Annotated in this window: 49 protein-coding genes and 3 pseudogenes (2 of these 52 cut by a window edge); 27 read left to right on the top strand and 25 right to left on the bottom strand. The window is 64.7% G+C overall.

Annotated features, from left to right (window positions below):
* The 5 genes from A5760_RS00700 to A5760_RS00680 form a co-directional block, all read left to right on the top strand.
* Window positions 1-773, top strand: the 3' portion of a protein-coding gene (locus A5760_RS00700) for a WS/DGAT/MGAT family O-acyltransferase (protein ID WP_064877154.1). 649 nt of this gene lie to the left of the window's left edge; 773 of the gene's 1,422 nt are visible here — the last part of the coding sequence; the start codon falls outside the window, past its left edge; its stop codon occupies window positions 771-773.
* A 41-nt stretch (window positions 774-814) separates the two neighbouring features.
* Entirely contained in the window at window positions 815-1,666 is an 852-nt protein-coding gene (ppk2, locus tag A5760_RS00695; RefSeq protein ID WP_064877153.1) for a polyphosphate kinase 2, read from the top strand.
* A 6-nt stretch (window positions 1,667-1,672) separates the two neighbouring features.
* Entirely contained in the window at window positions 1,673-2,200 is a 528-nt protein-coding gene (locus A5760_RS00690) for a DUF6912 family protein (protein WP_064877152.1), read from the top strand.
* A 137-nt stretch (window positions 2,201-2,337) separates the two neighbouring features.
* Window positions 2,338-3,498 (top strand): ferredoxin reductase, encoded by a 1,161-nt coding sequence (locus A5760_RS00685; RefSeq protein WP_064877182.1) that lies wholly within the window; start codon window positions 2,338-2,340, stop codon window positions 3,496-3,498.
* A gap of 96 nt (window positions 3,499-3,594) precedes the next feature.
* Window positions 3,595-4,878 (top strand): fatty acid desaturase family protein, encoded by a 1,284-nt coding sequence (locus tag A5760_RS00680; protein WP_064877151.1) that lies wholly within the window; start codon window positions 3,595-3,597, stop codon window positions 4,876-4,878.
* A gap of 27 nt (window positions 4,879-4,905) precedes the next feature.
* Here the strand turns inward: A5760_RS00680 and A5760_RS00675 are convergent, their stop codons facing one another.
* The 3 genes from A5760_RS00675 to A5760_RS00665 all read right to left on the bottom strand — a co-directional run bounded on the left by A5760_RS00675 (window position 4,906) and on the right by A5760_RS00665 (window position 7,367).
* The gene (locus A5760_RS00675) at window positions 4,906-5,565 is read right to left on the bottom strand and encodes an ANTAR domain-containing protein (protein ID WP_231122507.1); all 660 of its coding nucleotides are present in this window, start codon (window positions 5,563-5,565) and stop codon (window positions 4,906-4,908) included.
* Between the two features lie 141 nt (window positions 5,566-5,706).
* Complete coding sequence (locus A5760_RS00670; protein ID WP_064877149.1) at window positions 5,707-6,582, bottom strand: ABC transporter substrate-binding protein; 876 nt, start codon at window positions 6,580-6,582, stop codon at window positions 5,707-5,709.
* Window positions 6,583-6,623: 41 nt separating this feature from the next.
* A complete protein-coding gene (locus A5760_RS00665; protein ID WP_064877148.1) occupies window positions 6,624-7,367 on the bottom strand; it encodes an SDR family NAD(P)-dependent oxidoreductase in 744 nt (247 codons plus the stop codon).
* A gap of 142 nt (window positions 7,368-7,509) precedes the next feature.
* Between A5760_RS00665 and A5760_RS00660 the strand changes: the two genes are divergently transcribed.
* Window positions 7,510-7,890, top strand: a complete 381-nt coding sequence (locus A5760_RS00660) for a nuclear transport factor 2 family protein (protein ID WP_064877147.1) — start codon at window positions 7,510-7,512, stop codon at window positions 7,888-7,890.
* A 6-nt stretch (window positions 7,891-7,896) separates the two neighbouring features.
* Here A5760_RS00660 and A5760_RS00655 read toward each other — a convergent pair whose 3' ends face one another.
* Together A5760_RS00655 and A5760_RS00650 are read right to left on the bottom strand one after the other, a co-directional pair.
* Complete coding sequence (locus A5760_RS00655; protein WP_064877146.1) at window positions 7,897-8,403, bottom strand: DUF302 domain-containing protein; 507 nt, start codon at window positions 8,401-8,403, stop codon at window positions 7,897-7,899.
* Window positions 8,404-8,407: 4 nt separating this feature from the next.
* Window positions 8,408-9,589 (bottom strand): thiolase family protein, encoded by a 1,182-nt coding sequence (locus A5760_RS00650; protein WP_064877145.1) that lies wholly within the window; start codon window positions 9,587-9,589, stop codon window positions 8,408-8,410.
* Window positions 9,590-9,687: 98 nt separating this feature from the next.
* On the opposite strand from A5760_RS00650, the gene A5760_RS00645 reads away from it, so the two are divergent.
* Window positions 9,688-10,164 carry a winged helix-turn-helix transcriptional regulator gene (locus A5760_RS00645; protein ID WP_064877144.1) on the top strand — a complete coding sequence of 159 codons (477 nt, stop codon included), beginning with the start codon at window positions 9,688-9,690 and terminating at the stop codon, window positions 10,162-10,164.
* On the opposite strand, the gene rsgA is transcribed toward A5760_RS00645, so the two are convergent.
* Both rsgA and aroA read right to left on the bottom strand, forming a co-directional pair.
* Window positions 10,148-11,143: a ribosome small subunit-dependent GTPase A gene (gene rsgA, locus A5760_RS00640; protein WP_064877143.1), complete on the bottom strand. Its 996-nt coding sequence runs from the start codon at window positions 11,141-11,143 to the stop codon at window positions 10,148-10,150. The two genes, A5760_RS00645 and rsgA, sit on opposite strands and share 17 nt — an antisense overlap.
* On the bottom strand, window positions 11,140-12,435 hold the full coding sequence (gene aroA / locus A5760_RS00635; RefSeq protein ID WP_064877142.1) for a 3-phosphoshikimate 1-carboxyvinyltransferase: 1,296 nt from the start codon (window positions 12,433-12,435) through the stop codon (window positions 11,140-11,142). Before aroA ends, rsgA begins: the two co-directional genes overlap by 4 nt.
* Before the next feature lie 68 nt (window positions 12,436-12,503).
* Between aroA and A5760_RS00630 the strand changes: the two genes are divergently transcribed.
* Both A5760_RS00630 and A5760_RS00625 read left to right on the top strand, forming a co-directional pair.
* Window positions 12,504-13,268, top strand: a complete 765-nt coding sequence (locus A5760_RS00630) for an SOS response-associated peptidase (RefSeq protein WP_064877141.1) — start codon at window positions 12,504-12,506, stop codon at window positions 13,266-13,268.
* A 201-nt stretch (window positions 13,269-13,469) separates the two neighbouring features.
* Entirely contained in the window at window positions 13,470-13,901 is a 432-nt protein-coding gene (locus tag A5760_RS00625) for a TIGR03618 family F420-dependent PPOX class oxidoreductase (RefSeq protein ID WP_064877181.1), read from the top strand.
* A 134-nt stretch (window positions 13,902-14,035) separates the two neighbouring features.
* Here A5760_RS00625 and A5760_RS00620 read toward each other — a convergent pair whose 3' ends face one another.
* The 4 genes from A5760_RS00620 to A5760_RS00605 form a co-directional block, all read right to left on the bottom strand.
* Window positions 14,036-15,412: an HNH endonuclease signature motif containing protein gene (locus A5760_RS00620; RefSeq protein WP_064877140.1), complete on the bottom strand. Its 1,377-nt coding sequence runs from the start codon at window positions 15,410-15,412 to the stop codon at window positions 14,036-14,038.
* A gap of 187 nt (window positions 15,413-15,599) precedes the next feature.
* On the bottom strand, window positions 15,600-15,836 hold the full coding sequence (locus A5760_RS00615) for a hypothetical protein (RefSeq protein WP_064877139.1): 237 nt from the start codon (window positions 15,834-15,836) through the stop codon (window positions 15,600-15,602).
* 52 nt (window positions 15,837-15,888) lie between these two features.
* The gene (locus A5760_RS00610) at window positions 15,889-16,509 is read right to left on the bottom strand and encodes a TetR/AcrR family transcriptional regulator (protein WP_064877138.1); all 621 of its coding nucleotides are present in this window, start codon (window positions 16,507-16,509) and stop codon (window positions 15,889-15,891) included.
* 8 nt (window positions 16,510-16,517) lie between these two features.
* Window positions 16,518-17,288, bottom strand: coding sequence for an SDR family NAD(P)-dependent oxidoreductase (locus A5760_RS00605; RefSeq protein ID WP_064877180.1), 771 nt, complete (start codon window positions 17,286-17,288; stop codon window positions 16,518-16,520).
* 61 nt (window positions 17,289-17,349) lie between these two features.
* On the opposite strand from A5760_RS00605, the gene A5760_RS00600 reads away from it, so the two are divergent.
* Genes A5760_RS00600 through A5760_RS00585 form a run of 4 tightly spaced genes read left to right on the top strand, consistent with a single transcriptional unit; the run spans window position 17,350 to window position 21,566 of the window.
* A complete protein-coding gene (locus tag A5760_RS00600) occupies window positions 17,350-18,606 on the top strand; it encodes an alkyl sulfatase dimerization domain-containing protein (RefSeq protein ID WP_064877137.1) in 1,257 nt (418 codons plus the stop codon).
* A complete protein-coding gene (locus A5760_RS00595; RefSeq protein WP_064877136.1) occupies window positions 18,603-19,352 on the top strand; it encodes an SDR family NAD(P)-dependent oxidoreductase in 750 nt (249 codons plus the stop codon). Before A5760_RS00600 ends, A5760_RS00595 begins: the two co-directional genes overlap by 4 nt.
* A 13-nt stretch (window positions 19,353-19,365) precedes the next feature.
* Window positions 19,366-20,550 carry a sulfotransferase family protein gene (locus A5760_RS00590; RefSeq protein ID WP_064877179.1) on the top strand — a complete coding sequence of 395 codons (1,185 nt, stop codon included), beginning with the start codon at window positions 19,366-19,368 and terminating at the stop codon, window positions 20,548-20,550.
* On the top strand, window positions 20,547-21,566 hold the full coding sequence (locus A5760_RS00585; protein WP_064877135.1) for a zinc-dependent alcohol dehydrogenase: 1,020 nt from the start codon (window positions 20,547-20,549) through the stop codon (window positions 21,564-21,566). The genes A5760_RS00590 and A5760_RS00585 overlap by 4 nt, the downstream gene beginning before the upstream one ends.
* Here A5760_RS00585 and A5760_RS00580 read toward each other — a convergent pair.
* The 3 genes and pseudogenes from A5760_RS00580 to A5760_RS00570 all read right to left on the bottom strand — a co-directional run.
* Window positions 21,553-21,810: pseudogene (locus A5760_RS00580) on the bottom strand (YbaK/EbsC family protein); the annotation flags it as partial. The gene A5760_RS00585 and the pseudogene A5760_RS00580 sit on opposite strands and share 14 nt — an antisense overlap.
* 301 nt (window positions 21,811-22,111) lie before the next feature.
* Window positions 22,112-22,861 carry a hypothetical protein gene (locus tag A5760_RS00575; protein ID WP_064877134.1) on the bottom strand — a complete coding sequence of 250 codons (750 nt, stop codon included), beginning with the start codon at window positions 22,859-22,861 and terminating at the stop codon, window positions 22,112-22,114.
* Window positions 22,862-22,864: 3 nt separating this feature from the next.
* A complete protein-coding gene (locus A5760_RS00570) occupies window positions 22,865-23,179 on the bottom strand; it encodes a helix-turn-helix domain-containing protein (protein WP_064877133.1) in 315 nt (104 codons plus the stop codon).
* Between the two features lie 201 nt (window positions 23,180-23,380).
* Between A5760_RS00570 and A5760_RS00565 the strand changes: the two genes are divergently transcribed.
* From A5760_RS00565 to A5760_RS00550, 4 genes are all read left to right on the top strand, one after another.
* Entirely contained in the window at window positions 23,381-26,194 is a 2,814-nt protein-coding gene (locus A5760_RS00565) for a helix-turn-helix transcriptional regulator (protein WP_155764151.1), read from the top strand.
* Window positions 26,195-26,865: 671 nt separating this feature from the next.
* Window positions 26,866-27,645 carry an SDR family oxidoreductase gene (locus tag A5760_RS00560; RefSeq protein WP_064877132.1) on the top strand — a complete coding sequence of 260 codons (780 nt, stop codon included), beginning with the start codon at window positions 26,866-26,868 and terminating at the stop codon, window positions 27,643-27,645.
* Window positions 27,646-28,482: 837 nt separating this feature from the next.
* A complete protein-coding gene (locus A5760_RS00555) occupies window positions 28,483-31,230 on the top strand; it encodes a helix-turn-helix transcriptional regulator (RefSeq protein WP_155764150.1) in 2,748 nt (915 codons plus the stop codon).
* Window positions 31,231-31,763: 533 nt separating this feature from the next.
* Complete coding sequence (locus A5760_RS00550) at window positions 31,764-32,345, top strand: carboxymuconolactone decarboxylase family protein (RefSeq protein ID WP_064877131.1); 582 nt, start codon at window positions 31,764-31,766, stop codon at window positions 32,343-32,345.
* 200 nt (window positions 32,346-32,545) lie between these two features.
* Here A5760_RS00550 and A5760_RS00545 read toward each other — a convergent pair whose 3' ends face one another.
* From A5760_RS00545 to A5760_RS27505, 3 genes are all read right to left on the bottom strand, one after another.
* On the bottom strand, window positions 32,546-34,141 hold the full coding sequence (locus A5760_RS00545; RefSeq protein ID WP_064877130.1) for an AMP-binding protein: 1,596 nt from the start codon (window positions 34,139-34,141) through the stop codon (window positions 32,546-32,548).
* A 29-nt stretch (window positions 34,142-34,170) separates the two neighbouring features.
* Window positions 34,171-34,422: a hypothetical protein gene (locus tag A5760_RS00540; protein WP_064877129.1), complete on the bottom strand. Its 252-nt coding sequence runs from the start codon at window positions 34,420-34,422 to the stop codon at window positions 34,171-34,173.
* Between the two features lie 650 nt (window positions 34,423-35,072).
* On the bottom strand, window positions 35,073-35,201 hold the full coding sequence (locus tag A5760_RS27505) for a hypothetical protein (RefSeq protein WP_269198340.1): 129 nt from the start codon (window positions 35,199-35,201) through the stop codon (window positions 35,073-35,075).
* 45 nt (window positions 35,202-35,246) lie between these two features.
* On the opposite strand from A5760_RS27505, the gene A5760_RS00535 reads away from it, so the two are divergent.
* Window positions 35,247-38,333 carry a BTAD domain-containing putative transcriptional regulator gene (locus tag A5760_RS00535; RefSeq protein ID WP_064877128.1) on the top strand — a complete coding sequence of 1,029 codons (3,087 nt, stop codon included), beginning with the start codon at window positions 35,247-35,249 and terminating at the stop codon, window positions 38,331-38,333.
* Window positions 38,334-38,436: 103 nt separating this feature from the next.
* Here A5760_RS00535 and A5760_RS00530 read toward each other — a convergent pair whose 3' ends face one another.
* From A5760_RS00530 to A5760_RS00510, 5 genes are all read right to left on the bottom strand, one after another.
* A complete protein-coding gene (locus A5760_RS00530) occupies window positions 38,437-39,399 on the bottom strand; it encodes a quinone oxidoreductase family protein (protein WP_196771927.1) in 963 nt (320 codons plus the stop codon).
* Window positions 39,400-39,563: 164 nt separating this feature from the next.
* The gene (locus A5760_RS00525; protein WP_064877126.1) at window positions 39,564-40,232 is read right to left on the bottom strand and encodes a hydrolase; all 669 of its coding nucleotides are present in this window, start codon (window positions 40,230-40,232) and stop codon (window positions 39,564-39,566) included.
* Window positions 40,233-40,287: 55 nt separating this feature from the next.
* A complete protein-coding gene (locus A5760_RS00520; protein WP_082279263.1) occupies window positions 40,288-42,186 on the bottom strand; it encodes an amidohydrolase in 1,899 nt (632 codons plus the stop codon).
* A gap of 119 nt (window positions 42,187-42,305) precedes the next feature.
* Window positions 42,306-43,370: a maleylacetate reductase gene (locus tag A5760_RS00515; RefSeq protein WP_064877176.1), complete on the bottom strand. Its 1,065-nt coding sequence runs from the start codon at window positions 43,368-43,370 to the stop codon at window positions 42,306-42,308.
* Window positions 43,371-43,434: 64 nt separating this feature from the next.
* On the bottom strand, window positions 43,435-43,848 hold the full coding sequence (locus A5760_RS00510) for a nuclear transport factor 2 family protein (RefSeq protein WP_064877125.1): 414 nt from the start codon (window positions 43,846-43,848) through the stop codon (window positions 43,435-43,437).
* A gap of 297 nt (window positions 43,849-44,145) precedes the next feature.
* On the opposite strand from A5760_RS00510, the gene A5760_RS00505 reads away from it, so the two are divergent.
* The 6 genes from A5760_RS00505 to A5760_RS27720 all read left to right on the top strand — a co-directional run bounded on the left by A5760_RS00505 (window position 44,146) and on the right by A5760_RS27720 (window position 49,427).
* Window positions 44,146-45,027 carry a dioxygenase gene (locus A5760_RS00505; RefSeq protein ID WP_064877124.1) on the top strand — a complete coding sequence of 294 codons (882 nt, stop codon included), beginning with the start codon at window positions 44,146-44,148 and terminating at the stop codon, window positions 45,025-45,027.
* Between the two features lie 12 nt (window positions 45,028-45,039).
* Window positions 45,040-45,579, top strand: a complete 540-nt coding sequence (locus A5760_RS00500; RefSeq protein WP_064877123.1) for a carboxymuconolactone decarboxylase family protein — start codon at window positions 45,040-45,042, stop codon at window positions 45,577-45,579.
* A 19-nt stretch (window positions 45,580-45,598) separates the two neighbouring features.
* Entirely contained in the window at window positions 45,599-46,147 is a 549-nt protein-coding gene (locus A5760_RS00495; RefSeq protein WP_064877122.1) for a carboxymuconolactone decarboxylase family protein, read from the top strand.
* Between the two features lie 163 nt (window positions 46,148-46,310).
* Complete coding sequence (locus A5760_RS00490) at window positions 46,311-46,610, top strand: PE family protein (RefSeq protein ID WP_064877175.1); 300 nt, start codon at window positions 46,311-46,313, stop codon at window positions 46,608-46,610.
* 14 nt (window positions 46,611-46,624) lie between these two features.
* A complete protein-coding gene (locus A5760_RS00485) occupies window positions 46,625-47,812 on the top strand; it encodes a PPE family protein (RefSeq protein WP_064877121.1) in 1,188 nt (395 codons plus the stop codon).
* A 544-nt stretch (window positions 47,813-48,356) separates the two neighbouring features.
* Window positions 48,357-49,427, top strand: coding sequence for an alpha/beta fold hydrolase (locus A5760_RS27720; protein ID WP_082279262.1), 1,071 nt, complete (start codon window positions 48,357-48,359; stop codon window positions 49,425-49,427).
* Between the two features lie 27 nt (window positions 49,428-49,454).
* On the opposite strand, the gene A5760_RS00480 is transcribed toward A5760_RS27720, so the two are convergent.
* The gene (locus A5760_RS00480; protein ID WP_196771935.1) at window positions 49,455-52,247 is read right to left on the bottom strand and encodes a helix-turn-helix transcriptional regulator; all 2,793 of its coding nucleotides are present in this window, start codon (window positions 52,245-52,247) and stop codon (window positions 49,455-49,457) included.
* 378 nt (window positions 52,248-52,625) lie between these two features.
* Between A5760_RS00480 and A5760_RS00475 the strand changes: the two are divergent.
* The 3 genes and pseudogenes from A5760_RS00475 to A5760_RS00460 form a co-directional block, all read left to right on the top strand.
* Window positions 52,626-53,084 (top strand): annotated as a pseudogene (locus A5760_RS00475) (helix-turn-helix transcriptional regulator); the annotation flags it as partial.
* Between the two features lie 504 nt (window positions 53,085-53,588).
* Window positions 53,589-54,275: a sigma-70 family RNA polymerase sigma factor gene (locus A5760_RS00470; protein ID WP_064877119.1), complete on the top strand. Its 687-nt coding sequence runs from the start codon at window positions 53,589-53,591 to the stop codon at window positions 54,273-54,275.
* A gap of 765 nt (window positions 54,276-55,040) precedes the next feature.
* Window positions 55,041-55,375: pseudogene (locus tag A5760_RS00460) on the top strand (zinc-binding dehydrogenase); the annotation flags it as partial.
* Window positions 55,376-55,561: 186 nt separating this feature from the next.
* On the opposite strand, the gene A5760_RS00455 reads toward A5760_RS00460, so the two are convergent.
* Both A5760_RS00455 and A5760_RS27500 read right to left on the bottom strand, forming a co-directional pair.
* Entirely contained in the window at window positions 55,562-57,109 is a 1,548-nt protein-coding gene (locus A5760_RS00455; protein ID WP_231122505.1) for an APC family permease, read from the bottom strand.
* Between the two features lie 126 nt (window positions 57,110-57,235).
* Window positions 57,236-57,671, bottom strand: the end of a protein-coding gene (locus A5760_RS27500; RefSeq protein ID WP_064877117.1) for a PPE family protein. The gene runs 968 nt beyond the window's last position; 436 of the gene's 1,404 nt are visible here — the last part of the coding sequence; the start codon falls outside the window, past its right edge; its stop codon occupies window positions 57,236-57,238.

The following is a 57,671-nucleotide window of genomic DNA, read 5'->3' as shown; positions in this document are numbered from 1 at the left end:
GCCGGGCCGTCGATCTGGTGCGCACCGTGACCCGGGGCACCGCCCCCAGCAGCCCGCTCAACGCCACCGTGTCGCGGCACCGGCGCTTCACGGTCGCGCGGGGCAGCCTCGAGGATTACCGCACCGTGCGCGCGCGGTATGACTGCGACGTCAACGACGTGGTGCTCGCGGTCATCGCCGGCGCGCTGGGTAACTGGCTGATGTCGCGGGGGGTGGCGGTCTCGCCCACCGCGACGGTGCGGGCGATGGCGCCGCTGTCGGTGTACGACGACGGCGACCTCGACACGAGCGGGCCCGGTCAGGCGATCAGCCAGGTGATGCCGTTCCTCGTCGACCTGCCGGTGGGGGAGCCCAACGCTGTGGTGCGGCTGTCGCAGATCGCGCACGCCACCGAATCGAACCCGACGGCCGCCCAATTGGTGGATGCCAGGACCATCGTCACGCTCTCGGGTTTTGCCCCACCGACGCTGCACGCCATGGGCATCCGGGTGGCGACCAGTTTCCCGAGTTTCTCCAAGCGCACCTTCAACCTGCTCATCACCAACGCCCCCGGCGCCCAGTCGCAGATGTACATCGCCGGCACCAAATTGTTGGAGACCTACGCGGTGCCGCCGCTGCTGCACAATCAGGCGCTGGCGATCGGCGTGACGTCGTACAACGGCGAGCTGTACTACGGAATCAACGCCGACCGCGAGGCCATGAGCGATGTCGAGTTGCTGCCTGGACTGCTGAACCAGGCGCTCGAAGAACTCCTCGAGGCATCCCGGTCCTAGTCGGCGGTGAAAACGCCTGCGTAGGGCTATTATTCGTTGCTATGAGCACCGCGAAAAGCGACGGCGCGCCGACCAAGAAGAAGTCGGCGGGGCCGGCTGCGCCCAAGATCTCCAACGAGGTCTACGAAGCCGAATTGTTCCGGCTGCAAACGGAATTGGTGAAGCTGCAGGAGTGGGTGCGGCAGTCTGGGGCGCGGCTGGTGGTGCTGTTCGAGGGCCGTGACGCCGCGGGCAAGGGCGGTGCCATCAAACGGATTACCGAATACCTCAGCCCGCGGATCGCACACATTGCCGCGCTGCCGGTGCCCTCGGATCGTGAACGCGGCCAGTGGTATTACCAGCGCTACATCGCCCACTTGCCCACCAAGGGCGAGATCGTGCTCTTCGACCGGTCCTGGTACAACCGGGCGGGCATCGAGAAAGTCATGGGATTCTGCACGCCGCGCGAGTATGCGCTGTTCATGCGGCAGACGCCGATCTTCGAGCAGATGCTGATCGACGACGGGATACTGCTGCGCAAATACTGGTTCTCGGTTTCCGAGGCCGAACAGCTGCGCCGGTTCAAAGCGCGGCGCAATGACCCGGTCCGGCGATGGAAGCTGTCCCCGATCGACCTGGAATCGGTATACCGGTGGGAGGATTATTCACGCGCCAAAGACGAGATGATGGTGCACACCGATACCCCGGAAAGTCCGTGGTATGTCGTGGAATCGGATATCAAGAGACACGCGCGACTCAACATGATGGCCCATTTGTTGTCCACCGTCCCCTACCGCGACGTCGAGACGCCCGAGGTCAAGCTGCCGGAGCATCCCGTCGTCAGTGATAACTACCGGCGCCCGCCGCGTGAGCTGTCGACGTACGTCGACGACTACGCGGCCACGCTGATCTAGCCGCCCATGACGGTCGTCTATATCCCCGCCACGCTGCCCATGTTGGCGCAGCTCGTCGCCGACGGCTCGTTGCGGCCGGTCAACGGCACCGCGTTCGCACTGACGCCGAGGTTGCGCGAGGCCTACGCCGAGGGCGACGACGACGAGCTCGCCGACGTGGCGTTGCGCGAGGCGGCGCTGGCGTCGCTGCGGCTGCTGGCGGCCCGGGAAACAGGGGAGGCGGAAGGCGGCGAGTCGTCGGAGGTCCCGCCGCCCCGACGCGCGGTGCTGGCCGCCGAGGTGGAGGACGTCACGTACCGTCCGGACCTCGACGACGCCGTGGTCAGACTGTCCGGGCCGGTGCCGATCGACGACGTGATCGCCGCTTACGTCGACAACGCCCGGGCTGAACCGGCGGTGGCGAGGGCCATCGAGGCGGTCGACGCCGCCGACCTGGGCGATGAGGACGCCGACCTGATCGTCGGCGATGCGCAGGACCACGATCTGGCTTGGTACGCCAACCAGGAGCTGCCGTTCCTGCTGGAGCTGATGTGACGCCGAATGTGAGGCAAACCGCGCAGCAGCGCTAGCTACGACACCGTAGGTTACGGTACCGTAGGTTTCGTGAAGCGCACAGAATCGATCACAATGTGAGCGCAAGCCAAACGCCGCATCGTGAGCAGGAGCTTCCCCTGGGCAGACGTAACCCATCGATCACGGGCAACGTCGTCGATACCGCGCGACCCGTGGTCGCCGGCGCAGACCGGCACCCCGGCTGGCATGCGCTGCGCAAGCTCGCTGCGCGCATCACGACGCCGCTGCTGCCCGATGACTATCTGCATCTGGCCAACCCGCTCTGGTCGGCACGCGAACTGCGCGGCCGCATCCTGCAGGTGCGCCGCGAGACGGAAGATTCCGCGACGCTGGTCATCAAGCCGGGCTGGGGCTTCAACTTCGACTACCAGCCCGGCCAGTACATCGGCATCGGACTGCTGATGGACGGGCGCTGGCGCTGGCGGTCGTATTCGCTCACCTCGGCCCCGGCCGGCGGAGGTGCGCGCTCCGACACCGGTTCGGCGCACACCGTGACCATCACCGTGAAGGCGATGCCGGAGGGGTTCCTGTCGTCGCACCTGGTGGCCGGTGTCGAGCCGGGCACCATCGTCCGGCTGGCCGCGCCGCAGGGCAACTTCGTGCTGCCCGATCCGGCGCCCGCGTCGATCCTGTTCCTCACGGCCGGCTCCGGGATCACGCCGGTGATGTCGATGCTGCGAACCCTGGTGCGCCGCAACCAAATCGGCGATATCGCCCATCTGCACTCGGCGCCGACCCAGTCCGACGTCATGTTTCGCGCCGAATTGTCCGCGCTGGCCGCCGAGCACCCCGGCTATCGGATGCGGCTGCGCGAGACGCGCACCCAGGGCCGGCTGGACCTTTCCGTGCTGGACCGGGAGGTGCCGGACTGGCGCGAACGCCAGACCTGGGCCTGCGGTCCGGAAGGCATGCTCGCCGAGGCCGAGCGGGTATGGTCGGCCGCGGGCATCGCTGAGCGCTTGCACCTCGAGCGGTTCGCGGTATCCAAGGCCGCACCCACCGGCGCCGGCGGCACCGTCACCTTCGCCAAAAGCGGACGCACTGTCGACGCCGACGCGGCGACGTCGCTGATGGACGCGGGCGAGGGCGTCGGGGTGCAGATGCCCTTCGGGTGCCGCATGGGGATCTGTCAGTCGTGCGTGGTCGGCTTGGTGGAGGGTCACGTCCGTGATCTGCGCACCGGCCAGGAGCATGATCCGGGCACACGAATTCAGACCTGCATATCGTCCGCCTCGGGCGATTGCGTGCTCGACATCTAAAGGCTACTCACAGGTAACCTACGGCTTCGTAGGTTACGATAGCGTAGGTCTGGAACAGTTTAAGGACCGAAAAACTACCGCAGGGAGATCACGACGATGGCGATCACAGACGTCGACGTATTCGCCCATTTGACGGACGCCGATATCGAAAACCTGGCCGTTGAGCTCGATGCCATCCGCCAGGACGTGGAAGACTCACGCGGCGAGCGGGACGCTCGCTACATCCGCCGCACCATCGCGGCCCAGCGCGCGCTGGAGGTGACCGGCCGACTGCTGCTGGCCGCCAGCTCGCGGCGCTCGGCCTGGTGGGCGGGGACGGCGACCCTGGGCGTGGCCAAGATCGTCGAGAACATGGAGATCGGCCACAACGTCATGCACGGCCAGTGGGACTGGATGAACGACCCCGAGATTCACTCCTCGACGTGGGAGTGGGACATGAGCGGGTCGTCCAAGCACTGGCGCTACACCCACAACTTCGTGCACCACAAGTACACGAACATCCTCGGGATGGACGACGACGTGGGCTACGGCCTGCTGCGCGTCACCCGCGACCAGCGTTGGAAGCGCTTCAACATCTTCAACCTGGTGTACAACACGCTGCTCGCGCTGCTCTTCGAGTGGGGAGTCGGCTTGCAGCACGTGGAGCTCGGCAAGATCGCCAAGAAGCGGATGGATGGCGACGAGGCCCGCCAACGCACCGAAGAGTTCCTGGCCAAGGCCGGCCGGCAGGTGCTCAAGGACTATGTCGCGTTCCCGGCGTTGACCTCGTTGTCGCCCGGCGCGACCTACATGTCGACGTTGAAGGCCAACGCACTTGCCAATGTGATCCGCAACGTGTGGGCCAACGCGGTGATCTTCTGCGGCCATTTCCCCGATGGCGCAGAGAAATTCACCAAGACCGACATGATCGGCGAGACCAAGGGGCAGTGGTATCTGCGCCAGATGCTGGGCAGTGCCAACTTCGAGGCCGGCCCGGCGCTGCGCTTCATGAGCGGCAACCTGTGCCACCAGATCGAGCACCACCTGTACCCGGACCTGCCGAGCAACCGGCTGCACGAGATTTCGGTGCGGGTGCGCGAGGTGTGCGACAAGTACGACTTGCCTTACACCACAGGCTCTTTCCTGCTCCAGTACGCGAAGACGTGGCGCACGCTGGCCAAGCTCTCGCTGCCGAACAAGTACCTGCGCGACGACGCCGACAACGCACCGGAGACCCGCAGCGAGCGGATGTTCGCCGAGCTCGAGCCCGGTTTCCTGGGCACCGATCCCGCCACCGGGCGCCGCCGCGGTCTGAAGTCCGCGATCACCGCCGTGCGGGGCTGGCGGCGCGGGAAGCGGGCCGCCGCGGCCCGCCGTGCCGGCGAAGGTCTGGCCGCCTAACCGCCCGTTGGCTTTTCGCGCCTGCCGTTAGCGGTGAGAATGGTCCATCTTGACCAGCTTGTCGGCTATCTCGGCCACGGGAGTATTCGAGCTCTGGGACAGTCTAACCAATAAATCGAAGGCGCCCGCCGCGTCGAGGTCGAAACGTTCCATCAGCATGCCCTTGGCCTGCCCGATGATGTCGCGGGTTTCCAGGGCACGCCGCAGTTGCTCGATCTCTTGAGCCATGGCGTCGCGGCCCGCGCGGGACTGGGCGGACAGGGCGGCCAGCACATGGAGTTGCGCGGCGGCGTCATATGTCCGGCCGCCCGCGCCGGTGAGCGACAACGCCGACAATGCCTGGTCGAAGGATGTGATCTCGGCGACCTGGTGTAGCACACCGATGTGCCCGTCGCCGTCGTGTATCGCGAGGTTGCGGGCGGTCCACACCTTGGGCAGGAAGACACCGGGATCCCGCGGGTCGCTGATGTCGTAGCGCATGATCGGCATGATGTCGGTCCCGTTGCGGACCAGCGCAGCCTCGACGGACGCCGCAAGCAACTCCAGGCCGCTGGCCTGGGGGTCATCGGAATTTTCCGGGAACACCTCGGCGACGAGGCCACCCAGCATCTCGTTGCGCTTACGTAGCGAAATCGCCTCGTATTGTGCGTTCAGGCCGCGAATGCGCAGGTCGCGATCCAAAAACATCAGGGCGGCTGTGCCGCACCCGGGCGCAAATTTCGCCGCGAGCGCATGGAAACGGTGTTCGTCCAGCACTCGAGAGATTCGCCGGCTCGCTGGCATTCTTATCGCGTACCCATTCTGCGCCCGGGCTATTGGTGAACCTGGCTACAGCTCGTGGATGCCAAACTCATAGAAGTCCGTAGCAACAATCGGGGCGACGCCGAGTTCGCCGGCGACCGCGTCGATCGCCCGCTGCGCGAGGCGCGTGTCCACCCGATAGGTGGGGGTGAAGTACGGGCTGACATAGCGCTCGTAGTGCTGTCGGGCCTCATCAGGCGTGAGCCGGTCGAGGAACCGGTTGATGTATTCGACGGCGCGGCTGGGTTGTTCGACGAGCAGCCGTAGCGTCCGCTGGTGGGCCCGCATCATGGCCTGCAGCGCCGGACTGTCCGGTGGGATGTGGACGGGGTCGACGGCGACGCCCACCGTGGGGATCTGGAAGTGATCACCGACCCAGGCCAGCAGGTGAAACCCCTCTTCGGCGGCGACCTGTTCGGGGGAGAGGGTGCTGCCGACATAGGCGGCATCGATTGAGCCGTCGCGCAGCCGGCGCAGGTCCATCTGGTAGTCGCCCGGATGCCGCACCACGCAGTGCAGGTCGCGGTCGGGGTCCAGCCCGTGCTTACGCAGGACGATCCGGGCGAAGGTGCCCGGCGGGTTATCGGCGGCGTGCACGGCTAGGCGCCGCCCACGAAGATCCGCCATGGACTTCACCTCGGCGTTGCCGAGAAACCAGAATAGCGGGCGATCGGTGTTGACGCTCAATGCCTTCCAGCCGATCCCGTCGTCAAGCCGCGACAGCAGGGCCCTGCCCAGGCCGATCACCGCGACGTGGCGCAGCCGCTGCGCCGCCCAGCCGACCCCGTCGCGGATGGCGACGTGGACGCCTTCGTCCCGGTAATAGCCCTCCTGGTCGGCGACATGGGCGACCAGCTCCTCGTGAATGCCCCGCCCGACGTAAGCGAGATCGATAGTTTGCACGCCGCACCCCTTTCCCGACGACCCGGTGGCCGGATCGGCTGTCAATCCATGGCGAGGCCGCCGTTGACCTCCAGGCAGTGGCCGGTGATGAAACCGGAATCCGCGCTGGCCAGGAACGCCACCGTCTTGGCCACCTCGTCGGGGCTGACGAGTCGCCCCATGGGATTTGCCGCGCCGAGCTGGTGCATTTCCTCGGCCGTCAACAGCGCGTTCGCCGTGGGATCGGCGACCGTGGCGGGCGAGACGAGGTTGGCGGTGATCTGATGCGGAGCCAGCTCGAGCGCGACGTACCGGACAAACTGGTCCATTGCCGCCGTGGCGGTTCCCACCGTTATCATGCCTTGCCGGGGTCGGCGGGACAGCACGGTGGTGAGGTAGACCAGCCGGCCGTAGCCTCGTGAAATCATGTCGGGGACAACGGCTTTAGTTACCAGAAAGGCGGCGCGCAGTTCTCGGTCCAGTTTGCCACCGAGCTGTTCCCAGCTCAGGTCGGCGAACGAGGTCACGTCGTAGGGAATTAACGCGTTGTGCACGAGCACGTCGACGCCGCCCCACTTTTCGTTGGTTTCATCGACCATCGCGGCGACATCGTCGGGTTCAGTGACATCGGCCCGAATCGCGATCGCCTCGCCACCGGCCGCGGTCGCCGCGGCGACCACGTCGTCTGCTTCCCCGGCGCTGGACCGGTAGTTGACGACGACCCGAAATCCCTGCTCCGCCAAGACCAATGCGGTTGACGCACCGATACCCCGGCTGGCTCCGGTGACTACCGCGACACGGCCCATCAGCGTTACCTCCGTTGCGATGGCGAGGTGCGCAAGCAAGGCCGAACGATACTCCGGCGATATACCCGGGTAAAGAGTTGCATTGCATGCGCTTGGACACCCAGTGGCGCAACATTGATGCATCTTCCGGAAGGAGACGGCCATGGGTGATGACGACGTGCGGGACGCCCTGTGGCGCCACTGGGCGGCCTCCGACGCCAACGACTTCGCTGCCGAGCACCAGATCTACCGAGACGATGCGGTTCTTGAATATCCGCAATCGGGCGAGCGTATCCGGGGTCGCGCCAACATCCAGGCGTCCCGTACCGCCCAGCCGAACACCAAACGCTTCACGGTCCGACGCATGCTCGGCGGCGGCGATCTTTGGATCAGTGAACTCGTTCTGACGTATGACGGGCAGCCGTATTGCGTGGTGAGCATCATGGAATTCCAGGACGGCGGAGTCGTCCGCGAGACGCAGTACTTCGGTGATCCGTTCGAGCCCGGGCCCTCGCGGGCTCAGTGGGTCGAACAAATGCAATGAGCGGGCTCAGGGGCCGCCGGTCACCTTGGCGGCCAGCGCCGCCAGCTTCTCGTCGAGTCCCTGTGCGGCGCTGAGCAATTCCGGATTGGGCGCCGGGTCCTTTTCCAAGACCATCAGCGACGACGGTTTGACGTAGGTCAGGCTGCTGCTGCCTGAACCCTCCTCGAGCAACAGCAGCTCGACCGGGGCGAACAATCCGGCCGTCAGGTCGTGGCGCAGCATGGTGATGGCGATCAGCGGGTTGCCGAGGATGACGCGCAACACTTTTCGGTCGATGCCGGCTTTGTTGATCCAGCCGCCATGGTTGAATAGACCGAATAACATGAAACCGCTTGGCCCGACGTGGGATTGAACCTTCTGCTCGTACGAGTCCCAACTATTTGACGTTTTGCCGATGTCGTCGATCGGGATGGGTTGCTCGCCAATGTCGGCAAGCAGTGCGGCGACCAACTCCTCGTAGCTTTTGGCGCTGTCGTAGCGCACTCGCACGCCGTCGAAGTGGATTTCGCTCACGGTCTCAGCCCAACCGCTCGATGATCGTGGCGTTGGCCATGCCGCCGCCCTCGCACATCGTCTGCAGCCCGTAGCGACCGCCGCGCTGTTCGAGCGCGTTGACCAGTGTCGTCATCAGGCGAGCGCCGCTGGCGCCCAACGGGTGCCCGATGGCAATCGCGCCGCCGTTGACATTCGTCTTGGCCAGATCGGCCCCCGTGTCCTTGGCCCAGGCCAGCACGACGGGCGCGAACGCCTCGTTCACCTCGAACAGGTCGATGTCGGCGAGCGTCAGACCCGCCTTGGACAGCACCTTCTCGGTGGCCGGTATGACGCCGGTCAGCATGTACAGCGGGTCGGAGCCCACCACGGTGGCGGTGTGGATCCGCGCCAGCGGGCGCAGCCCCAGCTTCTTGGCGACCTCGCTGCTGGCGATCAGCACCGCGGCGCTGCCGTCGGACAGCGGCGAGGAGTTTCCGGGTGTGATCTCCCAATTGATCTGTGGGAAGCGGGCTTTGGCCGCGTCGCTGTAGAACGCCGGCTGCAACCCGGCCAGCGTCTCTACCGTGGTGCCGGGGCGGATGATCTCGTCGGTGGCCAGCCCGGCGATCGGAATGAGCTCGTTGTCGAACAGCCCCTCCTTGGTGGCGCGGGCGGCCTTCTCGTGGCTGCCGGCGGAGAACTCGTCAAGCTGCGCGCGCGAAAAGCCCCACTTCGCGGCGATCAGTTCGGCGCTGATGCCCTGCGGCACCAGGCCGTCGGGGTAGCGCCGGGTCATGTCCTGGCCCATCGGGTTGCTGCCCGGCGACACCTGGCTGCCCATCGGTACCCGGCTCATCGACTCCACGCCACCGGCGATGACGAGGTCATAGGCGCCGGCGATCACACCCTGGGCGGCGAAGCTGATGGCCTGCTGGCTGCTACCGCACTGACGGTCGATCGTGACACCGGGAACCGACTCCGGGAAACCCGCGCCCAGCAGGGCATTCCGGGCGATGTTGGCCGCCTGGTCGCCGACCTGGGTGACGGCGCCGGCGATGACATCGTCGACTTGCGCCGGATCCACGCCGGTGCGCGCCACCAGCTCGCGCAGGCTGTGTGCCAGCAGATCGGCGGGCAGCACGTCGTGCAGCGCGCCACTGGCCTTGCCCTTGCCGACGGGGGTTCGGACGGCTCCGACGATGACGGCGTCGCGGACCTGGTTCATGACTCCTCCTTGAGTCCAACTCGATCTAGGTATAGATCGCTGTACTTAGATAAACACCTAGGTATGCTTAAAGCAACCCAGCTGCGAAGGTGATTTAGATGACACTGCTGCAAGGTCCGCTGGCCGACCGCGACGCCTGGTCGGCGGTGGGCGAGTGCGCGATCGAGAAGACGATGGCGGTAGTCGGAACCAAATCCGCGATGCTCATCATGCGCGAGGCGTATTACGGCACCACGCGATTCGACGACTTCGCCCGCCGGGTGGGCATCACCAAGGCCGCCACCTCGGCGCGGCTGAGCGAACTGGTCGAGCTGGGGTTGCTACGGCGCCAGCCCTACCGGGAGCCAGGGCAGCGCAGCCGCGACGAGTACGTGCTCACGGATGCCGGCATGGATTTCATGCCGGTGGTGTGGTCGCTGTTCGAGTGGGGGAGGCATCACCTGCCGGGCCGCAACCGGCTGCGGCTGACCCACCTAGGCTGCGGCGCCGAGGCGAGCGTCGAAATCCGTTGCGCGGAAGGCCATCTGGTGCCGCCCGATGAGCTCGGCATGCGGCTGGCTAAGAAGTCTGGTTGAGCGCCGCCAGCAGCCGGCGGGCCGCGGCGACGCGGCGCACGGCGGGCCCGGTCAGGGTGTCCAGCGCGCACTCCGGGTCGGCCGGCGGCCCCATGTGCCCGCAGCCGCGGGGGCAATCCGCGATGGCCTCGGCCAGGTCGGAGAACGCCATCATGACGTCGTCGGGCTGGATGTGGGCGAGCCCGAAGGAGCGGATGCCCGGCGTGTCGATCACCCAACCGGTGGTGCCAAGCGGCTCGGTCAGCGGCAGCGCCACCGACTGCGTCGACGTGTGCCGTCCCCGGCCGATGTCGGTCACGTCGCCGACGGCGCGGTCCGCGTCGGGCACCAGGCGGTTCACCAAGGTGGACTTGCCGACGCCGGAATGCCCGAGCAGCACGGTGATCTTCCCCCCGAGCAGGTCCGCCACGGCCGGCAGGGGATCGTCGCGGCCGGCGGCCACCACGGTCAGGTCCAGGTCGGCGAACTGCTCCGCGAACGGCTGCGGTGGGGCGAGGTCGGTCTTGGTCAGGCACAGGATCGGCGTCAGTCCGCCCGCGTACGCGGCGATCAGCGTCCTGTCCACCAGGCCGGTGCGGGGCGGCGGGTCGGCCAGCGCCACCACGATCAGCAGCTGATCGGCGTTGGCGACCACCACCCGCTCGGTCGGATCGGTGTCATCGGCGGTGCGCCGCAACACCGTTCGCCGCTCCCCGCGACGCACGATGCGGGCCAGCGTGTCCGGGCGCCCGGACAGGTCGCCGACCACGTCCACCTCGTCGCCCACCACTATCGGGGTGCGGCCCAGTTCGCGGGCCCGCATGGCGGTGACCCGGCGGTCGACGTCGCCGCCGAGCACGCATCCCCAGCGGCCGCGGTCGACACTGACCACCATCGCGGCCTCGGCGTCGGCGTGCTCGGGACGGGTCTTGGTCCGCGGGCGCGAGCCCCGGCCGGAGCGGATCTTGACATCGGACTCGTCGTAGTCACCCGGCTTCACATGCCGCGCTCTTCTCCGGGCTCCAGCATGCGGGCCCACAGCCGCGGAAAGTCCGGCAGCGTCTTGCTGGTGGCGCCGATGTCGTCGACCTCGACCCCCTCCACCCGCAGCCCGACGATCGCACCCGCCATCGCCATGCGGTGATCGGCATAGGAGTGCCACACCCCGGACCGCAGCGGCGTCGCGGTGATCTCGAGACCGTCGGGCGTTTCGGTGCAGTCGCCGCCCAAACGGTTGATCTCCTTGCTCAGTGCGGCCAGCCGATCGGTCTCGTGGCCGCGCAGGTGCGCGATGCCGGACAGGCGCGACACCGATCCCGGCGTCGCCAGTGCGGCCAGCGCGGCCACCGACGGCGTCAGCTCGCCGACCGCGCGCAGGTCGACATCGAACCCGCCGTAGTCGCCGGACCCGCGTACTTCCAGGAACGAACCATTCTGTGTGACAACGGCATTGAGCTTGTCCAAGACGTCCAGGATGTTGGCGGCGGGCTGCACGCTGCTGGCCGGCCAGCCGGTGATGCGCACCGCGCCGCCGCTGACCACCGCCGCGGCCAGGAAGGGGACGGCGTTGGTCAGATCCGGCTCGACCTCCCAGTGCCGCGCCGCGACCGGCCCGGGCCGCACCGCCCAGCGGTTGGCGACGGAGTCATCGACGTCGACCCCGGCCTGGCGCAGCATCGTCACGGTCATCGCGATGTGCGGCGCCGACGGCAGCGACGCACCGGTGTGCTGCACGGTCAGGCCCTCGATGAACGAGGCCGCGCACAACAGCAGCCCGGAGACGAACTGCGACGAGGCCGAGGCGTCGATGTCCACGTTGCCGCCGATGACCGAACCGGTGCCCAGCACCCGGAACGGGAGACCGGAGCCGTCGATCCGGACGCCGAGCCCGCGCAGCGCGTCCAGCAGCGGCGCGATGGGCCGTGCCCGAGCCTGCTCGTCGCCATCGAACTCGACCATCGATTCGGCCAGCGCCGCCAACGGCGGGACGAACCGCAGCACCGTCCCGGCCAGCCCGCAATCGACCTGTGCCATCGGTTCCGGCGATACGCGGCCGCTGACCGTCAGCTCAGTCCCGTCGCCGTCGACGCGCAGACCCAGCGTGCGCAGCGCCCCGATCATCAGGTCGGTGTCGCGGCTGCGCAGCGCCCCGCTGACGGTCGGCGTGCCCTGTTCCTGCGCGGCCGCCAGCGCCGCCAGCACCAAGGCCCGGTTGGTCTGGGACTTCGACCCCGGAACGGTCACGGTCGCGTGCACCGGCTGCGATGCCAAGGGGGCCGTCCATGTCGTCACCGGTCCATCATCGCCTGTCACCGGTTTCTGCCCCAATAGGACTTCGTGGCTCTGCCACTATGGGTCTTATGTGTGGACGGTTCGCGGTAACCACCGATCCAGCCCTGCTGGCCGAGAAGATCAAGGCGATTGACGAGGCCACCGGCGCCGACGCGGCCACCAGCGCACCCAACTACAACGTCGCCCCGACCACGTCCATCGCCACCGTCGTCAGCCGGCATTCCGAGCCCGAGGACCAGCCGACGCGGCGGGTACGGCTGATGCGCTGGGGTTTGGTGCCGCCATGGGCAAAGGCCGGTGCCGACGGCGCGCCCGACACCAAGGGACCGATGCTGATCAACGCCCGCGCGGACAAGGTCACCACGTCGCCCGCGTTCCGGACCAGCGCCAAGTCCAAGCGCTGCCTGATCCCGATGGACGGCTACTACGAATGGCGGGTCAACTCGGACGACGCGGCCGGCAAGAAGACCCGCAAGACGCCGTTCTTCATGTACTCCGAAGACGGCGAGCCACTGTTCATGGCGGGCCTGTGGTCGGTCTGGAAACCGGCTAAGGACGCTTCGCCGTTGTTGAGCTGCACGATCATCACCACGGATGCGCCGGGGGAGTTGGCGCAGATTCACGATCGGATGCCGCTGGTGCTGCCCGAGCGCGACTGGGACCGGTGGCTGGACCCGGACGCCGCGATCGACGAGGGCCTGCTGGCCCGCACGCCCGATGTGCGAGCCATCCGGATGCGCGAGGTGTCGACGTTGGTCAACAACGTCCGCAACAACGGCCCGCAGTTGCTCGAGCCGGCCGAGCCGCAGCCCGAACAGATGAAAATCCTGTAGCGCTGCTTCAGCCGCTACGCCGCTGTCCGAATAGCCGATTTGCCTCGGGGCAGGCGCGATTTCGCATCGTCCTCCCCGCTTCCGTAGTTCCTCGCTCGTCGCCAGCAGCGCGACGGTCGGGCTGTCGGATTACGCACAGCTTCTTCGTCGTATGGATAGACAGCCGAGATGCCGGGAAACACGACGAATCAGGAGAACGCAATGAACATCACAAAACTCAACGACAGCGCACGCCAACTCATCGGTTCCGACCCGGCCACGCTTGTCACGATCAATCGCGACGGCAGCCCGCAAGTCAGCCTGGTCTGGGTGACGGTGCAAAGTACAGCCGACGGCGGTGATGAGCTAGTCACCGCTCATCTGCAGGAGCATCAGAAGATCCGCAACATCCGGCGTGATCCCCGCGTGGCGGTGACCATCGCGTCCACCGACCGCAGCGGGCCACAGACACCCTATCTGTCGATCAGGGGCATGGCGCGCGTCGAGGAGGGCGGTGCTCCCGAAGTACTCGACGAGATCGCCACGACTATCTTCGGCCCCGGCACGGGATTCCCGCCGCCTGAAGCACCCCCGGGATACCTGACTCACATCACGATCGAGAAAATCGGTGGCGTGGGCCCATGGGCGGCCTGAACGTCAAGTTCACACAGGTTCGCCCGCTATTCGTGCTCTGTGGGTGGGGCCACGAGCCGAAAGTTCCTGTCCGGGCGTGGTCATGTTAGGACCTCGGTGCAACCTTTCAGATTCCGGAATTAAGACCGTACGAGCTACGCCGCCTCATCGTCGTCTCCATCGCGCAGCAGCTTCTCGGGGTGATGGAAGGTGTTGGTGCGGGGTCGGCCTCGGTCCAGATGCGGAGGCGGGATCCATTCGGTGTCACCCTTGGCGTTTTTGCGGGTGGTCCAGCCGCCCGGTCGCAGGAGGCGGTGTTGGGGTCCGCAGGCGAAGGTCAAATCGTTGACGTCGGTGCTGTGGCAGGTGGCGTAGTCGGTGACGTGATCGACTTCGCAGTAGTAGCCGGGCACGGTGCAGCCCGGGGCCGAACAGCCACGATCCTTGGCGTACAACACTATTCGCTGGCCGGGTGAGGCCAGGCGTTTGGTGTGATACAGCGCCAGGGCCTTGCCGTGATCGAAGATCGCCAAGTAGTGATGCGCGTGGCGCGCCAGGCGGATCACGTCGCTCATCGGCAAGATGGTGCCGCCACCGGTCAACCCACGCCCGGCCGCCGCTTCGAGGTCCTGCAGCGTGGTGGTGACGATGATGGAGGCCGGTAAGCCGTTGTGCTGACCCAGGTCTCCGGAGGCCAACATGGCGCGCAGGGCGGCCAGCAGTCCATCGTGGTTGCGCTGGGCCGCGGATCGAGGGTCGCGATCGATGGCGTCCTGTCTGGGCGCGCCGTCCACGCATGGTGTGTCATCGAACGGGTTGCACATGCCCGGTGCGGCAAGTTTCGCCAGGACGGCTTCCAACGTGGCGCGCAGTTCGGGAGTGAGCCATCCGCGCAGCGCCGACATCCCGTCGGCCTGCTGGTTGCCCAGCGTCAGCCCGCGCTGCCGAGCCCGGCCCTCGTCGGTGAAGGTGCCGTCGGGGTTCAGGCAATCGGCCAGAATGTCGGCCAGCTTGCCGAGTTGCTCGGGCCGATACCGGGTTCCCTCCGTGGCGAGTTTGGCCTCGGCCTGCTCGCGGGTGGGCGCGTCGATCCAGCCGGGCAACTGGTGGCAGAACTTCCGAATGACGGAGACCTGGCCGGCCCCGAGCTCTCCCTCCCGCTGTCTGGCCGCGGTGGCGGCCAGCACTGGCGCGATGGGCTCGCCGGTCAGCCCCTGTCGTGGTCCCAGGTCGGCTGCTTCGCGGATGCGGCGCGCGGCCTCCGCACGGCTGATCAGGACCCGTTCGGCCAGCGCGTGCGACAGCTTGCCGCCGAGCTCTGCTGGGGTGGCTTGTCGGGCAACGTGATTGATCAGCTGATGCTCGGCTACCGGCAGCCGCCGGCGCGCCTTCTCACTGCGTGCCAAGAACGCAAGGCATTCTCGGGGACTCAACACGTCAAAGCTCAGCGCACCCACGCCCTCGAGCGCATCATCGAGTGCATCGAAGGCCGCGCTGATCGCGTCCCGATCGACGATGCCACTCGAACTCATACCCCGAAACTATCCGAGCCCACCGACAAAAATCGCCCGCCAGAGGCACCTGAAACGCAAGTGACACAAGAGATTTCGCTATGCGTTTTCGATATCCGAATTCTTGTCCGAGCGAGGCGGGAGGGCCGATGACGCGCTCAAGGCACCGGACCGTCACGGGCGACGGCCCACCGCGGGCGGGCCTAAATCAGTTGCTGAGCACCAACTTCCAGTTGCCGTTGACGTTACGGTCCGGAACGCACCAGAAGTTGTTCCAGCTGCCTGGCGTCGTCGCCTTCACGCCCGGGCCGGCGTTCTGACACGCCTCCCGCGTCGGGTAATTGCCCTCCGTCTGAATCGTGTCGGCACCGCTGACGCCCACGCCGATCGTCAACAGCCCGGCCATTGCCAGCAGACCCGCTGCGGCAAAACGCTTGATGTCCATCGGTCAACGGTATGCGGAATCGACGGGCTGAGGAGTGGTTTTCGCCGGATGCTCAACTTCGCCGGGCCGCGAGCGCCACCGCGGTGGCCACCGCTTCCAGCAGACGGCCGAGTTGCTCGGCGTCCCCGACGTCGCGGTCGCCGGCGGCCAGCCGGGTGAAGACACCGGCTATGAACGTGGTGACGGCGGTGGTCTGCGCGGCCAACAGCGCCGGGTCGCGGGTATCGGGCTGCAGGTGCGCGATGGCGTCGCGGGCCATGCCGTTGATCCGGGCGACGAACACCTGCGACGTTTCGGCCAGACCGGGATCGCGGGCAGCGCCGAGCAGCAGTTCGTGGCGCGCCCTGTTGAGCATGAGGCCGGACCCGTCGGCCTGAATCATGGTGAGCCGCGCCAGATGCGCGAAGGGGGAGCGCGGATCGACCGGCTCGTCGATCACCGACTGCAGGTTGGTCACATCGATCTCCGCGACGCGCTTGCCGACGCCGCGCAGCAGGGCGGCGCGGGTGCGGTAGTAATACGACGTGGTGCCCTCGGGGACGTCGGCGACGCGGTCGACCTGCCCGTGCGTCAGCCCGCGTGAGCCGTGCTCGGCCAGCACCCGGATCGCCGCATCGCACAGATCGCGACGGCGTGCGTCGCCGTTGCGTTTGCGGGATCTGTCGGTGGTCATGACCGTCCTCAGCGCAGCACCGTGCCGCCGTCGACGTTGACGACCTGACCGTTGATCCATTCGCCCTCGGCGGATAGCAGGAAGGCGACCAGCGCGGCGACGTCGCCGGGATCGCCGACGCGGGGGCCCCGGATGCGCTTGAGCGCGGCGGCCTGAAGGTCCGGCCATTGCGGCACCGAACGGATGGTCTCGGTGGCGGTGAAGCCGGGTGCGACCGCGTTGCACCGGATGTTGTCCTTTCCCCACCGGGACGCGACGTGTCGGGTGAGCGCGCCGATGCCGGCTTTCGCGGTGGCATACGCCGGACGCGCGGGCTCGCCCTGGAACGCCGCCGCCGAGGACATGTTGACGATCGCCCCGCCGCCGCGTTTGAGCATTTCCGGGATGGCGTATTTCATCGCCGCCACATACCCGCGCACGTTCACCGTCATCACCCGGTCCCAGACGTCGAAGTCGATGTCGACCACGTTGGTGTCGGCGCGGATGGTGCTCATGTCGGCGCCCACGTTGAACAGCAGGTCCACCCCGCCGTAAGTCGTTGCGGCGGAATCGATCAGGCCAGCGACCGACGCGGGGTCGGCCAGGTCGAAGGCGACCTGGGTCGCGGTGCCGCCGTCCGCGGCGATCCGTGCCGCCGTCTGCCGCGCGGCGTCGACGGCGACGTCGCCGATGACCACCCGGCAACCCTCGTCGGCCAGCCGCGCGGCGGTCGCCGCACCGATGCCGGTGGCGCCACCGACGACGATGGCAACTTTGTCGGTCAAACCGCGCAGTCCCATGAACACCCTTCCGCCTCGAGACTATTGACTTTACCTCTAGAACTGTAGAGGATCGCCAGTCATGGCAGGGATTCATCGGGAGCGCCCCGGGGCCGACGACCTCTCGGCGGCGACGGACACCCCCGCGCGGCCCCTGGGCGATGGCGTCTGGATGTCGCCGGGCGTCTCAAACTCCTATGCGGTGGCCACCGACGACGGACGGGTGATCGTCAACGGCGGGCTGGTCTTCGAGGGCCCGTTGCACCGCAAGGCTTTTGCCGACGTGGCCGGCCCGACGCGGGCCATCATCGTCACCCAGGGGCACGCCGACCACTGGGGCGGGGTGAACTCGCTGCGCGACGAACAAACCCAAGTGGTGATGCACCGCAACTACCGGTACTGGCGCGACGACAACACCCTGCTCATGGGCTACCGCGTGCCCAAGACGTCGTTCGCCTTCCAGAAGTTCTCCGACGCCGTGCTCGAACACTTCAAGACCATCGACCCCGCGACCATCGACTTCTCGTTCCCCGAGCCGACCACGACGTTCGACCAGCGCATGAGCATCACGGTCGGCGGGCGCGCCTTCGAGCTGGCGTGGACGCCCGGCGGCGAGACCACCGACGCGCTGGTGGTGTGGCTGCCCGAGGATCGGATCCTGTTCACCGGCAACCTGTTCGGACCGCTGTTCGGCCACGTCCCGAACCTGATGACCATCCGCGGCGATCGGTACCGCGACCCGATTCTCTACATCGAATCGTTAAATACCGTGCTGGAATACGGACCGCGGCGGCTGATCACCGGCCACTTCGACCCCATCGAAGGGGCCGACCGCATCGCCGAGGAGGTCACGGCCATGCGCGACGGAATGCAGTCCGTGCACGACCGCACGGCCGAACTGATGAATTCCGGCGCCGACATCCACACCGCGATGCGCGAGGTCAAGGTGCCCGAGCACCTCGACATCGGCGAGGGCTACGGCAAGACCTCCTGGAACGTGCGGGCCATCTGGGAGATGTACACCGGATGGTTCCGGCATCGCTCCACCACCGAACTCTATGGCGTGGCGCCGGATTCGGTTGCCGCCGACGTGGTCAGCGCCGCCGGCGCCGACGCGCTGGTGGACGCCGCACGCGCCCACCTGGCCGTCGGCCGCGCGGTGCAGGCCATCCACCTCACGGACCTGATCCTGGCCGCCCAGCCGATGCATGCCGGTGCCCGGGCGGTGGCCGCCGACGCGCACGAGGCACTGCTGGCCGACACGGAGAACTTCTGGGAAAAGGCCTGGCTCACCAAGTCGATCAACGAATTGAGGACCTTAGAAAGGGAATCGGAATGAACACCGTCAACTTCGATTTCACCGGCGCTCACGTGCTGGTGACCGGCGGCACCAGCGGCATCGGCAACGCGATCGCCGCCGCCTTCGCCGGCGCCGGGGCTGCCGTCACGGTGACCGGCACCCGGGGCTCGGCAGCCGACTACCCCGAGACGGAGTTGGACGCGTTCACCTACCGCCAGTGCCAGATCCAGGATCCCGAATCCGTTGACGCCCTGGCCGATTCGCTGGGCGAACTGGACATCCTGGTCAACAACGCGGGCGGCCCCTATCCCGCCGGCGACGAATACGACCCGGACGGCTACGTCGCGTCGGTGACGCAAAACATGCTCGGCCCGATGCGGCTCACCATGCGCTGCCATGAACGCCTCAAGTCCAGCCAGGCTCCCGGTGGCGCGAGCGTCGTCAGCGTGGTCTCGATGTCCGCGTTCCGTTCGGCGGTCTTCGTCCCGGGCTACGCCTCGTCGAAGATGGGTCTGCTCGCCCTGACCATGAACCTGTCCCGCCGCTGGGCCAATGACGGCATCCGGGTGAACGCCATCGCGCCCGGGCTCATCGACACCCGAATGACGCACCCGGCCATGGGGATTCCCGAGGTGATGGACGTCGAGATCGGCTTCCACACGCCGCTGGGCAGGCCCGGCACACCCCAGGACTGCGCGGGCGCCGCCCTGTTCTTGTGTACCGACGCCGCCTCGTACATCACCGGCAGCACCATCGCCGTCGACGGCGGATACCTGACGGTCTAGAGCCATGAGCGACATGAATGGACTAGCCAATATCGCGACCGTCGACGACGTCTTCAAACTGGCGGCCCAGCGCACCGGCCTCAGCGAAATCGACTCCGACTCATGGCGGGACGGACTGCAGCTCATTCTCGACGAGCTCAACACCTCGCCGGCCTTCACCCCGTTCGGCCGCGAGCGGGTCCTGGACGATGCCACCAACGCGCTGGGGCGGCGCATGCAGGTGCACGGTTACATCCAGGCGCACCCCGACGTGCTGGACGCGCCCGTCGAGCGGCCGCTGATCGTGCTCGGCATGCCCCGCACCGGCACCACCGTCATCAGCTACCTGCTCGACCAGGACCCGGGCCGGCGATCACTGCTGCACTGGCAGTGCGTCGACCCGATCCCGCCCGCCGGTACCGACACGCTGCGCACCGACCCGCGATGCCTGGCCCTGCTGGAAGAGCAACGCAAGATCCTCGAACTGGTGACCCAGGCGAAAATGCCGCTGCCGCACTGGGAAGACGCCGACGGTCCGACCGAGGACATGTTCATTCACAACCAGGATTTCAAGGGCCTGTCCTGGGACTCGTTCCTGCCGACGGATCGCTACGCGCGCTGGCTGTTCGACGAGGCCGACATGAGCAGCACCTACGAGTACCAGAAGCGCTACCTGCAGGTCCTGCAGTCCACCGCGCCGGGCAACTGGAGCCTGAAGATGCCCTCGCACTCGGTGCACATCGAGGCGCTGCTGAAGGTGTTTCCCGACGCCCGACTGATCTGGGCGCACCGCGATCCGTACAAGGCGACCGGCTCGCTCTGCAACCTGTGGCGGCTGCCGCAGAGCCTGGTGATGAACACCGAGCTGCTGGATCAGACGGAGATGGGCCGGCTGGCCATGTGGCAGATGGGCTACCACGTCGACCGGCCGCTGCGCGCCCGCGACCGCATCGGCGACGAACGTTTCTTCCACATGTACTACCACGAGATGATGCGCGACCCGATGGGCGTGATGCGGCGCATCTACGAGTGGGCGGACGAACCGCTGACCGCCGAAACCGAAGCGCGCATGCGCAATTGGCTTGCCGAGCACCCCCAGGATGTGTTCGGCCTCAATTCCTACAGCCTCGACGAATACGGCCTGACCGTCGAACAGCTCGCGCCGACCTTCGCCGAGTACCTCGATACCTTCGACATCGAACTGGAGGCCACGCCATGAAAGCGTCCGTCGTCACCGGCCCGGGCAAGGCGGAGGTGCTCGACATCGAGCGTCCCGACGTCGGCCCGCGCGATGTGCTGGTCCGGATGCGCGCCTGCGGCATCTGCGGTTCGGACTCGTTCTACATCACCATCGGCGGCATCCCGCCGCGCCAGGGGCACACCCCGCTCGGGCACGAGCCGGCCGGGGAGGTCGTCGAGGTCGGGTCGGAGGTGAGAGGACTGTCCGTCGGCGACCACGTCGTCATCAACCCGATGGCTGCGCCCAGCGGCATCATCGGCAACGGCGGCGCCGCCGGGGCACTCGCCGACTACCTACTCATCGAAAACGCGGTCCGCGGAACGAGTCTCGAAGTGATCCCGGACCACATCCCCTGGGAGGTGGCCGCGCTCAACGAACCGATGGCCGTCGCGCGCCATGGCGCCAACCGCTGCCGGCCCAAACCGACGGACAAGGTCCTCGTGTTCGGGGCGGGGCCGATCGGGCTGGGCGCCGTACTGGCCTTCAAATCCCTTGGCGTCAGCCACGTCGTCGTCGCGGACCTGATCCCCAGCCGCCTGGACAAGGCGCTGCAGGTCGGCGCCGACGCCGTCATCAACTCCGCCGACGAGGACGTGCCGGCCCGCCTCATCGAACTGCACGGCGAGGGCGACGCCGGAATTCCCGGGTTACCCGGGCGCGCGGGCACCGACATCTACCTCGACGCCGCCGGTGTACCCGCCGTCATCAACACCGCGCTGGCCGCGGCCAAGAAGGGTGCCACCCTGGGAATCGTTGGTGTGCACAAGGAACCGGTGCCAGTCGAGTTCGTCAACGTGATGAGCAACGAGATCACCATCCTGGGATCGATGGGCTATCCCGACGAGATCTTCGAGGTGACCAGGGATCTCGTCGCGAACTGGGAGAAGTACGCGCTGATCGTCAGCCACACCATCCCGTTCGACGACGTCGGCGAGGCGCTCGAACTGGCGCACACCCCGGGAGCGGCGGACAAGGTCGTCGTCACGTTCTGCTGATGTCGGCGGTGATCGCGCCGGTGAGGCGGATCAGATCCCGCGGCCCCACCGCGACCTCCCAATGCCGTTTGCCCGCGCTGCACAGCATCCGGTCCCAGCGCAACGCCGTGCTGTCCAGCACCGTGCGCAGCCGCCTGCGCTGTCCGAACGGCGAAATGCCGCCCACCACATAGCCGGTCGCCCGCTCGGCGGCCGCCGGCTCGGCCATGCTCACCCTGGGCGCACCCAACGCCGCGGCGATAGAGGCGAACCGACACGTCCCAATCGGCTCCAGCATGAGCGATTACCGTATAGACGACTTGGCACTGGTACAGGGGCGACTGTCGGCAATTTCTTGGGTGCGCCTGAACGAGTTTCGATGTACTCGAACCGGGCTTCAACGCCAAGCGCCGGGGTCAGCGCCGCTGGCACTGCCTACCGCTTCAGGCCGGTTCAAGGTTTGACAGCGGTATCACCCTAGGGCTGCGTGCGGCCGCCTTGATCAGCTCGAGCGAGTCCCACGGCGAGGCATGCGGATAATCGCCACCTTTAACGGCTCTGCCGCATCACCGATCACAGGGAAGGGGAGGAGTGCCGCGCAGGTAACGCAGCTTGGAGCGCCAGGAGTACCCGGCAGCCACGGCGTAGGCGACAACCACGACGCGAATCAAGGCCCACCTGAGCACGTCGTTGCAGTCGAAAATGAACGCGAAGCAGCCCATGAAAGTGAGAGCAATCGCGGCGAGATACAAGTCGGCGGCGCGGGTCTGGTATGGATCTCTTCGTAAGATCAACAACACCGTCGCCGCCTGGCCGAGTAGAAAGACGGTGGCCACGATGTATAGCCATCTGTAGCACATCTGCCATGGCGATGGGTCGAGGAGGAGAAGGTCAGGAACGTAGCGATCGGCACAGCCCCCATAGAAGAAGGTGAAGACAACCCACGGGATGAACACCGTCGCAGGTATTCGGATGCGGCTATTGATGAACCGGTTTAACTGCCGGTCGGTCATGTCTAACCTGGCCGCAGCCATGTACAACAGCGACATCAGGGCGCAGAGGTAGCACAGGTGTCCGATCAGCTCCTCGACGTTCCACCAGCCCGTGACGCTGTGCAACTTCGGGCTGACCCAACGATCCACACGCGGAGCCGTCAGTAGCGCGTTGAGGCCCAGTAGCAGCACGTTGAGCGTGGCTGCGGTTTCCCAAGGCGTACGCCAAGTGTGGCGGCGAATCCACAGGACATAGCCGGCAGGGAGCAGCGCGGCAGCGGTCGCGAGGGGAACCAAGGGCGGTATGGATTCTGCAAACTGCATTACTTACAGTCTGCGATCGGGCCGCGCCTGGAAGTCGCGCAGCCTAATTGGCCGGTTGTAGTCCCTAGAAGCATCCGCTAACGGGCTATCGTCACGATGTCCGGCGAGCAGCTCCTCCCAGGCAACGCCGAGGACGGCGATCACGCGCAACAGCTCGTTGTAGGTGAATGGCACTTTGGCATCCAGCTTGTTCGCCAAGGATGGCCGACTGATGTCGACGGCTTCAGCCATCCGCTTACGAGACAGCTTCTGCGCGCCCATGATCATCCTGATGCGGCGGGCGAGCACTTCAGGCGATACCAAGCCATAGAGATCCATGCGAGCAACATAGGTCCCGATCAGGCGTAACGTCAAAGTAACTTGCAACCTGGCAGATTAATGAGCAGTCTGCTTTTAAATTGACGCACTGAAGGATTACGTGCATAGTCACGGGGCATGCTGCTCACCTTTATCGACCGGCGCTTAAACGCCCTTGAGCAGCGGGCATCGCGCTTTGTGTTCGGCTAGAAGGTCGCCGCTGTGGGCCCGGGGGGATTCCAACGCCGCAACTTGGGCTTGGTCGGTCGCCGAGCCGAGCGCAGCCTCCTGGACGGAGTGCTACAGGCGGTGCGCGGCGGCGAAAGCCGAGTTCTGGTGGTGCACGGTGAAGCGGGGGTTGGCAAGACGGCGCTGATGGATTATGTGGCGACACACGCCTCGGGCTGCCGCGTGGCGCGCGCTGGCGGTGTCGAATCGGAGATGGAGCTTGCATACGCCGCGGTGCACCAGTTGTGCACACCCATGCTGGATGGTCTCGACAATCTGCCCACGCCACAGCGCGATGCGCTGGGCACGGCGTTTGGCCTAAGGGCCGGTCCAGCACCGGAACGGTTTGTGATCGGGCTGGCCGTCCTGACCCTGCTTGCCGATGCCGCCGAGGAGCAGCCCCTCGTCTGCCTGATCGACGACCTACAATGGGTGGACCGCGCATCGGCCGAAATCCTCGCATTTGTGGCCCGGCGGTTGGCGGCTGAACCGGTTGCCCTGATCGTGGCGACGCGCGCTCCCGATCCCGATCTGAGCACCTTCCCGAAGATCGAGGTCAAGGGCCTTGTGGAGCCGGATGCCCGAGTACTTCTGGACGCCGTATTGACCGTTCGGCTCGATGAACAGGTCCGCGACCAGCTTGTTGCCGAGACCCTAGGCAACCCGCTCGCACTACTGGAATTGCCGCGGAGCCTGGATGTGCAGGAGTTGGCTGGAGGGTTCGGACTACCGGCGGCGGCACGTCGGCTGTCGGCGGCGATGGAAGAAAGCTTCCGGAGTAGTGTGGCGGCTTTGCCTAAGCCGACACAGCGGCTGTTGCTAACCGCATCAGCCGAGCCGAACGGCGACCCAGCACTGGTTTGGAGCGCTGCCGCGCTGCTTGAAGTCGGCACCGATGCGGCAGCACCCGCTGTTGAAGACGGATTGATTGACTTCGGCACCCGCGTGCGCTTTCGGCATCCCCTCGTACGTTCAGTGACGTACCGGTCCGCGTCGGTTGAGGAAAGGCAGAGGGTGCATCGAGCACTGGCAGAAGTGACCGATCCACAGGCCGATCCCGACTGCCGCGCATGGCACCGAGCCCAAGGGGCCCCGGGACCCGACGAGGACGTCGCCGAGGAACTTGAGCGTTCGGCTGACCGGGCGTCTGCACGCGGTGGTCTGGCTGCTGCGGCCGCATTTTTGGAGCGCGCGACGATGCTTACGCGCGAGCCTGCGCAGCGGGCTGCCCGGGCGCTGGCCGCAGCGTCAGCCAAGATCGACGCCGGTTCAACTGACGCGGCGATGGAGCTGCTCATTATCGCCGAAAGCGGGCCGCTCACCGATTTCCAGCGCGCGCGCGTGGACCTGATCCGCGCCCGGCTGGCCTTCGTCACGAACCGCGGCAGCGATGCCCCGCCGCTATTATTGAAGGCCGCCGAACGGTTTGAGCCGATCGATCCCACGCTTTCCCGCGCGACCTACCTGGAGGCGCTGTCGGCGGCCATGTTCGCCGGCCGGCTAGCCGTCGGCGGCGGAGTGGTGGATGTGGCACGCGCGGCCCAAGAGTCACCGCCTCCCTCGACTCCGCGCCTACCCGACCTTCTCGTCGACGGCTTGACCGCGCTCTACACCGACGGGTATGCGGCAGGCCTGCCGCTTTTGCGTCGCGCGGTCAGCGCCGCTCACCCCGCAACGTCGTCCGACGAACAACTGCGCTGGCTGTGGCTGGCCGGCGTCGCGGCGTTGCACATCTGGGATGATGAGAGCTGGGCTGCCCTATCGGCACGCCACGTCGAGCTTGCCCGCGCGGCCGGCGCGCTGACTGAGCTGCCGCTGGCTCTCAGTTCCCGCGCGGTGATGCTTGTGTTCGCCGGCGAACTAGACGCCGCCGAATCACTCGTGCAAGAGGCGCAGACGGTGACAGAGGCAACGGGCGAACGCCTCTCTCCGTACGGCGCGTTGGCATTGGCTGCGCTTCGCGCCGACGAAGCTGCGTTGCGGGAACTAACGGCGACCACGACACGGGATGCGATGTCGAGGGGCGAAGGCATTGGGATAACCGTCCTCGAATGGGCCACCGCGGTCCTGAACAACGGCATTGGCAACTACGAGAAGGCGCTGGCCGCGGCCGGGCGCGCCGCCGAGCACCCTACCGACCTAGGCGCATCGCCGTGGTGCTTGATTGAGCTGATCGAAGCGGCGGTGCGCAGCGCCATGATGGATACCGCAACCGATAACCTTTCGCGGCTTGTGGAGATGACTGGTGCCAGTGGAACCGAATGGGCGCTAGGCGTTCAAGCGCGTTCACGGGCGCTGCTCAGCGATGGTATCGAGGCGGAGCGGAGCTACCGCGAGGCGATCGAGCGGCTGGGCCGGACCCGGATGCGAATTGAACTCGGGCGTGCACATCTGCTTTACGGAGAATGGCTGCGCAGGGAACGCCGCCTTACTGACGCGCGGGCGCAGCTACGCACCGCGCACAACATGCTCGATGCGATGGGAGCGGAGGCATTCGCCGAACGGGCCCGGCGGGAGCTTCACGCCACCGGCGAGACCGCCCGCAAGCGCATCAAAAACGGCCCCGAGCTGACAGCACAGGAGGCTCAGGTCGCCCGGTTGGCGCGCGACGGGCTGACCAATCCAGAGATCGGCGCACGGCTGTTCATTAGCGCACGAACCGTCCAGCATCACCTTCGCAAGGTGTTCGTGAAGCTGGGCATCAGTTCACGCAGCCAGCTTGATCGAGTCCTCCCGACAGACCGTCCACCGCAACGTAGCGGCGGCGCGGCTGCGACTAGGTCACTTCGGTCCGACCGGTTCCGTTGAGCACCGTCGCGGTCACCGTGCTACCGACTGCCGGGCTGGCAGATGACAGAAGTGGGCGACCGCAAATCAGGCTTCTGCTCCCTCGGTGGAAGCGCCGCTCCTGCGTGCCCGTCACCAGCCGATCAAAAATAGAAACGCGCCGTGCCACACCAACCCACGGTCTGCTGTTCGGATACTGGCCTTGGCAGGGTCGTACGCGATGGACTCGGACTCCTACGGGCGAGTGGCAATGAATACTTTTGACTCGACGGTTCCTTCTAAGAATTCGTGCGAGTGGGCTCAGCCTTGCTCCGGCGTTGGACTATGGCGGCGAGCGCGATCGGGACCTTAGGCAATTTCTGGTGATTTTCTCGTCGTAATTGGGAGGGATTTGCCAAAAGCGCGTCGCCGCACAGGGAATCGATGGGGCGAGCTTGACTGCTGCTTCGGCGAGCTGTCGGTTATAGGAACCGGCGTGCACCTCCCTACGAACGCCAAAATTCTGATGCCCATTTGGCTTTCCCTCGTGCCCAGGCCGTACTCCCCCAATCAATAAGAGCCTTGTAGCGATGGACCGCGTTCGCATCAGCCGGTGGCTAGTCATCGTGCTGGGTTTCGGGTGACTGTGAGGACTCATTCCGCCGACATGAGTTAGTTTGGGCCGACATGGTGCGTTTGTGATGGGAGTGGGCATGAAATTGGGTCTCGACGGCAAGCTCGCGGTGGTGACCGGTGCCAGTAAAGGCATCGGCTTGGCGGTCACTCAACGTTTCGTTGAGGAAGGCGCCCGGGTGGTCACTGGGTCGCGCTCAGTCAGTGCCGAGCTGGCCGAGCTGGTCGAAGGGGGAGCGGTCGAGGCGGTCGCCGTCGACCTGGCCGAGCCCAGCGGTCCCGCCCGGCTAATAGAAGCTGCCGGCGATCGGCTCGACATTTTAGTCAACAACGTGGGTTTCGCCGCGTCTCGGCTCGACGGCTTTCTCGGGATCACCGACGAGATGTGGGAGCACACGCTCGATCTGGATTTCATGGCCGGCGTGCGGGCGATCCGGGCCGCAATCCCGGCCATGCTTGCCAACGGCCGGGGTGTGATCGTCAATGTCGGATCCGTCAACGCGCGCCTGCCTCTTCCGATGGTCGTGGACTACAGCGCCGCAAAAGCGGCTTTCAATAACCTCGCCAAGGCATTGTCAAAGGAGTTCGGGCCGCAAAACATTCGCGTCAACACGGTCGATCCCGGTCCGGTAGCTACCGACTTCTGGGCTGGCCGTGACGGGGTGGCGGTCAAGCTGGGCGACGCCAGCGGCAAGTCGCCTGAACAGGTCATCGCAGAGTTCGGATCAAACGCGCTAACCGGCCGCTTCACCAGTCCCGGCGAGGTTGCCGACCTGGTCATGATGCTGGCCAGTGATCGGTTCGCCAACATGATGGGAGCCGGCGTGACGATTGACGGGGGCATGGTCCCAACGCTGTGATCGTGTGCACTGCGCGTGGTCGCGGTCGCCGGAGAAAGACTTTGGCATGCCAGGGATCTCGTCGTGTAAACCCTATAGAGCACTCGGCGCTAAAGCCGTATCTCCGACTATTGGATTCGCGCGGCCAAGCTCGATGATCGGTACCGCGCAGCCGTAATGCTATTCCCTGCAACCACTCTCGCGACGCCATTCTATGATGAACCGCCGTGCAGTGGTGTTAGGACGCACCGTTGAAATCGCTAACTCCACGCGAGGTGCTCGATGTGAGAATCTTTCTCGGCGAAGCGGGCTCTGAAGCTCCTGCAACTTCGGCCACCGACGGTTTGATCGGTCCGGCGAGGATCCGGTATAGGCGGCGGTTTGCTGGTGTGGGTTGTCGAGGTGGCGGGCGATCGCTCTGTTGGCGTAGCGGTCCGCGCCGGCAAGACACCAGTAGCGGGGTACTGGGCCGTCGGCGCCAGCGACTTTGGCGCAGGTGGCTTTGGCCCAGCCCGGGCACCGGCGCAGCTGCTTGTGCGCCAAACCTTTTCGAGGATCGTCACTGTAGGGCTGAGCGAGAGTTTGACCGGCAGCGGATCTTTGGCTTGGCAGACAATGGTGAGGTTCACCGAGACGTCGTCCAGACTGGCCGCAGTCAGTATCGAGCTGGATTGCGGCGGGTTGTGTTGGAGGTGCAGTGCCCCTGGGACCGGATAGGCGGCTCCGGGGTGGCGGCGGCTTGGTCTGGGGCAGCGGCAGGGTGTGGGCGAGGAGTCCAATGGGATCCAGTGAGACTGAGAGTCATCCCTCACGCCGACAAAATTCACATCGGCTGACGACCGATATAACGTCGTGCCTGTGTCGAGCCGGTTCGAAAAAAGGAGTGCTGCAACGAGCCTGACGGGCCGTTCTCTGGAATGCCGCGTGCTCGACGGGTTGCTCGCTGCCGTCCTGGGCGGTGAAAGCCGGGCTCTGGTCGTGCATGGGGAGGCAGGAGTCGGCAAGACGGCACTTCTGGATTACCTGGCCGAACGGGCTTCAGGTTTCCGGGTCGAACAGGTGGCGGGATGCCAATCTGAGATGGAGCTTGTATTCGCCGGTTTGCACCAGCTATGCGCACCGATGCTCGACGGAGTCGACCGCCTGCCTGACCCCCAGAGGCATGCACTGCGAACGGCATTCGGCATGAGTTCGGGCCCTGCACCGGATCAGTTCCTGATCGGATTGGCGGCGCTGGGCCTGCTATCGGACGCGGCGGAGGAACAGCCGCTGCTGTGCCTCATCGACGACGTGCAGTGGCTCGATCGCGCCTCGGCGCAGGCCTTGGCGTTCGTCGGTCGTCGGCTCGGGGCGGAGTCGGTCGGCTTGGTATTCGGCGTTCGGGAACTCGACCAGGATCTGGGAGGAATGCCAGACTTGCCTGTCGGCGGTCTCCCGGCCGCCGAGGCGGCGACGCTCCTTGATTCCGCACTGCCCGGGCCATTGGACCCGCGGGTGCGCGATCAAATCGTGGCAGAGACGGGCGGCAATCCGCTGGCGCTGCTAGAAGTGCCACGAAGCCTGACACCAGCCGAACTGGCCGGCGGATACGGACTTCCCGACGTGGCACGCGTATCTGTCGGCATGGAGGAAACCTTCCGCACCCGTGTCGAGGCGCTGCCATATGAGACCCGCCGGTTGTTATTGCTCGCGGCGGCCGATCCGACCGGCGACTCGGCGATGATATGGCAAGCGGCCGCCCGACTAGGGATCCCCCGCGAGGCAGCCAGACCTGCGGCCGACGCGGGTCTGGCGGTGTTCGGTAGCCGCGTGCGATTTCGCCATCCGCTGGTGCGCTCGGCCGCCTACCGGTGGGCGTCGCCGGAAGACAAACGGCTGGCGCACGGCGCCTTGGCGGAGGCCATCGATCCCGACACCGATGCAGAGCGTCGCGCGTGGCACCGCGCTCATGCGGTAGCTGGACCAGACGAGGATGTCGCCGCCGAGCTGGAACGCTCGGCCGATCAGGCGCAGGCCCGAGGTGGGCTGGCCGCCGCAGCGGCATTCCTGGAACGCGCCCACGTGCTGACGGGGGATCCCGCAAAACGGGCGGAGCGAGCCTTAGCCGCCGCGTCGGCAAAGGCACAGGTAGGTGACTTGGCTGCGGCGCAGGAGCTACTGATCGCGACAGAAGCCGGTCCACTCAGTGATTTCCAGCAGGCTCGTGCCGAAATGGTGCGCGCACAAATCGCTTTCGTGGCGAACCGAGGCAGTGATGCCCCGCCACTGCTGCTGAAGGCCGCCAGACGTCTGGCCGGAATTGACCGGGACCTCTCCAGAGCGACCTATCTCGAATCCTTGTCCGCCGCTGTCATTGTCGAAGGCCTAGCGGTCGGCGGCGCCGTCGTGGAAGTCGCGCACGCGATGACAACGGCACCGCCGCCAGCGCATGAGCCGAGACCGCACGACCTCCTGCTCGACGGTATGTCGGCTTGGTATTGCGACGGATATGCGGCAGCTGTACCACTCTTCCGGCGCGCATTGGTCGGCTTCGAGAGCGGCCTCGATAACAACGAGTTCCGGTGGCTGTGGCTCGCCTGCTTGGCCGCGATTGCCGTGTGGGATGACGACAGTTGGGACAGGCTTTCTCAGCGGCATGTCCGACTGTCCCGTAGCTCGGGCGCGCTCAGTGAGATTCCGCTTGCCCTAACCCTGCGGACGCTCATGCTTGTGTTCATCGGCGACTTCGCCGCCGCAGCACCACTGATAGAGGAACTGCAGGCCGCGGTGCAGGCCACCGGGGTTCGTCTCGCTCCCTTCGGCGCCATGGGCCTGACGGCATATCGCGGTGACCCCACGCCAGCATTGGCCCTCATAGAGGCGACCCAAAAGGACTCGGCCCGACGGGGTGAAGGCATCGCCGTCGTCGCCGATTGGGCACAGGCGGCGCTGAACAACGGCATCGGCAATTACCAAGAGGCGATGATCGCGGCCCAACGCTCCGTCTACCAGGATGGCACCCTGGGGTCGCCGCCGTGGGCCCTACTCGAACTCGTCGAAGCTGCCGTGCGCGCCGGAATGCCCGAGACAGCAGCCGATGCCCTGCAGCGGCTGACCGAACAGACCAGTGTCTGCCGCACCGACTGGGCCGTGGCGGTTGAGGCCCGCTCACGCGCGCTGTTGAGTGAGGGCGAGGTCGCCGAGGGCCTCTATCGCCGGGCGATCGACCATTTTGGCCGAACCCGAGTGCGTGCCGGACTCGCCCGCGCCCACCTGCTGTACGGCGAATGGTTACGCCGCGAGCGCCGCCGCACTGATGCGCGCGAGCAGTTGCGCACTGCCCACTCCATGCTCGAGGCGATCGGCATGCAGGCCTTCGCCCAGCGCGCCCGGCGTGAGCTGTTCGCGACTGGCGAGACAGCCCGTAAGCGTAGCGTTATTGTGAGCGATCGCGAGCTCACCGCTCAGGAACTCCAAATCGCACGGATGGCCCGCGACGGGCTGTCGAATCCGGAGATCGGCACCCGGCTGTTCATCAGCGCTAGGACGGTTCAGTATCACCTGCGCAAAGTCTTCGCCAAGCTCGACATCACCTCACGCAGCCAGCTCGACCGTGTCCTGCCTTAGTAGTCGTACCTAAAATTGCATCGGGGCGCGGCATGACGATGGCGAGCACTGACCATCGCGAAACCATCTTAGCGGGAACGACTTAAACGAGTCAGCGACGATGGCGGAGCCATCCAAAGCCCTCGACCTCTTGCAAACCCGATGTGAGGCAACAACTTATCGTGCTGCGGTGTAGCACGGACGGCTATAGTTATCCGGTCAACCGTTGAACGTCTGACGCAAGGCTTCGATGCTCGCGTCACAGCTCACGTGGTCAACATCAATCGGTCAGTGAGGCATGATACCCCCATGGAAGTAGCTGCGCCACAAATAGTTTCGACACACTATGCTCGGAGTCGCGTCCCTGCCTGGCCAGGAGGCAGGGAATTGGGTTCGGCGGGAGCGGGTTTCCCATCATCCAACGCAGCAGATGGCTAAGTGCTAAGTTAGAGTTGGTATTTGACCAATCCCGCACCAGAACCGGCGTCCAGCCCACACCCAACGTGAGCGACGAAGGTCTGACGTGGCACGACCAAAATCTAAGGAGACGCGAAATGCCCCGCATTGCACCCTCGATCGATTTCTCAGGAGCTGCCAAGACTGACCTCGGCCACGGAGATCGCATCAACCTTGAGATAAGTGCGATTCTTTCTCGCCGACCCGAGGTCGCCACGGCTTTCGGCGAGCTACAAGCCAAGCTGCGCACGAGCGGAACCCTGCCGCCGCGTTTGTTGGAGCTCACCCGGTTACGCATCGCCTACCACAACCAGTGCCGCAGCTGCATGTCCATTCGCTACCAAAGCGGGCTCGACGACGGGCTCACCGAGGATGCGGTGTGCTCGCTGGAGCGGCCCGCCGAGGCGCCAGACCTGTCGCCAGCCGAACGTAGTGCCCTCAAGTTCGCGGACCTCTTTGCCACCAACCACTTGGCAATCGACGATTCGGTGTATGACGACCTGCGAACACATTTCACCGAAGATGAACTGGTCGAATTGGGCGTCAACTGCGCGATTAACGTCGGCTTTGGACGAATGGTCGCGTCCTGGGCCGTCGTTGATGACCTGCCTAAGCTCAACGCCCTCGCGGACGGCCGATTTGCGCCATGGAATTCGGATTCTGTCGCGGCCTCTGGTTAGCGGCAGCGTGCCGAACGGATGCCACCTCGTCGGTCCCGCGCGATCAGAACTGCATGCTGTGTCGTGTCGACGACTGGGATTGAACATATTTGGTGCTGAATGTCCGTTGATTTGCGGCCGGTACCGCCGGGCCGTCGGGCGGTTTAGCCGCAGGTCCAGGTGCGCGGGTTCCGTTGGGGTGGCTTGCCGTTCGTCCATGGTCACCCGTTCCAAGGCGCGCCGCGGCGTACGCGCAGCACGTTGCGGAGGATCTTGCCGGTCGGCGACTTGGGGATGGCGTCGATGAATTCGATCTGGCGGATCTTTTTGTAGGGGGCGACTTTGCCGGCCACGAAGTCAGTGACCTGATCTACGGTTAGTGCGGCGTCGGACTGCGCGACGATGAAAGCCTTGGGGATCTCTTCACCCGAATCCTCATCGCTGGCCCCGACAACCGCGGCGTCGGCGATCCCACGATGGGTCAACAGCAACGCCTCGAGCTCAGCAGGTGAAACCTGGTAGCCCTTGTATTTGGTCAGCTCTTTGAGCCGGTCCCCGATGTAGATGCAGCCCGATGCGTCCACGCGTGCCAGATCACCGGTATGCAGAAAGCCATCGGTGTCAATGGTCTGTGCGGTCGCGGCCTCGTTGCCCAGATACCCTGCCATGACATTGGGTCCGCGGAAGCACAGCTCCCCTGCGTCACTTAAACCTTCAGTAGGAAGCGGGATTTCGGTACCGCTGCCGACATCGATGATCTTGCTCTCGGCATTCGGTACCGTCCAGCCACAGGAGCTCAGCGCCGCCGCCATGCCCAAAGTTCCAAGTCCGCCATCAGGCGGAACGACGTAGCTCGCCGGACTGAGGTCCGTCATGCCGTAAACCTGCACGATGCGACAGCCCAGCCGTGTGGCGACGGCGTTGGCGAGTTCCTCATCCAATGGAGCCGCCGCCGAGGTCAGCGTGTGCAACGACGACAGGTCAAATGAATCGACAATCGGGTGTTTGGCCAACGCCACGGCCACCGGCGGAGCGATGTAGGCCTGTGTGCATCGATGGTTTTGGATGTTGGCCAAAAACTGACGCAGGTCGAACGCGGGCATGATGATCAGCCGGGTTCGGCCGCGCAGCGCGCTGCACAGCAGGGCGGTAAAGCCGTAGCTGTGAAAGAAGGGAACGACCGCGATCAGGATCTCACCGGGGCCCAAGCAGGTCAGCGGCTGTAGTTGAGCGACGTTGGCCACCAGATTGCGATGGGTCAGCATCACACCCTTGGGCAGTCCCGTGGTGCCCGAGCTGTACGGAAGTGTCGCAACATGTGTGGCCGGGTCAAACTGGATTTCCGGGCGAGCCCCCGTAGTCGGGATGGCCGTGTCGTCTTCATCCAAGACCAGCACGTTGGACATGCCTGCTGCGGCCGCTGCTTCCTCGGCCTGCGGCCGTAACTGTTCGGCGGTGATCAGAAGTTGTGGCCGAGAATCCCGCAGCTGTCTGGCGATCTCGTCGGCGGTGTACAAAGCGTTAATGGGCGTTCCCGTCGCGCCCGCCGCATGGATTCCATGAAATGCGACAGCGAATGCCGCGCTGTTAGGCGATAGCAACGCCACCACATCGCCGACACCTATATCGCGTTGGGCCAGAGCAGCGGCGAAGCTATCAATCCGCGCGATCAGATCGCCGTAGCTCAGTGCAATGCCGTTGACGCCATCGACAAGAGCCACGTGGCGCTCATCCACCTTGTCGACATCACCAAACAGGTACTCATAAATGCTGACGTTCGGGATGACCACGTCAGGAAACGGACTCCAAAAACTCATAGTTGCTCCGGGTTTGAATAGCGGGATGATCAGTCCCGGCCGACCGCGATCATCCTGTTAATCAGGCCAATTGGGGTGGAGAAGACAACTTCGTGACTTCCGGGCATTTGGGCAGGCGGGAACGGCCCAAGCCGGTCGACATCCGCGATGTCGGCCGCCACTTCCGCGCCCTGGGCGGCCATTGCGCGAGCCTTCGCGCTGTCCGGGTTTCGCGTGATGGCCCGCAGTCGCAGATCCTGCGCACCGGTGGCCCCGATGACCGTGTTGACTTTCGTCCTCACATCCTCTCCACAACCGATTAGATGGTCACAACGCAGGTACCCACGCCACATGCTGGGTTTCAGTAATCAGGTTGAAACCAATCGGGCCTCGGTTGCATCAGCCAGTGGCCAGTCATTGTGCGCGGACACGCCTGCGGTTTGCGGGGCCAATGACCCAGAACCGCAGGTAACCGGCGAGCTTTAGTGAGGTCCTTCCGAGAAAAGATCTCCGTCGATTGGAACGAACGGCCCTCGACCGGCGACAGGGACAGCAGGTGTGCCGGACGAGGGCTTTGGAGTTTCCCTTCACTAGTCGCCGCGCACCCGCCTGGCGCACGGCGGGATCCAAAATGCAACGCCCACTGGATGATTAGGCGTGCTCATTAAAGCGCGAATCGAACCGTCGCCAGCCCAATAGCCAGAGGCTGGCCGTGGTGACTAGCCACTGGCCGATGCAAAGGTAGACCGATTGGTTGCAGCCTCTTATTCATTGAAGGATTGCTCGGGGGTGTTTCGCCCAAAAGCGGGAGCGTTGAGATGGGCGGTATTGACAACGGTGCGGCGGACTGGCCCGGCGCGAAACTGCGAGTCCCTGCTCGACAGAGACAACTGCGATGAGCCCCCGGGATTCCTGCCTTGATGGCAGTTCGCGCGCCGGACACCACCCGAAGCTAGTCGCGGCAACCGTCAACCATCGAGGCGAGGACATCGAGGTCCAGGCCTATGAAGGTGAAGTCTCCGGATGCCAAGACGCCATTGCTGCGGCCCAACGCGAAGCTGACTGCGTTTTTGCGGACCACCTACCATCGGCTCCATCGTTGCCGAATTCGCGACTAGAGGGATCTTTGCCCCTGGACCTCGCAGAGCTACTGGGCCAGGCGCATGCGGAGCCGTCCAATGTTGCGGCGACCGATCACGGTCAGGGGGCACGCATTATTCGGCGCAAGCTGATGGTTCCGGATACTCTGGGCGCGACACCACGTGACCGGCTTGATCGGTTGCTTCGCCAGCAGGTTGACACCCACCGGGTGGTTGCGGTCACGGCGACTGCCGGAGCGGGCAAGTCGGTGGCGGTTGCCCACGCCAGCCGCAAATTTGACAGGCCGGTAGCCTGGCTGAGCCTCGATGGCACTGACGTCATCCCTGGGCGACTGCTGACGTACTTGGAGGAGGCGCTGGCGGCGCAGCTGCCGTGGGTGCGGGGAATAGCCACAGGTGCATTGGCAGCCGGGATCCCCGCCGCGGAGGCGGCGGGCCTGCTCGTGGAAGGGGCTTCGGATGCGCAGGTCGTCTTTGTTCTAGACGATCTGGCGCGTCTACAGGAAGCGGTACAGGCGTGGCAGATCATCGCCGCGATGGTGCGCTACGCCCCGCCGAGCATGCGCCTGGTTTTGATCAGCCGCCGCGCCCTGCCGGCCGCAGTGTGGCTTTCAAGCGCGCTTGACGCCGAGATGGCACGGGTGAGCGATGCCGATCTGGCGTTCACCGTGCAGGAAGCCGATGCCGCCCTGCGGGGGTGGGGCCGCTCGGCTGCCGGTGTCACGGCTGCGGTCGCGGCGAGCGGGGGCTGGGTAGCCGGAGTGCTGATTGATGGGTGTCGTTCCCCCGAGCGTTCGGGCCACGGCGGCAGCGCAACCAGCGATGTCGGGGATTACGTCGCCGCGCACATCCTGGGTGAGCTCGGCGTCCAAGATCGCGAGTTCCTCATCAGCACCTCGGTGTTGGAGGAAGTGACGGTGGAGTCGGCGCTGGCACTGGGCATAGACGACGCGGCGGCACGGCTGTCGTCGCTGCAGTCTGCGGCCATCCCGGCGGAATGGTCACTGGAATCGCGCGCGATGCGCTGCCATCCGCAGTTTCGGGAGCATTTGCGCGAGCTGCTGGATCATCGCGGACGCGCGGCGGTCTGCCAGTTGCGCTCCGCTTATGGAAGGTTGTTGGCTGGCAAAGGTTTTCACGAAGAGGCGGTCAACGAATTGCTGGCCGCCGGGGCATTGAGCGACGCGTTAACCTCGGCCAGGCATGCGATTTTCAGGGTCATCGGGCGTCTGGACTTCGCCATTGCGGAGCGTTGGATCGCGGCGCTGTCGGACGTTGTGCCGGTCGACGACGCCGGATTAGCCGACGCCGAGCTGATGCTGGCGGCGACGCGCGACGACGTACGCGTCGGCGCACGCATCGCTGATCAGCTTGCTGAAGGTGGGCGGCGCGAGCAGCTGGCGGCAACTTCTGAACGCGCAGCCGCGCTGATGGGGTGGTGCTATGGGTTCGCCGGACGCCTCGATGAGGCGCGCGAGGTGCTCGATTCGGCACCGGACGGTCATGGCCGGGACGTCGCGCGGTATGCGCTCGCACTTTTCGACGATTCGAGCGCCGCTGCTGCGAGACCTGAGGCCACCGGCGGTCCACTGGACGGGTTGCTTTACAGCGTCGATTACCTTGTCGGTCGGCTACGCGAGCTGGCCGACGATCCGCCCTCGCCCATGACGGCGGTTGCCATGGGTCCCGGCAGGATCGGCGCTCTGCGCGCCACCGGACGCACCGCTGCAGCGCTCCAGGAGTACGAGGCGGCGCGATGTCGCGGTTATTTCGCGACCCTTCTGGAATGTTGCATCGGCCCCGATGTGTTGTTCGATGCTGGAAGAGTAGATGATGCCCGAGCAGCACTAGCCCGGGGCCGCTTATTGGCCCGCGAAAGTGCTTCCCCTGCATGGATTGCGTTGCAGCACATAGCAGCGGCGAAGTTCGCGCTGCGAGCCGACCGCGATACCACGAGCGCTACCGCGACGCTGGACGAGATCGACAGCGATCCGGCCGCCAAGGACTATCCACTGGTGCGTGAGTGGGCTCAGACATGGTTGGGGTTGGCGGCACTTCTCCAGAACCACGATGCCACGGCCCTGTCCTCGCTGCGGGCTGCAGTCGCCGGCATGTGCGCCAGTGGGCGGATCCTGGAATTGCCCACGGCAGCAGTATATCTGGCGGAGGCCGAGTGGCGGGCTGGCAACCAAGACGCCGCCGACCATGCCGCCGACGTCGCCCTGAATGCCGCGGTCCAGCAGGGATCCAACCATGTGTTGTTGCAAGCGTTGACAGACTTTCCGGCGGTGGTGGCGCGCCGTATCGATGCCGAAGCCCACGCTGACTCGCCATGGCACGCTGTTGGGCGCGTGCTGGCAGCCCAGGGCATCTCGGTAGGAACCCGCATCCCCACGGCCATCGAGCTGGTCGAGTTCGGCAGTATCGCGATCATGCTCGACGGCAAGGAGGTGCGCCCGAGGATCGCGAAATGTTATGAATTATTGGGTTTTATGGCCGCACGAAACGGCGCTCCGGTGAGTCGCGACGAACTGCTCAACGCCCTGTTTGATGCACGCGATGATGAATCCGCCCGCGCCTACCTGCGCCAAACTGTCACTGGCGTGCGCCGTCTGCTGCCCGAAAGTGCCCTGACCACTTCTAAAGACGGCCGCATCGGGCTTAGCCCCGACGTTGTGGTGGCTAGCGAATCAGCACGCCTCGAGACGGAACTGGCTGGCGCCCTGCGATTGCAGGGCAGTGAACTGGTCGACGCAGCCGAGCATGCGTTAGGCGTGCTGGCCCGTGGTGACTACCTTCCGGGCGTGGGCTCCGCCTGGGTTGATGAACGCCGCCAACACCTGGCCGAACTGGCCACTAGTGTCCGTTCCGCTGCCGCCGACGCAGCCTATGCCGTCGGCCGCTACCCCGACGCTCAACGCCTGGCCGAAGCCGTCCTGGCCGCCGATCCGTTACGGGAAGCTATGTGGCGCATCAGCATGCGCATTCGTAGCGCTATCGGGGACTACGACGGTGTCATCACCACGTTTGGCCAGTGCGAACGGGCCCTGAGCGCGGCAGGCACCCGCCCCACAGCGAGCACGCGCGCGCTGCTGGATCGGTTGCGCCGCTGAGCGCGAATCGCAGGGGCTTTTGGTGGATTGCCGTCGACTCGGTCCGCCTGATATCCGTAGTCTTGCAAGGAATTCGGAGACGTTGGTAAGTCAAGCCGTGCGGTCACGGGTGAATGACGACGCGGCCCACGGTGTGGTTGGCCACAGCCTGATAAGCTGCGACGCCGTCTTCCAACGAGTAGTTGCCCGTGATCGGCAGTGGCCGAAACGTCCCGGACTCGAAGTGGGGGCTGATCAGCTTCAGAAGGCGAGCGGACTCGACCACGTCGAGTTTGCGGCTATCTGCGCCGAGGATTTGAATCTCGTTATGGTAGAGGTCGATCAGATCAATTTCGACCCGCCGATTCCCGACTGCACTGATTACCACGAGTCTGCCACGGTGTGCCAGCGACGCCAGTGCAGCCGCAGTAGTGACGCCGCCGACGGTGTCATACACAACTTCAGCACCCTTGCCGCCCGTGACTTCCTTGACAGCGGCAGCGGTTTCCGTTGGGGGACCAAGAGGGATGAACGCCTCCATTATTGACGCGGCCGGAGCGTCGGGCAACGGTTGGCGCCGGTCGATACCGATGACACGTGCGCCGATAAGGTGAGCGATTTGCGCCACCGCACCGCCGACACCGCCCGATACCCCGAACACTACGACGGTCTCGCCACCGGTGAGGTGTGCAATCTCTATGGCGCCCAGCCATCCCACGACGAAATTCACTCCCACCACTGAGGCTTCGTCAAACGTGAGTTCGGGCGGCTTGCGCACGAGCGCATCTATTGGAACGGCTAACAATTCGGCGTGGGAGCCGTCGCGCGTGAAGCCGACGTCGCCGCCGGTGCCCCACACTGCGGCACCATCCCACTCGGGTGGTCCACTCACGACCACGCCGGCGAAGTCGCGCCCCGGCACGCGAGGCAAGACAGTGCCTTCCATAGCGCCGGCGACGTTTTTGACATCCGACGGGTTCACTGAAGCCGCCTCCACGCCAACCACGGCCTGTTGCGGCGTCGCACATGGGTCGGACAATTCGGTGAGTTGGAGAACTTCCGGTCCGCCAAAACGGTCGAACCGCATTGCGCGCATGTATGCCTACTCTCAAGTTAGAGCTTCGACCAAAGATGGTCTTTTGACGACGATCGAACGTTGTGCAAGACAGCGAAATTGGCAAATGTAGACCGGGCGCCGCCTTCTTATCCGTAGGCGAGACGACGCCCGGTCACGTACGGTCCAATGCTTGGCTAAGCCTCCGCGTGGAGCCCGAGGAAGTCGGCGCCGTACACCAGCCCAAGGCCGTAGGCACCGGCGTTTTCCGCTGAAACGGTCCGGACCGGGGTGTAGGTCTCTGTCCGTGACCAGTCCCGCTGCAGCTCCAACAGCACCTGCACCCAGGTCACCGGAGAAGCGCCAGCCTGCGTCATGCGCGAAATCGCATGGTCGTGGGCTTCTGCGCTCATGCCGCCGGACGCATCAGCGACGACATACACCTCGTAGCCCTGCGCTAACGCCGACAGGGCCGGAAGCAAAATGCACACCTCGGTCCACAGACCAGCCAACACCAACTTGCGGCGACCGATGGCCTTGACCGCGTCGACCACTGCCACGTCTTCCCACGAATTCATCGACGTGCGGTCTAGCAGCTCCGCGTCGGGGAATTCGGCCTGTACCTGGGGGATCAGGTGACCGCTGAACGTGTTGGCCGCCACTGTGGTCACTATGGTGGGAATGTTGAACACTTTGGCTGTCTTGGCCAAGCCCACCGCCGCGTTGATGATCTTCCCGCGGTCCGTGCCGCCAACACCGAAGAACATCTGCGGTTGGAAATCGACAAACAGGAATGCGCAGTTGTCAGGAGTGAGCAGATCCGCCGAGGGAGTGGGGCCGACTTGCTCGCCATTGGATTTGGACATGATTTTCCTTTCTTAGGGGTTTCCTTGCAGGGTTGCGAGGTATGGGTGAGTGGGATCAGTGCTGGTGAATTTCGAAGGTGTGGCGGGAAGCCACCGATGGCGGTTCGCCATTGCGGCCAGCGGCCCAAAGGGCTTGAGCCCGCGAGTCCAGCGCTGCTTCAACGAGTGCCGCGGCCTGTGCGGCACCACGCCTGCTCGGCGGCGGAGTCGCCTGATAGCCACCGAATCGCGCCACCGGACTCCACGCCGGCGTGATCTCCGGCAATTCACCGTCCAGTCCCTGGAACTCGGCGTCGGCGTATACGACCTTGCCGCCGACCATGGTGAGCACTGCCTCGATATGGGGAATATCGGTTTCCTCGATGGCGAAGTAGTCGTCGCTCAACACCGCCAGGTCGCCGAAATACCCTTCCCGCAGAATGCCCTTGAGGTCCTCTTCCCCACTCAGTTGCGCGCCGGCAACGGTGTAGCGCTCCAGCGCCTGCTCGCGGCTCAGCCGGTTTGAAGGCGGGTAGAGAATGGTGCCGCCAACCGTGCGTCCTGTGACCAGCCAATGCAACGCCACCCACGGGTTATAGGAAGAAACCCGAGTGGCGTCGGTGCCGGCCGCAACTGTCAGACCGGCGGCCAGCATTGCGCGTACCGGCGGCGCTGCCTGTGCGGCAGGCCTGCCGTAACGCGCGATGAACGATTCGCCCTGAAACGACATCCGGTTCTGGACCGATATCGCGCCGCCCAAGGCCGCGATTCGCTCCAGACTATCCCGGGTTACGGTCTCGGCATGGTCGAAGAACCACCGCCCATAACCGGGGAAAAGGCCCTCTGCGGCAAGCTTTTCGAACACCGCGAGGTCGCGCTGGATCGTTTCGTTGTAGGTGGCGTGCAGCCGAAATCCCCAGCCGTTCTCGCAGAGGATCCGCACCGCCTTTTCAAAGTCATGCTCGTAATTCTCGGATAGCTCAGGGCGCGGCTCGGCGAAGTTCTCGAAGTCGGCGGCCGCCCAGGTGAGGTTCTCGCCAGCGCCGTTGAGACGAAGGAACTCGTCGCCATCCCCGGGCGTGACGGTTTGTATCCACCGTTGGATGTCGGCCACCTCCTGACCGAGAACCTGTGGGAACAAGTGATAGGCGATGCGGAGGGTCAGTTCACCGCGTTCCGCGAGTTCGCGCACGACGGCGTAGTCGTCGGGAAAGCTTTGGAACCCACCCGCCGCGTCGATCGCGGAGGTCAATCCGAACCTGTTGAGCTCCCTCAGGTAGTGGCGCGTGGATACCTTCTGGTCCTCGACGGTCAGCTTGGGGGCCTTGCCGAGGGTTTGATACAGCAGCGTTGCGGCCGGTGCCGCCAGCAGCATTCCAGTCGGGGTGCCATCGGGCCCGCGAACGATATGGCCGCCAGCCGGTTCGGGTGTGTCGCGCGTGTAACCGGCGGCGCGCACGGCAGCGCGGTTAAGCAGCGCCGACTGGTAGAGATTCAAAACGAACACCGGAGTGTCGGGCGCTACTTCGTTGAGTTCCTTCAGCGTCGGTAACCGTCGTTCGACGAACTGCTCCTTGGTGAAGCCGCCGACCACGCGTACCCATTGCCCCGCAGGGGTCGCCGCGGCTTGCTCGTGCAGCAACGCCAATGCCAGTGCCACGCTGGGAACTCCGTCCCAGCGCAGCTCCAAAACGTAATTCAGGCCGCCGCGGATCACATGCAGGTGCGAGTCGTTAAGTCCGGGAATGGCCCGTCGCCCTTGGGCGTCGATCACCTGAGTTGCCTGACCCACGTAGGCTGCGATCGCGTCGTCGTCACCGACTTTGGTGATACGCCCGTCGGTGATCGCCACCGCGGAGGCCTGCGGCCGGGCCGGATCGCCAGTGTGGATCTTGGCGTTACGCAGCACAACGTCAGCGGGCGTGACATCGGAACGTGGCATTGGTCGGACACCCGCAACGGGCATGGAAAACATCAGGTACTCCTCAAATCTGCATGTGTACGGCTCACCGCAAACAGTGCCGGAGCGGGCGTAAATACGGCGAAACTGCCCGGCCGGTAAGGACTTCGCATCAGTGTTGCCCTTGCCCGCGATCAACTGTCGCTGGGATGCTGGCCGGCCAATGCCGCGCCCAGCAGCGTCACAAGGTCGTTTCGGGTCACGGTGCGCGGATTCGGGTAAGGGTCGGACGCCGCCAATTCCGCAGCCCTTTGCACGTCGTCTGCCCGGAATCCAAGTTCTTGCAGCGAAGTCGGGCCACCGAGCTGAGCGACCAGGTCACGCAGTCCAACCGCAGCATCGGATACCTGCATGGCGTCGGCGATGCGCTGTATCACCTCGGGAACCGCCGAACGGTTGTAAGACATCACGTAAGGCAAGACGACTGTATGCGTCGGCGCGTGTGGGAGGCCGAAAGTTCCTCCCAGGACGTGGCAAAGCTTATGGTGCAACCCCATACCGACCGATGCCATGCACACCCCGGCGAGCCACGCCGACTGAAGCAGTTCGGCCCGTCCGCCATCGTCCCGTGGGTGGTCGATCACGACTGGGAGCGCTCGGGTGATGCTACGGATCGCTTGCAGCGCCATTCCGTCGATCACAGGGTTCGACTCGGATGAGTACATCGCTTCGACGGCGTGCGCCATCGCGTTGATGGCGCTGGTGAGCGTCATGTCGGGGGGCAGCTCCAGAGTCAAATCCGGGTCGTAGATCACCGTTTCGGGCAGGATGTCCGGGGAGCTGCGCGTCGTCTTAATGTCGCCCTCAGTTTCCCCGAGCACCGGCGTAACCTCTGAGCCTGCATAAGTTGTCGGCACTATCACCTGGAGATAACCGGCGCGCACAGCGAGCGCTTTGGACAGCCCGGTACTCGATCCCCCGCCGACCGACACAACACAGTCGACCCCGTTGGCCTTCGCGACCTCCAGCGCGCGGGCGGTGATGTCCGTGGGTGTGTTCATGGTTGCACGGTCGAATCGGGCGACAAGTAACGATCCGAGCGCAACTGCCACTGCAGCGGACCGCCGTCGCGGGTCAGGTCCGGTGATGAGCAACACCCGACTGGTTCCGAGTCGTAGGACTTCCTGGGCGACCTCAGCGCTCGTGCCGCTTCCGAAGACCACGCGAGTGGGCAGAGCAGTGTAGATGAATCTTTTCATCGTGCAGCTCCTGCTACTGCGCAGATCCCTTGCGCCAGTGCGCATTTGTCGATCCGTCGGCACCTCACAATGCTGAAGCGGGTTTCGGAACCGGGGTAGGATATACGGGCGCTACCACCGGATTGACATCCATGTAGATGCGGTAGTCGTAGACCAATCCGTCGCGAATACGGAACACATTGCAGCAGGGCAGGATTAGCTGATGCCTGTCCAGGCGCGTGTAGTGCACGTCCATCGTGGCTACGACACTCCCTTCGGGGAGCTCCCACATCTCGGTGACTTCGTGCCGGATTGCGCCGATCCCCCGAAGGAATGGATGCATCGTCGCGGCGAAATCGGCTTTGGTGTTGGTGGGATTGTTGTTTCCGAAGCGGAAGTACACATCGTCAGTGACATAGGAATCGAGGGCCTGAAAGTCACGGCTGTCTACCGCGCGAAGCAGACCGCGAACGATGACAACGGGTTGGAGTGTGCGCATGGCTGATTCCGTTCATGAGGTCGTCGGGAGCGACAAATAACTCCTAACCCACATTGCGCAGCCAGATGTAGAAAAGACGAAACCATCGGCCGGAGCGCAATGTCGTGCTGCCAACTGCAGTCGGTCCTCATGCTGCCCTGGCGCTGTCGTCGGGGCGCCAACCTGAAGCAATGGCTACCTCGGGCCCGTTTCGGTTCTTTTACGGGGGTTGCAGACACTTGGTATTTGCGGCGGTTCACAGACAAGTCCTGTTGGTCGCCACTTTCCCCATAAACATGAGCACCGCAGGAGAACACCATGGCGCTTGACCTGACTGTGGAGTCGATCACCGACGCCACCAAGCAGACTTTCGATGACAGTAAAACCGACCGGACCAAAGAGGTCTTCACCGCACTTGTCCAGCATCTCCACGACTTCACACGCGAGGTGCGGCTCACCCATGAGGAGTGGTTCACCGCAGTCGATTTCCTCGAACGTGTCGGCAAGATCTCCAGCCCCACCCGCCAGGAGTATGTCCTGCTGTCCGACATTCTGGGCCTGAGCGTGCTGGTGGATCTGATCAACCACCACACCGGATCGTCGGCAACAGACTCCGATCTCCTTGGCCCGTTCTACGTTGAGGGCCGGCCCATCGCTGCCAACGGCTCCGACATCTCGGGCGGAGTGCCGGGCAAGCCGCTGTTCTTCACCGGCACGGTGGTCGACACTGACGGAAATCCCGTTGTTGGCGCGCAAGTCGATACGTGGCACAGCGACGGTGAAGGCTTCTACGACGTACAGCAGACCGACAAGCTGAACAACAAGTTAGCGATGCGGGCTCTGCTCACCACCGACGAGAACGGCCGGTTCTGGTACCGCTCCATCAACCCGCGTTATTACCCGGTGCCCACCGACGGGCCGTGCGGGGAGATCATGCGTGCCGCCGCACGCTCGCCGATGCGGCCGGCGCACATCCACTTCTGGTTCCGCGCCGAGGGGTATGAGGAGTTGGTCACCCAATTGTTCCGCCCGGACGACCCGTATCTGGACTCCGACGCGGTGTTCGGCGCCAAGCGTGGGCTGATTGCGCACGCAGTCGACCATGACGCGGGTGACACTGCTCCCGACGGAACCACGTTGGACGAGCCCTTCGTGACCGTCGACTGGACCTTCGCGCTCACCCCGAAGCTCGCCGAGTAGAAGGAGACCGAGATGTCACGCATCCCCCCTTTGCCGGCCGAGCGGCTTCCCGCCGAAACACAGGATTTCTTGCAGCGCCGGGGAGCGCTGAACGTGTTCCGGTTGCTCGCGACGGCACCCCGGGTATTTGGTGGTTGGACGAAGATGACTGATGAGCTGCTCAGTAGCCCCACATTCAGTCTGCGCGAGCGCGAAATGGTGACCCTGCGGGTCGCGTACCTTCAGCGATGCCCATACGAGTTGGCCCAACACACCGACATCGCCAAGCGTACCCAGTCGGGTATAAGCGGACAGCAGATTGCCGCTCTTCTGAGCGACGGTCAGCTAACCCAAACTTGTTTCGACGAGGCCGAATTGGACGTCTTGAACTTTGTCAGCGATCTGTGCACCACCCATCATGTGGACATAGAGAGCTTCACCAGAGTCCACGCCCTACTCGGCACCGATGGCATCACCGAATTGCTGATGCTCGTCGGTCTGTATTACGGCCTGGCTCTTGTGCTGAACGCCACCGAACTGGACATCGACGATCACGTGCGCTTGCACGTATGACCTGTGAAGAGGATCGACTATGACACGTATTCCGTACCGAGACATTGGCACCCTGAACGATCATGCGCGCGAGCTCACCGTCGAGCGGGGCAGCCTCAACGTCTATCGAACCCTGGCCAACGCTGAGAACGTCTTCACCGGATGGATGATCGCCGGCCGCGATGCTCTTACCAGCCCGGTACTCAGTCCTCGGCTACGCGAGTTGGTCATTCTGCGCACCGGGCACCTCATGGACTCCCCGTACGAAATTGGCCAACACACCGGCATCGCTGAAAAGGCCGGAATCAGCGCCGAGCAGATCGCCGCACTGGCTCCGACGGGCGGACTCGAGGACGCCGGGTTCGACGACATCGAACTCGCTGTCCTGCTGCTGACGACCGAGTTGCTGGTCACAAAACGGGTCAACGCTGAGCTTTTCGAGGAAGTCCGCCGCGGCCTTGGCGACGAAGCCACCGTCGAGGTCTTGATGGTGATCCATCGCTGGGCCGGGTTAGCCCTGATGCTCAATGCCCTCGACGTCGACCTCGACTCGCAAGCCCGTATCACGATCCCCGAGCCGGCGCCGTAGCGCTATGTAAACCCGGTATGCCCATTGCCGTTTGGCTGTCTGTCCGCCGACCGCGACTTATCGGAAGGGAACGCGATGAAAATCAATGATATGGAACGACTTTCATCGATCTGGCGATAGCGGACCGCAGTTGCAAGCACTTGAGCAGTTAAGGAGAGAGACGATGCCTTTTGTAACCACCGAACCAGAAATCCTGGCAGCCGCGGCGGCCGCGTTGCAGGCCACCGGCTCAACGATGAGCGCTGAAAATGCCGCTGCGGCGGCACCCACCACCGACGTGTTGCCCGCAGCTGCCGACGAGGTGTCGGCGCTGACTGCGGCCCAGTTCGCCGCCCAAGCCCAGATGTATCAGGCGGTCAGCGCCCAAGCGGCGGCGATGCATGCACTGTTCGCGACCACGCTGACGTCGAGCGCCGGGTCTTACGCGGCCACCGAGGTCGCCAACGCGGCTGCGGCAAGCTGAGCGGATGCGTAGCAATGGATTTCGCGGCGCTGCCGCCGGAAATCAACTCAGGCCGGATGTATGCCGGGCCCGGGCCTGGGTCGATGCTGGCCGCTGCGACGGCTTGGGAACGGCTAGCAGCTGAATTATATTCGGCGGCAATGTCTTACCATTCAGCGGTCGCCGGACTAACCAGCGGTCCCTGGTTAGGAACGGCATCAACGTCGATGGCGGCGGCAGCCGCAGCCAATGTGGCATGGATGACGACCACCGCCGCTCAGGCCGAGCAGGCGGCCGCACAAGCGAGTGCGGCCGCAGCGGCGTTTGAGACGGCGTTCGCGATGACGGTTCCGCCGCCAGTGATCGCGGCCAACCGCAGCTTGTTGGCTTTGCTGATCGCGACGAACATTCTGGGACAGAACACGCCGGCGATCACGGCCACCGAGGCCCAGTACATGGAAATGTGGGCCCAAGATGCCTCCGCGATGTACGGCTACGCCAGCGCATCGGCCACCGCGGCGACAATGACACCGTTCACCCCGCCTGCTTCGACCACCAACCCCGGCGGCATGGCGGGCCAAGCCGCCGCCGTTTCCCAAGCCGTCGGCACCTCGGCCGGCAGTGCGCAGTCGACGCTGTCACAGCTAACTTCCGCCGCGCCGGCCGCGCTGCAGGGGCTCGCGTCACCGGCGGGATCCACTTCGGGCACGTCCAGTGGGCTATCGGGAGCGTCCTCGCTGCTATCTATGCTGCAGACGATCGAAGGGCCGCTGCAGATCCTGGCGGTTGGCGGGGGGGATGTCTTGATTCCTCCCGCTGCGAGCCTTGGGTTTACGAGCGGCATACTGTTGAACGCGGCGGCGCCAGCTGGGCTCGCCAACGCGGTGACGTCGGCTACGGCTCCGGCAGCGGCTCTCGTCGGCAAGGTGACGCCATTGGGATCGGCAGGCTTCGGCGGCGCGGTGACGGCGGGTTGGGGCAACGCGGCGTCGATTGGAGCTATGTCCGTGCCGCAAGCCTGGACTTCGCCCATCAGCCCCGCGGCCGCGGCATTGCCGGGCACGGGGATGGGTGGTGCGCCGGCATCGAACGCAGCACAGCCGGCCGGCGTGTTGGGTGGCATGCCTAGGACGGGCGGGTCCATGCGCGCAAAGCGAGGCATTAACTTTGGGGACGGAATTCGCCCCTTCAAGGTGATTCCACTTCGCGACTACACGGGATAGCATTTTCTTGAATCCATGCCTTCTGCCAATGCTTTTCGCACGCCGAGTCGGCGACAAAGTCGGGAATCACCACTGGAGCTTAGCGAAGCCAGATCCGGCCGGCATACTGTCATCTGGTCGGTGATCACATGGTGGTCTGGGTACATAACGCGTTCTGCCGCATAGCTTTATCGCTTGGTTTCCCGCGGGCTGTGTGCGGCGAATCCCCAATGCCCTCCGCCGCGTCGTTTTAGGCCCTATCCGTGAGGCAGGCCAGCTGTCAGGCGCCGGCGCTACTGCTGCGTGTCTATCCGGATTGAACCGCTACTCCGGTTTGGACCGACTGGCCAATCGCGCTAGGCACCAGCGGATGTGACTGTCGCACTAACTGGCTGATGATAGGGACAGTAGGAAGCCAGGAGCGATGATGATCAGGAAACCAAAGACGCTGTATTCCCCTTCCGGTGGGATTGAGCAGACAGCTTCGCCGGCTCACCACGCGACAGCCCACGTCATTTGAACGGCGTGGCAGACCCCCGCCAAATGCATACAGGAAGATCGGAAAATGACATCGACCGCCGCCGAGTTGCATGTGGGCAGCCATTTTCCAGGGAGGGCTCTAGGTCGCACCCGGACCGTCATTGCGAGAGATGGCGTGTCGCTTTCCGTGCGTGACCACGGATCATCTTGCGCACCCAAGCACACCGTGATCCTTTTACATGGCTTCTGCTTAGACCAATCGTCATGGGACATCCAGATCGATCAATTGACACGCGAGTTGGGCAACGACATCCGGATCATCAGCTACGACCACCGCGGCCACGGAGACTCCTCGGCCGCTCCCATGCATGCTTACCGCATCGAGCAGCTAGCCGACGACCTCGCGGCGTTGCTCGTAGCCCTTGGCGTTAGCGGCCCGCTCACCCTCGCAGGACACTCTATGGGGGGCATGACAGCCTTGGCCTACCTAGCCCGTAGCGCCAGTTATCGCCCGGTCGAACCGCAATCGCTTGTACTCATCGCAAGTGCTGCAGGCAAACTCGCCAAGCGCGGTCTCGGTCGGCTCTTGGCGACCCCCACTGTCAACATCCTCTACGCTATGGTGCAACATGCGCCATTGCCGATGACGGACAAGACAATTCGGGCACTCAGTGGACCCGCGTGCGCCGCGCTGACCCGACGTTGTGGGTATGGCCTTAACGGCTGCGATGCACGTGCAGCAGTAGCAGCTGGGACCATTAACGCAACCCCCTTGAGAACCAAGGTGGGGTTCCTGCCGAGCTTGCGAAGCTATGACCAATACCACACCCTTAGTGCTATCTCCGCAGCGACGACTGTCGTGAGCGGTGGAGCCGACGTGTTCACCCCACCCGCGCATGCCCACGATATGGTCGCCGCCATCCCTGGGGCCACGCTGATGCATCAACCCGACGCCGGACACATGCTTCTACAGGAGGCCCCGCAGCTCGTCACCGAGGCAATCAGCCGCGCCGTCGCGCAATCCGATGGTTCAGCAGCGACTTCCAGTCATTCCCCACGAAGCGGAGCTAGGCGTAGTCACCACGGCTCGTCGCAAGGCCGCGGCTCTGTGGGCTTGCCGACAGTCAGCCCAGCTCGCCAGCATCGTGGTTGGTGATGCAATGCGGGCACACGCCGTGATCGGTTACCTACTGGTGCCCAGTCCTAGGGGGGTCCGGCTGGGTAGCACACGATCGAGCTGGCTGCGTGAGCTGATGTTCAGCTTGGTGAACACCTTGCTCAGGTGATACTGCACGGTCTTGGCGCTAATGAATAGTCGTGCCCCGATCTCTGGATTGGTCAGGCCCTCCCTGGCCAACTCCGCGATCTGGGTTTCCTGCGGCGTCAGCTGCGCACGACGCGCCGCTGTGGTGCGCTTGTGTGCGGTCACGCCAGTGGCCACTAGCTCGTGCCGGGTCCGCTCGGCGAACCCGCGCATTCCCATCGCGTCGAACATGTCATGTGCGGTGTGTAGTTGTGTTCGTGCGTCGGTGCGGCGGCCCTCGCGGCGCAGCCATTCCCCGTAGAGCAGACGGGCGCGCGCGAGCTCGGGTCGCATACGGGTCCGTTCGAGACGATCGATCGCCTCGCAATACAAACGTTCAGCCTCGGCGCCGTCGGAAAGCAGTGCACGCGAACGTGCTTCCACACCGAGCGCCCAGTCGCTGGCACTGGCAGTGGTGGTGCTGGTAAGCCGGCGCAGCGCTTCGGTGGCGGTGTGCGTGGCGCCGGTGCGGACGGCGGCTTCGACGAGTTCAGCTGCGACAAAGTCCGATGCCTCTGCGATCGCGGTCTGTTCGCCCGTGAGTTGCGCCGCGGCTACGGCCTCACCGTAGCGGCCCAGGCCGTTGTTAAGCACCGCGATGAACCAGGCTATCCACGTTTGTAAGCCACCTTGGCCACGAGTCGTCGTCTCCGTTGTCGTTGCAACGGTTAACTGAGTTACCGCCGTTTGGTCGCCGCGGAATGCAGCAAGCAACATCACGACGTAATCAACGTATTGCCACAGGCTGGTGCCGATCGCCTCGGTCACCGTCTGCAGCTCCTGTGCAAGGGTCGTCAGCTCAGGAAGCAGCGATTCTGCTGCGGTCAGCTCGCCGACATATACATGTGCGATCGCGCGCACGACCCCGGCGATGGGTATTTCGGCAAGCGCACCTGCCTCGCGCGCGACCTCGAGGTATCGCTGCGAGAGCATCACTGTGCTCTCGTCATCCCAGATGCTTTGCGCGGTGAGGCAGACCTGGTACAGACAGCGCAACTGGTCACTGAGCGACGTCGCGTCGCGAGCCGCTTTAGTCGCGCGCCGCAACGCCGGCAGGGACGCCACGTATCCGTCGGTGACGTGCGCCGCGAAGGCATCGACGGTGAGGTCGATTAGCTGTGGAGTTGACGGGCGCGGCGCCCCCTGGGCGGCGCGGGCCACCTCGAGCACATCGCCCTCCGCGAGGTCGCCGGCGAGAAATCCTGCCGTCAGTGCGTCCAGGTAGGTCGCGCGGGACAGCGCAACGTCAAACGGCTCAAGCGATTTGGCTGCCTTGAGCAGCAGCGGCATCGCGTCGGCGCCGCGGCCGGTGACATAGACGAGCTGGGCCCGGATCAAATCCACTCGGGCCCTGTGGAACTCGCTGAGCGGTCCGCCCTCAACCATCGTCAGCAATTCCAACGCCGCATCGAACGCGCCCGCCCCCACGTGGGCCGCCGCGGCAGCCAACGCCCGCTCGGCTTGCCGATTCGGCTCACGGGTCAACATCGTCGCCCGCTCGAGAAACGCCGCCGCAGCGGCCAAGCCACCGCGTGCCTGGGCCCGGTCCGCGGAGCGCTCCAACTCCGCGGCCACGTCCTCGTCCGGCCCTTCCGTCGCCTGGGCTCGGTGCCAAGCATGTCGATCGGGATCGCTGCCCGGATCTGTCGCCTCTGCCAACGCTTGATGCGCGGCCCGTCTTTCGTGCAGCGGCGCTGAGTGGTAGGCCGCTGAACGCACCAGCGGATGGCGGAACCGCACCCGGACGCCGAATTCGGCCAGCCCGGCATCGATGGCCGGTGCAGCGGCGTCGGCGCCGATGCCCAAATGTGCGGCCGCTCGCCACAACAGCGCCGGATCGCCCAGCGGCTCGGCCGCCGCCAGTAACAACAGGCGGTGGGTCTGCCGAGGCAACCTTTGGATCTCACGCCGGAAGCTTTCCTCCACGGTCGCCGTCAGTCGCGCTGACCCGGGCAAACCGAACCCGCCGGCCAGCTTGTGCATCCCCAGACCACGGGGCAATTCCAGCAGCGCCAGCGGGTTCCCTCCTGTCTCGATGACGATCTGGTCGCGCACCCGCTCGTCGATCGGGGCGGTCCATACTGCATCCAGCAATGCCCGCGCATCGCCCGCGCGTAGGCCTTTGACCTCCAGCGTCGCCAACGTGCTGAGGTAGGGCACCGGCGCACGCGACGCGAAAATTATTGCCACCGATTCGACGACGAGCCGGCGACCGACAAACGCCAAGGCTTGCGCCGAAGCCTGGTCTAGCCACTGCAGATCATCAACCAGGCAGACAAGGGGCTGCTGCTCGGCCACCTCGGAAATTAAGTTCAACGTGGCCAGACCCACCAAAAACCGATCCGGCGCCGGACCGGCCATCAGCCCAAAGGCAGTCCCGAGGGCTTCACGCTGGGGTGCGGGCAGGACGTCAAGGTGATCCAGCATCGGCGCGCACAACTGCTGCAGCGCGGCATAGGCGAGCTCCATCTCCGACTCGATACCGGCGGCACGTGCCAGACGGCAGCCCGTGGCTTGCTCGGCAACGTAATCCATCAACGCCGACTTACCGACGCCAGGATCGCCCTGCAGCACTAGCACTCGACTTTCCCCGCCCCGTACGGTCCGGAGAAGTTCGTCAAGCAGCCTACGTTCCGGGTCGCGATCGATCAGCTGCATGCCGCTAGTTGGCATCTTCACGGGATGAGGCTATACCTTGCTGCCCTAGCCCAGGAAACTAGTTGCGGTTGCCAGGCACCGGTGGATCCGGTGACCACATTCTCGCGCCCCGCTCTGTAGCTAAACGGTAGTGGACACAAGCGCACCCCTGCGGATGGGCGATCGTTTGGAATTGTGAAATGACCAAAATGACGACACCGGCCCGGTTGGGTTGCAACCTTGTGTGTCGTGGGGCGGAGGCATTCCCACAGCAACATGGGGCTGATCGGGGCGCCATGGTTGCTGTGCGCTGGACAGGCGCGTTGCGGCGGCCGGACCAAGCTTCTGCGCAGGCCTTGGCGTTTGTAGGCCGCCGTCGATCGCCTCGATCGTCTTTCGCCCCCGCAGCGGGACGCGCTCGGCACGAATGGAGCCGAGGCTGAGCGTCTTTATCGTGGCGCCATCGAGCGGCTTGGCCGCACCCGCATGCGTGCGGATCTTGCTCGTGCCCAGCTGCTCTACGGAGAGTGGCTGCGCCGCGAGCGTCGCAGAACCGACGCGCGAATACAGCTGCGCATCGCGCACGACATGCTCGACGCGATGGGGATGGAGGCGTTCGCCGAGTGGCTGACTGTGAGCTGCAAGCCACTGGGGAGATCGCCCGCAAACGTACGTTCGGGGAGGCGGAAAGCAACTGACCCGGCAGGGACTCACCTCGCACGGATGGCCTGCGACGGGCTCTCTAATCCGGAGATCGGCGCACGGCTGTTCATCAGCACGCGCACCGTCCGGTACCACCTTCACAATGTGTTCGCCAAACTCGACATCAGCTCACGCAGCCAGCTTGATCGGGTCTTTCCGAGTCCTGTCTAGCGGTGCGCAAGCAGCTAACTAAATACCGCAGGCACCCGCGTCGCACGGCGAGCCACAGTGCTGGCTTCTTCGACTAGCCATAGGCGGATGCGACAAAATGACATTTCACGGCAAGCTCCTAGTAATTGATCGACGACAGCCCCCGGCGGGCGTCGGCCAATGGCGAAAGCGTCGAGACCAGTGGCATCAAGTGCAGCGCTATCCCCATCGGTCATCTTGAAGGCGGAGAGACGGGAGATTGCCTGATGGATCGCGAGGTCCCGGTCGTTCTTCCGTTCGATCGGTTGAGTATCGAAGTATGTCCGGCACCAGATTTCGTACCTTAAGCGACGTAGGAGGGCGGTTTGCGACGCTCGTCAGCCCCGGCCAGGCCCGAGTCGACGTCGTGGGCTTTGTGGTGCTAGGTCAGCTCAGAGCCAAGCGGTTGTAACGCGACTCGACGGTTTGTGAGACCAACGCACTTGTCTGGCTAGTTAAATACCATCTCGTTTAAGGAGATTCAACATGGCTACCCCGACCATGTTGCCCCACAGCATCGACGATCGTTGCGGCCAAGCCGTGGTCTTCCGCGATCCGGCGTCCAACGCCCAACTTGCTGCACGTTTCGAACGCGAGGTCATTCCACTACGAAATCGCCTCTACGCCATGGCACTCCGTGTGACACGCGACCGCCATGACGCCGAGGACCTCGTGCAGGACACCCTTATGAATGCCTATGCAGGATTCCCCACCTTCCGCGAAGGCACAGACTTGGTCGCCTGGCTCTGTCGAATTATGCACAACAGTTGGATTAACAGTTGCCGCAAGAAGCGGCGTTGGCGAACTGAGGTGTCGGCTGGGGGCGTCTCTGATGATCGGTTGGCGTTGTATGCCGCACGTAGCGCGACAGTCGTTCGCTCGGCTGAGCTCACAGCGTTGGAGTCCTTACCGGACAGTGTGATCAAGGCTGCTCTCATGACGCTGACGGAGGAATCGCGATTAGCCATCTACTATGCCGACGTGGAGGGGATGTCCTATAGAGAGATTGCTGACATCACGAATGTCGCTGTCGGCACTGTCAAGTCGCGACTGCACCGAGGTCGCCGACAGTTACGCAAGACTCTTCGTGGTAGCCGCCCGAAGCGGCTTGAAATCGAACATATACGTGAGCCCGGGCCAATGATCGACTCCGTCTCATTGGAGGTAACGTGAATCAAAGACCTCCACCATTCTGTGTCAGCGTCCACCGATCGGTTCTGCCGTGCTGCACAACATCGTTAGCTGCGCCCAACGGGCACAATGAGATACAGGGTTTCAGCGCTTTGGAGGAATGCAAACCGAAGGTATTGTTCGTCGCGGTGCGTATTGGTGTGGTGGCCTTACTGGCGGTCGTGCTCGCCATCATGCCCGACGAAGTGCTCTTGGGATGGTTCACTTTCGGGGCGAGCGCTGCGGGCCTGGTGCTCCTGATCATTGAGGAGTTGCATGAGCGTGTTTTGCGGTTGAAGTGGATGAGGGGGAGGGCGAGCCGAGCACTATGTCACGGTTCAGATCCATGTTGCCTTCTTGCTTATGGCCACGAAACTACCTGAGCCCGCATCGAATGATCAAAAACACATTCGCCGATGAGTCGGCCTAAAAGCAGCATGGGAACCGGAAATATGGCATGACTTGCCGAAACAAGCAAGCACTGTGTTGCCAACACGCCTAACCCGGAACACCGTGGATTGTGTGCTGCATGCTCTCCAGTCTCGCGGGGTCGTCGACCTAGGTAACGCGCGCCGCGTCACTCACCGCATCGACTCTCCTCGTCTTAAACCCTCTTGTCGCGTTCGCTCGTTAGATTGTTGTGCTGTAAGACGTTTAGTCACGCGCCCTGATGGCCGGATGATTTTCGCTGCAAACGAAAATGTTGGACACACCAGATCAACGTTCAGGGAGCAATTAACGATGAGCACACCATCGGAACGCCCCTCTTCGGCAACCGACATCTACCTCGACGCCGCCGGTGTACCCGCGGTCATCAACACCGCGCTGGCCGCGGCCAAGAAGGGTGCCACCCTGGGAATCGTTGGTGTGCACAAGGAACCGGTGCCAGTCGAGTTCGTCAACGTGATGAGCAACGAGATCACCATCCTGGGATCGATGGGCTATCCCGACGAGATCTTCGAGGTGACCAGGGATCTCGTCGCGAACTGGGAGAAGTACGCGCTGATCGTCAGCCACACCATCCCGTTCGACGACGTCGGCGAGGCGCTCGAACTGGCGCACACCCCGGGGCGGCGGACAAGGTCGTCGTCACGTTCTGCTGATGTCGGCGGACGAGCGCGACGTCATGGCGAAATTCGACCCGCCCCCTGTTTTCGCCGCGGGTTTATGCTGCCGGAGCTGGCCGTGCCGAGCCAGGTGGAAAGCGCGAGTTGGGCGGCGTCCAACGGTGCTTAGCTGTTTGGCCCCGGTGAGGATGTCGACGAGTTGCGGTCCGCGGACGAGCGGGATCAGGCTGACTCCGACGGAACGGCGTCAGCGTATGGAGCGTCGCTCTTGGCGTAAGCCCGGCTGCACACCATGTACAGGATGCCGAGGCCGACAACGGCCACGGACATCAGCGCGATGATGTAGTCGTCATACCAGGGCTGGTGGGAGTCACGCGGCCAGGACAGATTGACGATGGCCGCGACTCCGTAGATCAGCGCGCCGATGTTCACGGGCACGCCCCACCGGCCGAGCCGGTACTTGCCCTTCGGCACCCAGCCTTTGATCCGCGCGCGCAGGGCCGCCAGCACCACCATCTGGAACGCGATGTAGACCCCGACCGAACCGAAGCTGACGAGTTTGGTGAGCGCGTCGCTCGAGATGAGCGAACCGATGATCAGGAACGCCGGGATGATGACCGCAATCAGCAGCGAGTACGGCGGCACGTGGCGTTTGTGATCGAAGCGCGCCAACAGCTTTGAGCCGATGATCATGTCGTCACGGCCGTAGGAGTAGATGAGCCGGCTGGCCGCGGCCTGCAGGCTCAGCGCGCACGACACGAACGAGATCAGCACGATGCACAGCACGACCTTGGCGCCGAGCCCGCCGAATGCGGTCTTCAGGATGGTGTCGATCGGATCGGAGTCCTTGCCGCTGATCACCGCGCCGAAGTCGGTGACCGACAGGATCAGGCTCAAGCAGACGAAAGTAGCTGCGGAGCCTCCGATGTAGATGGTGCGGCGCATCGCCTTGGGAATTTGCACGCCGGGGTCGCGGACCTCTTCGGCCACGTCGCCGCAGGCTTCGAAACCGAAGAACTGGTACAGCGCGATCAGGCTGGCGGCCAGAAAGGCGTACATGTAGCTGTGGCTGCCTTGGGCACCGAAGCCGTGGAACAGCACCCCGAGGTTGTGGTGTCGCTGGGTGCACAGCAACCAGACGCCGACCACGATGGCTCCGATCAGCTCGGCGCTGAAGCCGAAGATGGCGAAGTAGCCCAGCATCTTGGTGCCGGTCAGGTTGATGGCGGTGGCAATCGCCAACATGCCGAGCGCACACAGCACCGTGGCGTGCGGGGACGGCGTGAAACCGAACACGTCGGCCACGTACGGGCCCGCACCATAGGCCGCGTCGGCCAGCAGGGCCAGCAGCGTGAACATGTAGACCCACCCGGTCATCCACGCCCATTTGCGGCCCCACAACCGTCGCGCCCAGGGGTAGACGCCACCGGCCACGGGGAACTGCGCGACCACCTCGCTGAACACCAGCGCGACCAACATCTGCCCGGCGCCGGCGATGAGCAGGCTCCAGATCATCGGCGGCCCAGCGGCGGCCAGCGCGAAAGCGAACACCGTGTAGATGCCGACCACCGGTGACAGGTAGGTGAATCCGAGCGAGAAGTTCGCCCACGGGCTCATGTCCCGCTTGAAGTCGGAGTGGAAGCCGAGGGCCTCGAGCTGAGCCTGGTCCTCGTCCTCGAGCGTGGGGATACTGCCGACGCCGGGTTGGGTCTGGGGCTGGGCGTTTTCTTTGAGTGTTCTTGCGGTTCCAGACGTCGTGTTAATGGCCAAAGCTCTTTCCTCACTTCTCAAGTCGAGTGGACGGCAATCGGCTGTCGTTCATCGACATGTCACAATTCACAACCGCGGGCTATTGCGGTTCCTGAGGCTCGATGAGAGCGATCCGCGACAGGGCTGCTATTTGTTCGTCGCCTCCTTGATCAAGTTCGCGGCCGTGCGCTTCAGAACGTCTCGTTGTCGGCGTACGTCGGCGATCGCCTTGCGCAGTTGGTTGAGCTCATCGCGTTCGCCCACGGCGGCGTCGTCGTCCGCATCGGCGGTCGGCTTGACCCATCGGCCGGCGGGGTCGTCGTGCATGCCGGTCTCGCCGGCCAGCCCGGGAACCACCTTGTGGCGGGCGCCTGCCCGGATGCGGCCCTGGTCGCCGCGCGGTGCGTTGACGACGCTGGCCACCGGACCCATCGAGGGCATGCCGCCGTAGAAGCCCGGTGTGGCCGCCCCGGCCTGGGGGACGCCCTCGAGCCCGGCGCTCGGCAGCGCGGCTGCCGTGGCGGCCAGCCGAATCGCCGGGGACGTGCCCCAGGACTGCGGCACCGACAGCTTGCCGACCGAC

The organism is Mycobacterium colombiense, from assembly GCF_001665835.1.
GTDB lineage: Bacteria > Actinomycetota > Actinomycetes > Mycobacteriales > Mycobacteriaceae > Mycobacterium > Mycobacterium colombiense_A.
The sequence above is the reverse complement of the archived record's forward strand: the minus strand, read 5'-3'. Positions and strand labels throughout refer to the sequence as shown.

Excerpts from the sequence above, each read along its gene's own strand:
- A5760_RS00615 (WP_064877139.1), bottom strand. The coding sequence starts at position 15,836 with ATGGACATCAAGCGTTTTGCCGCAGCGGGTCTGCTGGCAATGGCCGGG.
- A5760_RS00485 (WP_064877121.1), top strand. The coding sequence starts at position 46,625 with ATGGATTTCGCGGCGCTGCCGCCGGAAATCAACTCAGGCCGGATGTAT.
- A5760_RS00500 (WP_064877123.1), top strand. The coding sequence starts at position 45,040 with ATGTCACGCATCCCCCCTTTGCCGGCCGAGCGGCTTCCCGCCGAAACA.
- A5760_RS00645 (WP_064877144.1), top strand. The coding sequence starts at position 9,688 with ATGACACTGCTGCAAGGTCCGCTGGCCGACCGCGACGCCTGGTCGGCG.
- A5760_RS00545 (WP_064877130.1), bottom strand. The coding sequence starts at position 34,141 with ATGAGTTTTTGGAGTCCGTTTCCTGACGTGGTCATCCCGAACGTCAGC.
- ppk2 (WP_064877153.1), top strand. The coding sequence starts at position 815 with ATGAGCACCGCGAAAAGCGACGGCGCGCCGACCAAGAAGAAGTCGGCG.
- A5760_RS00660 (WP_064877147.1), top strand. The coding sequence starts at position 7,510 with ATGGGTGATGACGACGTGCGGGACGCCCTGTGGCGCCACTGGGCGGCC.
- A5760_RS00520 (WP_082279263.1), bottom strand. The coding sequence starts at position 42,186 with ATGTTTTCCATGCCCGTTGCGGGTGTCCGACCAATGCCACGTTCCGAT.
- A5760_RS00510 (WP_064877125.1), bottom strand. The coding sequence starts at position 43,848 with ATGCGCACACTCCAACCCGTTGTCATCGTTCGCGGTCTGCTTCGCGCG.
- A5760_RS00630 (WP_064877141.1), top strand. The coding sequence starts at position 12,504 with ATGTGTGGACGGTTCGCGGTAACCACCGATCCAGCCCTGCTGGCCGAG.
- A5760_RS00590 (WP_064877179.1), top strand. The coding sequence starts at position 19,366 with ATGAATGGACTAGCCAATATCGCGACCGTCGACGACGTCTTCAAACTG.
- A5760_RS00495 (WP_064877122.1), top strand. The coding sequence starts at position 45,599 with ATGACACGTATTCCGTACCGAGACATTGGCACCCTGAACGATCATGCG.
- A5760_RS00530 (WP_196771927.1), bottom strand. The coding sequence starts at position 39,399 with ATGCGGTTCGACCGTTTTGGCGGACCGGAAGTTCTCCAACTCACCGAA.
- A5760_RS00625 (WP_064877181.1), top strand. The coding sequence starts at position 13,470 with ATGAACATCACAAAACTCAACGACAGCGCACGCCAACTCATCGGTTCC.
- A5760_RS00570 (WP_064877133.1), bottom strand. The coding sequence starts at position 23,179 with ATGGATCTCTATGGCTTGGTATCGCCTGAAGTGCTCGCCCGCCGCATC.
- A5760_RS27720 (WP_082279262.1), top strand. The coding sequence starts at position 48,357 with ATGACATCGACCGCCGCCGAGTTGCATGTGGGCAGCCATTTTCCAGGG.
- A5760_RS00650 (WP_064877145.1), bottom strand. The coding sequence starts at position 9,589 with ATGAACCAGGTCCGCGACGCCGTCATCGTCGGAGCCGTCCGAACCCCC.
- A5760_RS00480 (WP_196771935.1), bottom strand. The coding sequence starts at position 52,247 with ATGCCAACTAGCGGCATGCAGCTGATCGATCGCGACCCGGAACGTAGG.
- A5760_RS00585 (WP_064877135.1), top strand. The coding sequence starts at position 20,547 with ATGAAAGCGTCCGTCGTCACCGGCCCGGGCAAGGCGGAGGTGCTCGAC.
- A5760_RS00680 (WP_064877151.1), top strand. The coding sequence starts at position 3,595 with ATGGCGATCACAGACGTCGACGTATTCGCCCATTTGACGGACGCCGAT.
- A5760_RS00665 (WP_064877148.1), bottom strand. The coding sequence starts at position 7,367 with ATGGGCCGTGTCGCGGTAGTCACCGGAGCCAGCCGGGGTATCGGTGCG.
- A5760_RS00505 (WP_064877124.1), top strand. The coding sequence starts at position 44,146 with ATGGCGCTTGACCTGACTGTGGAGTCGATCACCGACGCCACCAAGCAG.
- A5760_RS00470 (WP_064877119.1), top strand. The coding sequence starts at position 53,589 with ATGGCTACCCCGACCATGTTGCCCCACAGCATCGACGATCGTTGCGGC.
- A5760_RS00575 (WP_064877134.1), bottom strand. The coding sequence starts at position 22,861 with ATGCAGTTTGCAGAATCCATACCGCCCTTGGTTCCCCTCGCGACCGCT.
- A5760_RS00600 (WP_064877137.1), top strand. The coding sequence starts at position 17,350 with ATGGCAGGGATTCATCGGGAGCGCCCCGGGGCCGACGACCTCTCGGCG.
- A5760_RS00610 (WP_064877138.1), bottom strand. The coding sequence starts at position 16,509 with ATGACCACCGACAGATCCCGCAAACGCAACGGCGACGCACGCCGTCGC.
- A5760_RS00525 (WP_064877126.1), bottom strand. The coding sequence starts at position 40,232 with ATGTCCAAATCCAATGGCGAGCAAGTCGGCCCCACTCCCTCGGCGGAT.
- A5760_RS00515 (WP_064877176.1), bottom strand. The coding sequence starts at position 43,370 with ATGAAAAGATTCATCTACACTGCTCTGCCCACTCGCGTGGTCTTCGGA.
- A5760_RS00490 (WP_064877175.1), top strand. The coding sequence starts at position 46,311 with ATGCCTTTTGTAACCACCGAACCAGAAATCCTGGCAGCCGCGGCGGCC.
- A5760_RS00605 (WP_064877180.1), bottom strand. The coding sequence starts at position 17,288 with ATGGGACTGCGCGGTTTGACCGACAAAGTTGCCATCGTCGTCGGTGGC.
- A5760_RS00620 (WP_064877140.1), bottom strand. The coding sequence starts at position 15,412 with ATGAGTTCGAGTGGCATCGTCGATCGGGACGCGATCAGCGCGGCCTTC.
- A5760_RS00560 (WP_064877132.1), top strand. The coding sequence starts at position 26,866 with ATGAAATTGGGTCTCGACGGCAAGCTCGCGGTGGTGACCGGTGCCAGT.
- A5760_RS00675 (WP_231122507.1), bottom strand. The coding sequence starts at position 5,565 with ATGTTTTTGGATCGCGACCTGCGCATTCGCGGCCTGAACGCACAATAC.
- A5760_RS00595 (WP_064877136.1), top strand. The coding sequence starts at position 18,603 with ATGAACACCGTCAACTTCGATTTCACCGGCGCTCACGTGCTGGTGACC.
- A5760_RS00550 (WP_064877131.1), top strand. The coding sequence starts at position 31,764 with ATGCCCCGCATTGCACCCTCGATCGATTTCTCAGGAGCTGCCAAGACT.
- A5760_RS00690 (WP_064877152.1), top strand. The coding sequence starts at position 1,673 with ATGACGGTCGTCTATATCCCCGCCACGCTGCCCATGTTGGCGCAGCTC.